The 57235-nt window shown below is 59.9% G+C and carries 51 protein-coding genes and 3 pseudogenes (2 of these 54 only partly in view); 28 read left to right on the forward strand and 26 right to left on the reverse strand.

Going from position 1 to position 57235, the window contains the following annotated elements; all coding sequences use genetic code 11:
* Positions 1 to 15: the end of a conjugal transfer protein TrbE gene (locus HX899_RS02480; RefSeq protein ID WP_127431481.1), read on the forward strand. 2436 nt of this gene lie to the left of the window's left edge; the window shows 15 of its 2451 coding nt (coding positions 2437–2451); its start codon lies off the left edge, out of view; the stop codon is at positions 13 to 15.
* Positions 1 to 790 carry the 3' portion of a P-type conjugative transfer protein TrbJ gene (gene trbJ / locus HX899_RS02485; protein WP_087002824.1) on the forward strand. The gene continues 8 nt to the left of window position 1, outside the view, so only the last 790 of its 798 coding nucleotides appear in the window; its start codon lies beyond the left edge, outside the window; the stop codon is at positions 788 to 790. The genes HX899_RS02480 and trbJ overlap by 23 nt, the downstream gene beginning before the upstream one ends.
* A complete protein-coding gene (gene trbK / locus HX899_RS34840) occupies positions 787 to 987 on the forward strand; it encodes an entry exclusion protein TrbK (RefSeq protein WP_087002826.1) in 201 nt (66 codons plus the stop codon). The genes trbJ and trbK overlap by 4 nt, the downstream gene beginning before the upstream one ends.
* Positions 981 to 2162: a P-type conjugative transfer protein TrbL gene (trbL, locus tag HX899_RS02495; RefSeq protein ID WP_127431480.1), complete on the forward strand. Its 1182-nt coding sequence runs from the start codon at positions 981 to 983 to the stop codon at positions 2160 to 2162. The genes trbK and trbL overlap by 7 nt, the downstream gene beginning before the upstream one ends.
* A gap of 20 nt (positions 2163 to 2182) precedes the next feature.
* The gene (locus HX899_RS02500) at positions 2183 to 2845 is read left to right on the forward strand and encodes a conjugal transfer protein TrbF (protein WP_034523051.1); all 663 of its coding nucleotides are present in this window, start codon (positions 2183 to 2185) and stop codon (positions 2843 to 2845) included.
* A gap of 17 nt (positions 2846 to 2862) precedes the next feature.
* Positions 2863 to 3675, forward strand: coding sequence for a P-type conjugative transfer protein TrbG (gene trbG, locus HX899_RS02505; protein ID WP_127431479.1), 813 nt, complete (start codon positions 2863 to 2865; stop codon positions 3673 to 3675).
* 3 nt (positions 3676 to 3678) lie between these two features.
* Positions 3679 to 4119 (forward strand): conjugal transfer protein TrbH, encoded by a 441-nt coding sequence (gene trbH, locus HX899_RS02510; RefSeq protein WP_127431478.1) that lies wholly within the window; start codon positions 3679 to 3681, stop codon positions 4117 to 4119.
* A gap of 11 nt (positions 4120 to 4130) precedes the next feature.
* Positions 4131 to 5429 (forward strand): IncP-type conjugal transfer protein TrbI, encoded by a 1299-nt coding sequence (trbI, locus tag HX899_RS02515; RefSeq protein WP_127431477.1) that lies wholly within the window; start codon positions 4131 to 4133, stop codon positions 5427 to 5429.
* A gap of 310 nt (positions 5430 to 5739) precedes the next feature.
* Positions 5740 to 6444: an autoinducer binding domain-containing protein gene (locus tag HX899_RS02520; RefSeq protein ID WP_127431476.1), complete on the forward strand. Its 705-nt coding sequence runs from the start codon at positions 5740 to 5742 to the stop codon at positions 6442 to 6444.
* A 3-nt stretch (positions 6445 to 6447) separates the two neighbouring features.
* Here the strand turns inward: HX899_RS02520 and HX899_RS02525 are convergent, their stop codons facing one another.
* Positions 6448 to 6771, reverse strand: coding sequence for a transcriptional repressor TraM (locus tag HX899_RS02525; protein ID WP_164735978.1), 324 nt, complete (start codon positions 6769 to 6771; stop codon positions 6448 to 6450).
* 222 nt (positions 6772 to 6993) lie between these two features.
* Between HX899_RS02525 and HX899_RS02530 the strand changes: the two genes are divergently transcribed.
* The 3 genes from HX899_RS02530 (at position 6994) to HX899_RS02540 (ending at position 9061) form a co-directional block, all read left to right on the forward strand.
* Complete coding sequence (locus HX899_RS02530; protein WP_127431474.1) at positions 6994 to 7236, forward strand: helix-turn-helix domain-containing protein; 243 nt, start codon at positions 6994 to 6996, stop codon at positions 7234 to 7236.
* 345 nt (positions 7237 to 7581) lie between these two features.
* Positions 7582 to 8199 carry a type IV toxin-antitoxin system AbiEi family antitoxin domain-containing protein gene (locus HX899_RS02535; protein ID WP_127431473.1) on the forward strand — a complete coding sequence of 206 codons (618 nt, stop codon included), beginning with the start codon at positions 7582 to 7584 and terminating at the stop codon, positions 8197 to 8199.
* On the forward strand, positions 8192 to 9061 hold the full coding sequence (locus HX899_RS02540; protein ID WP_127431472.1) for a nucleotidyl transferase AbiEii/AbiGii toxin family protein: 870 nt from the start codon (positions 8192 to 8194) through the stop codon (positions 9059 to 9061). The genes HX899_RS02535 and HX899_RS02540 overlap by 8 nt, the downstream gene beginning before the upstream one ends.
* Positions 9062 to 9288: 227 nt before the next feature.
* Here HX899_RS02540 and HX899_RS02545 read toward each other — a convergent pair whose 3' ends face one another.
* From HX899_RS02545 to traA, 4 genes are read right to left on the reverse strand one after another with little or no spacing between them, the layout of a single operon-like run.
* A complete protein-coding gene (locus HX899_RS02545) occupies positions 9289 to 9894 on the reverse strand; it encodes a TraH family protein (protein ID WP_127431471.1) in 606 nt (201 codons plus the stop codon).
* Positions 9895 to 9910: 16 nt separating this feature from the next.
* The gene (locus HX899_RS02550; RefSeq protein WP_127431470.1) at positions 9911 to 11074 is read right to left on the reverse strand and encodes a conjugal transfer protein TraB; all 1164 of its coding nucleotides are present in this window, start codon (positions 11072 to 11074) and stop codon (positions 9911 to 9913) included.
* Positions 11064 to 11627, reverse strand: a complete 564-nt coding sequence (gene traF, locus HX899_RS02555) for a conjugative transfer signal peptidase TraF (protein WP_127431469.1) — start codon at positions 11625 to 11627, stop codon at positions 11064 to 11066. Before traF ends, HX899_RS02550 begins: the two co-directional genes overlap by 11 nt.
* On the reverse strand, positions 11624 to 14950 hold the full coding sequence (gene traA / locus HX899_RS02560) for a Ti-type conjugative transfer relaxase TraA (RefSeq protein WP_127431468.1): 3327 nt from the start codon (positions 14948 to 14950) through the stop codon (positions 11624 to 11626). Before traA ends, traF begins: the two co-directional genes overlap by 4 nt.
* A gap of 254 nt (positions 14951 to 15204) precedes the next feature.
* Between traA and traC the strand changes: the two genes are divergently transcribed.
* The 4 genes from traC to HX899_RS02580 all read left to right on the forward strand — a co-directional run bounded on the left by traC (position 15205) and on the right by HX899_RS02580 (position 18527).
* Entirely contained in the window at positions 15205 to 15501 is a 297-nt protein-coding gene (gene traC / locus HX899_RS02565) for a conjugal transfer protein TraC (protein ID WP_127431467.1), read from the forward strand.
* A 4-nt stretch (positions 15502 to 15505) separates the two neighbouring features.
* Positions 15506 to 15721: a type IV conjugative transfer system coupling protein TraD gene (gene traD, locus HX899_RS02570; RefSeq protein WP_127431466.1), complete on the forward strand. Its 216-nt coding sequence runs from the start codon at positions 15506 to 15508 to the stop codon at positions 15719 to 15721.
* Positions 15708 to 17639 (forward strand): Ti-type conjugative transfer system protein TraG, encoded by a 1932-nt coding sequence (traG, locus tag HX899_RS02575; RefSeq protein WP_127431465.1) that lies wholly within the window; start codon positions 15708 to 15710, stop codon positions 17637 to 17639. Before traD ends, traG begins: the two co-directional genes overlap by 14 nt.
* Before the next feature lie 438 nt (positions 17640 to 18077).
* Positions 18078 to 18527 carry a thermonuclease family protein gene (locus tag HX899_RS02580; RefSeq protein WP_127431464.1) on the forward strand — a complete coding sequence of 150 codons (450 nt, stop codon included), beginning with the start codon at positions 18078 to 18080 and terminating at the stop codon, positions 18525 to 18527.
* 237 nt (positions 18528 to 18764) lie between these two features.
* On the opposite strand, the gene HX899_RS02585 is transcribed toward HX899_RS02580, so the two are convergent.
* Positions 18765 to 19082 carry a hypothetical protein gene (locus HX899_RS02585; protein ID WP_127431463.1) on the reverse strand — a complete coding sequence of 106 codons (318 nt, stop codon included), beginning with the start codon at positions 19080 to 19082 and terminating at the stop codon, positions 18765 to 18767.
* 442 nt (positions 19083 to 19524) lie between these two features.
* Between HX899_RS02585 and HX899_RS02590 the strand changes: the two genes are divergently transcribed.
* A complete protein-coding gene (locus tag HX899_RS02590) occupies positions 19525 to 19833 on the forward strand; it encodes a WGR domain-containing protein (RefSeq protein ID WP_127431462.1) in 309 nt (102 codons plus the stop codon).
* A gap of 531 nt (positions 19834 to 20364) precedes the next feature.
* Here HX899_RS02590 and HX899_RS02595 read toward each other — a convergent pair.
* Together HX899_RS02595 and HX899_RS02600 are read right to left on the reverse strand one after the other, a co-directional pair.
* Complete coding sequence (locus HX899_RS02595) at positions 20365 to 20526, reverse strand: hypothetical protein (RefSeq protein WP_168259652.1); 162 nt, start codon at positions 20524 to 20526, stop codon at positions 20365 to 20367.
* A gap of 290 nt (positions 20527 to 20816) precedes the next feature.
* The gene (locus HX899_RS02600; protein WP_127431460.1) at positions 20817 to 21128 is read right to left on the reverse strand and encodes a DUF736 domain-containing protein; all 312 of its coding nucleotides are present in this window, start codon (positions 21126 to 21128) and stop codon (positions 20817 to 20819) included.
* Between the two features lie 460 nt (positions 21129 to 21588).
* On the opposite strand from HX899_RS02600, the gene HX899_RS02605 reads away from it, so the two are divergent.
* Entirely contained in the window at positions 21589 to 21765 is a 177-nt protein-coding gene (locus HX899_RS02605; RefSeq protein WP_164735976.1) for a hypothetical protein, read from the forward strand.
* Positions 21766 to 21771: 6 nt separating this feature from the next.
* Here HX899_RS02605 and HX899_RS02610 read toward each other — a convergent pair whose 3' ends face one another.
* The 13 genes and pseudogenes from HX899_RS02610 to HX899_RS02670 form a co-directional block, all read right to left on the reverse strand.
* Entirely contained in the window at positions 21772 to 22698 is a 927-nt protein-coding gene (locus HX899_RS02610) for an ArdC family protein (RefSeq protein ID WP_127431521.1), read from the reverse strand.
* A gap of 301 nt (positions 22699 to 22999) precedes the next feature.
* The gene (locus tag HX899_RS02615; protein WP_127431459.1) at positions 23000 to 23584 is read right to left on the reverse strand and encodes a hypothetical protein; all 585 of its coding nucleotides are present in this window, start codon (positions 23582 to 23584) and stop codon (positions 23000 to 23002) included.
* A gap of 389 nt (positions 23585 to 23973) precedes the next feature.
* Positions 23974 to 24303, reverse strand: a complete 330-nt coding sequence (locus tag HX899_RS02620; RefSeq protein ID WP_127431458.1) for a hypothetical protein — start codon at positions 24301 to 24303, stop codon at positions 23974 to 23976.
* Positions 24300 to 25187, reverse strand: a pseudogene (locus tag HX899_RS02625) (DUF7007 domain-containing protein). The gene HX899_RS02620 and the pseudogene HX899_RS02625 overlap by 4 nt, the downstream one beginning before the upstream one ends.
* Positions 25188 to 25202: 15 nt before the next feature.
* Positions 25203 to 25526 (reverse strand): annotated as a pseudogene (locus HX899_RS02630) (hypothetical protein); the annotation flags it as partial.
* 90 nt (positions 25527 to 25616) lie between these two features.
* On the reverse strand, positions 25617 to 27365 hold the full coding sequence (locus tag HX899_RS02635; RefSeq protein ID WP_127431457.1) for a ParB N-terminal domain-containing protein: 1749 nt from the start codon (positions 27363 to 27365) through the stop codon (positions 25617 to 25619).
* 515 nt (positions 27366 to 27880) lie between these two features.
* Complete coding sequence (locus HX899_RS02640) at positions 27881 to 32983, reverse strand: DEAD/DEAH box helicase family protein (RefSeq protein WP_127431456.1); 5103 nt, start codon at positions 32981 to 32983, stop codon at positions 27881 to 27883.
* Positions 32984 to 33102: 119 nt separating this feature from the next.
* Positions 33103 to 33504 carry a DUF3085 domain-containing protein gene (locus HX899_RS02645; protein ID WP_127431455.1) on the reverse strand — a complete coding sequence of 134 codons (402 nt, stop codon included), beginning with the start codon at positions 33502 to 33504 and terminating at the stop codon, positions 33103 to 33105.
* A gap of 10 nt (positions 33505 to 33514) precedes the next feature.
* A complete protein-coding gene (locus tag HX899_RS02650; RefSeq protein ID WP_127431454.1) occupies positions 33515 to 34120 on the reverse strand; it encodes a DUF1419 domain-containing protein in 606 nt (201 codons plus the stop codon).
* A 64-nt stretch (positions 34121 to 34184) separates the two neighbouring features.
* Complete coding sequence (locus tag HX899_RS02655) at positions 34185 to 35210, reverse strand: DUF3991 and toprim domain-containing protein (RefSeq protein ID WP_127431453.1); 1026 nt, start codon at positions 35208 to 35210, stop codon at positions 34185 to 34187.
* A 698-nt stretch (positions 35211 to 35908) separates the two neighbouring features.
* The gene (locus tag HX899_RS02660; protein WP_127431452.1) at positions 35909 to 36109 is read right to left on the reverse strand and encodes a hypothetical protein; all 201 of its coding nucleotides are present in this window, start codon (positions 36107 to 36109) and stop codon (positions 35909 to 35911) included.
* A 616-nt stretch (positions 36110 to 36725) separates the two neighbouring features.
* Positions 36726 to 37490 (reverse strand): GntR family transcriptional regulator, encoded by a 765-nt coding sequence (locus tag HX899_RS02665; RefSeq protein ID WP_127431451.1) that lies wholly within the window; start codon positions 37488 to 37490, stop codon positions 36726 to 36728.
* Positions 37487 to 38368, reverse strand: coding sequence for an N-acetylglucosamine kinase (locus tag HX899_RS02670; protein ID WP_127431450.1), 882 nt, complete (start codon positions 38366 to 38368; stop codon positions 37487 to 37489). The genes HX899_RS02665 and HX899_RS02670 overlap by 4 nt, the downstream gene beginning before the upstream one ends.
* 514 nt (positions 38369 to 38882) lie before the next feature.
* Between HX899_RS02670 and HX899_RS02675 the strand changes: the two genes are divergently transcribed.
* The 3 genes and pseudogenes from HX899_RS02675 to HX899_RS02685 all read left to right on the forward strand — a co-directional run.
* Complete coding sequence (locus HX899_RS02675) at positions 38883 to 39605, forward strand: Crp/Fnr family transcriptional regulator (RefSeq protein WP_127431449.1); 723 nt, start codon at positions 38883 to 38885, stop codon at positions 39603 to 39605.
* Between the two features lie 143 nt (positions 39606 to 39748).
* Entirely contained in the window at positions 39749 to 40960 is a 1212-nt protein-coding gene (locus tag HX899_RS02680; RefSeq protein WP_127431448.1) for an NADP-dependent isocitrate dehydrogenase, read from the forward strand.
* Positions 40961 to 41021: 61 nt separating this feature from the next.
* Positions 41022 to 41726 (forward strand): annotated as a pseudogene (locus HX899_RS02685) (IS5/IS1182 family transposase); the annotation flags it as partial.
* A gap of 85 nt (positions 41727 to 41811) precedes the next feature.
* Here HX899_RS02685 and HX899_RS02690 read toward each other — a convergent pair.
* The 4 genes from HX899_RS02690 to HX899_RS02705 are packed head-to-tail and all read right to left on the reverse strand — an operon-like array spanning position 41812 to position 46560.
* A complete protein-coding gene (locus HX899_RS02690; RefSeq protein WP_127431447.1) occupies positions 41812 to 42777 on the reverse strand; it encodes a sugar phosphate isomerase/epimerase in 966 nt (321 codons plus the stop codon).
* 17 nt (positions 42778 to 42794) lie between these two features.
* Entirely contained in the window at positions 42795 to 44504 is a 1710-nt protein-coding gene (locus tag HX899_RS02695) for an iron ABC transporter permease (RefSeq protein WP_127431446.1), read from the reverse strand.
* Positions 44501 to 45505 carry an ABC transporter ATP-binding protein gene (locus tag HX899_RS02700; protein ID WP_127431445.1) on the reverse strand — a complete coding sequence of 335 codons (1005 nt, stop codon included), beginning with the start codon at positions 45503 to 45505 and terminating at the stop codon, positions 44501 to 44503. The genes HX899_RS02695 and HX899_RS02700 overlap by 4 nt, the downstream gene beginning before the upstream one ends.
* A gap of 50 nt (positions 45506 to 45555) precedes the next feature.
* The gene (locus HX899_RS02705; RefSeq protein WP_127431444.1) at positions 45556 to 46560 is read right to left on the reverse strand and encodes an extracellular solute-binding protein; all 1005 of its coding nucleotides are present in this window, start codon (positions 46558 to 46560) and stop codon (positions 45556 to 45558) included.
* 107 nt (positions 46561 to 46667) lie between these two features.
* Between HX899_RS02705 and HX899_RS02710 the strand changes: the two genes are divergently transcribed.
* Entirely contained in the window at positions 46668 to 47858 is a 1191-nt protein-coding gene (locus HX899_RS02710) for an ROK family transcriptional regulator (protein ID WP_244604858.1), read from the forward strand.
* A gap of 119 nt (positions 47859 to 47977) precedes the next feature.
* On the opposite strand, the gene HX899_RS02715 is transcribed toward HX899_RS02710, so the two are convergent.
* Positions 47978 to 49237 (reverse strand): ROK family transcriptional regulator, encoded by a 1260-nt coding sequence (locus HX899_RS02715; protein ID WP_127431443.1) that lies wholly within the window; start codon positions 49235 to 49237, stop codon positions 47978 to 47980.
* A gap of 287 nt (positions 49238 to 49524) precedes the next feature.
* Between HX899_RS02715 and HX899_RS02720 the strand changes: the two genes are divergently transcribed.
* The 6 genes from HX899_RS02720 (at position 49525) to HX899_RS02745 (ending at position 57227) form a co-directional block, all read left to right on the forward strand.
* A complete protein-coding gene (locus tag HX899_RS02720; RefSeq protein WP_127431442.1) occupies positions 49525 to 50979 on the forward strand; it encodes an ABC transporter substrate-binding protein in 1455 nt (484 codons plus the stop codon).
* A gap of 71 nt (positions 50980 to 51050) precedes the next feature.
* The gene (locus HX899_RS02725; protein WP_127431441.1) at positions 51051 to 51980 is read left to right on the forward strand and encodes a carbohydrate ABC transporter permease; all 930 of its coding nucleotides are present in this window, start codon (positions 51051 to 51053) and stop codon (positions 51978 to 51980) included.
* A gap of 1 nt (position 51981) precedes the next feature.
* Positions 51982 to 52815 (forward strand): carbohydrate ABC transporter permease, encoded by an 834-nt coding sequence (locus HX899_RS02730; RefSeq protein ID WP_027681768.1) that lies wholly within the window; start codon positions 51982 to 51984, stop codon positions 52813 to 52815.
* Positions 52816 to 52842: 27 nt separating this feature from the next.
* On the forward strand, positions 52843 to 53868 hold the full coding sequence (locus HX899_RS02735; RefSeq protein ID WP_127431440.1) for a Gfo/Idh/MocA family protein: 1026 nt from the start codon (positions 52843 to 52845) through the stop codon (positions 53866 to 53868).
* Between the two features lie 78 nt (positions 53869 to 53946).
* Positions 53947 to 55113 carry an ABC transporter ATP-binding protein gene (locus tag HX899_RS02740; RefSeq protein ID WP_127431439.1) on the forward strand — a complete coding sequence of 389 codons (1167 nt, stop codon included), beginning with the start codon at positions 53947 to 53949 and terminating at the stop codon, positions 55111 to 55113.
* A gap of 182 nt (positions 55114 to 55295) precedes the next feature.
* A complete protein-coding gene (locus HX899_RS02745) occupies positions 55296 to 57227 on the forward strand; it encodes a methyl-accepting chemotaxis protein (RefSeq protein WP_127431438.1) in 1932 nt (643 codons plus the stop codon).
* The last annotated feature ends 8 nt before the right edge of the window (positions 57228 to 57235 follow it).

Raw genomic sequence — 57235 nt, forward strand, 5'->3', positions numbered from 1 at the left:
TCGCTACTCAAGTAGATGGCTCGTCTGCTTAACAGCCGCCGCTCTCACGATTGGAGGCTCAGGCACGGTGCAAGCTGGGACAGCCACCGGCGCTGCGACCGAATGGACGCAGCTCGCCAACAATGCGCAGCTTGTCGATCTCATGAAAAGCTCCGGCATCCAGGTCGACAATCAGCTGACGCAGATCAGCCAGCTTGCAGAGCAGATCCAGAACCAGCTGAAGATCTACGAGAACATGTTGCAAAACACCGCGCAGCTTCCTGATCATATCTGGGGGCAGGTCGAAAGCGATCTCAACCAGCTGCGCAGTATCGTCGACCAGGGACAGGGCATCGCCTTTTCCATGGGGAATGCGGACGACGTTCTTCAGCAGCGCTTTCAGAGCTACGCCGATCTCAAGACGAATTTGCCGAGCAACGCAACCTTCTCCTCGACTTACCAGTCCTGGTCGGACACCAACCGTGACACGATCACCAGCTCGCTGAAGGCCGCGAGCCTGACGGCCGACCAGTTCGACAGCGAGGAAGACACGATGTCCTCATTGCGGTCGATGTCCGAGACGGCTGACGGGCAGATGAAGGCTTTGCAGGTCGGGCACGAGATCGCCGCTCAGCAAGTCGCGCAAATGCAGAAGCTTCGCGGCCTCGTCTCCCAACAGATGACAATGATGGGAACATGGCTTCAGACGGAACAGACCGACAAGGACCTGGCGCAGGCGCGGCGGGAAAAGTTCTTCAACGCCGAGGTCAAGAGCGTTCCGGAGGGCCAGAAAATGGAGCCGCGCTGGTGAGCCGCCCCGTCCTGATTGCCTTGCTGTTGGCTGTCGCCGCTGCATCGTCTGCAATGACAGTGCTGATCATCAATTCCCGAAACACAGGAATACCTGCGCTCACCGAGGAGCAGCGCGCCGTCCGGGAAAAATTCTTCGGCTCCGACAAGGAGCTGCCGCCGATCAAGGAAGGCCAGGAGATGCGCCCGAGATGGTAAAGGTGACTGTTGCGCGTTCTCTCCTGATTACAGGTCTCTTTTCCCTCGCCTATGCTGTTCCCGCATTCGCGCAGGAGGGACAGGTCCTCACGGAACTGGAAAACCAGGTCTCGTCTGCTGCGAGGGGGTGGGAGACCACCATCATGGAGGCGGCGAAATCCCTATTCTGGATTCTCGCAACGATCGAGATCGGCATTGCGGCCGTCTGGCTGGCGATCCAGTCAGCCTCGCTGGACAGCTGGTTCGCCGAACTGGTGCGGCGGATTATGTTCATTGGGTTCTTCGCATTCGTTCTGACCCAAGGTCCGACCTTTGCGCGAGCGGTGGTTGACAGTCTTTTCCAGATTGGCGCCGGCGCTGGTTCAGCGTCGCCCGCGGAAGTGTTCGATGCAGGCATCCGCGTCGCCTCGCAGATGTCGGAGCAGGCACAGTTCGGGGTGTTCGAAGACAATGCGCTTGCGATCGCGGCGGTGCTGGCGATGGGCATCGTCGTTATCTGCTTCTCGCTTGTCGCAGCGATCTTCGTGTCGGTCATGGTCGAGATGTATGTCGGCCTGCTCGCCGGCATGATCATGCTCGGGCTGGGTGGTTCGTCCTTCACGAAAGACTTTGCTGTTCGCTACCTCGTCTATGCCTTCGGCGTCGGCATGAAGCTCATGGCCTTGGTGATGATCGCCAAGATCGGATCGAACGTCCTGCTTGGCCTTGCGCAAGCTCCGACTGCCTCATCGGACCAGTTCGTTACGACCTTGGCGATCGCCGGTATTTCCGTCGTAGTCTTCATCATCGCCATGTATGTCCCGAACATCATCCAGGGCGTTGTCCAGGGCGCATCGGTGTCCGGAGGAATGGAAGCGATCCGCCACGGCGGGCAAGCGGCGTCTTTCGCCGCAGGCGCTGGCTTCCTCGCCGCCGGCGCCGCCGGCGCAGGCTTTGCGGCCGCGCAAGCCGCACGAGCTGCTGGTTCATCCGTTGCAGGCGCCGCTCTTCGCGGCATGGGCGCGAGCTTCAGTTCCGGCGCGCAAGCAGCCGGATCAGCCGCGAAGGAAAAGGCAATCGGCTCTCCGGGCGCTTATGCGGGGTCCATTCTCGGACTGGCCAATGCGAAGCTCGATGAACAGCGCGGCGGTCATAGCGGACCGAAGCCTCCTCCCGAACGCAACGACAAACCGTAATCGAGACAAGGGAAAAATAAATGGCAGCGAACCGCGCCCCGGAAAACCCATACCTTGCCGCCCGCCAGGAATGGAGCGAACGCTATGGTTCCTATGTGAAGGCAGCCGCCGCATGGCGGATTGTTGGTGTCCTCGGTCTGGTAATGGCCGTCATCGGCTTCAGCTACGCGATGTATCTCAGCACGCAAGTGAGGCTCGTGCCTTACATCGTCGAGGTCGACAAGCTCGGAACTGCGGTCACCGCAGGCTTCCCCGAGCAGATCGAGTATGCCGATGTCCGCGTGGTGCGCGCCACACTCGGCAACTTCGTCACGAGCTTTCGCTCGATCACGCCGGATGCGGTGGTGCAGAAGCAATATATCGACCGCACCTACGCTCTTCTTCGCACCTCCGATCCGTCGACGGAGAAGGTCAACGCCTGGTTCCGAGGCAATTCTCCGTTCGAGAAGGCAAAGTCCTCGACCGTTGCCATCGAGGTCAACAACATCGTGGCGCTCTCGAACCAGACCTATCAGATCGACTGGACGGAATACGAGCGGGACCGCAAGGGCAAGGAAACCGGCACGCGGCGGTTCCGCGGGATCGCAACGGTGACGCTCACCGCGCCACAGGATGAGGCGACGATCCGCCTCAATCCGATCGGCCTCTACGTCCGGGATTTCGACTGGACGGCACAGCTTTAAGGGTAGGGATTCTTTCAATGAAAAAAACGGGATTGATCGCGGCCGCCGGCTGCATGGCCGGACTCTTGCTTGCGGCGGGCGCGCAGGCGCAAAGTATGACGAGCAACGAGGTGAAAGGAACAAATCTTTCCAAAAAGTGGCGCGGCACGCCGGGATTGGTGACGACGGGACCGGACGGAAAGGTGATCTTCCTGTTCGGCGAAACGCAACCTTCCGTCGTCTGCTCGCCGCTGCAGGTCTGCGACATCGAACTTCAGGGTGGCGAGATCGCTCGCGATGTTATGGTCGGCGACACCGTGCGCTGGAAGGTAGAGCCGGCCACTTCGGGGGCCACAGGCGGACAGGCGATCCATCTCATCGTCAAACCGTCGGAGCCAGGCCTTCTCACCTCAATGGTCGTGACGACATCGCGGCGCACCTATCACATCCAGCTCAAGTCCCATCCGAGCCAATACATGGCGCGCGTTGGTTTCGAATATCCGGAAGACGTGTCCACCAAGCTCGCCGACATCAACACCCGTCTCGAAACGGGCGGCATTCCGGGCACCGCGCCGGACAAGCTGAACTTCTCCTATTCAATCAGCGGCGGTGCTTCGTGGAAACCGAAGCGGGTCTATTCGGACGGGGCGAAGACCTACATCCAGTTCCCGAAGTCGATCTCCGGCCAGGATGCGCCTGTGCTTTTCGTCGTCTCCGGCGGTCAAAATCGCATCGTCAACTATCGCATGAAGAACGACATGATGACCGTCGACTATGCGATCGACAAGGCGATCCTCGTTTCCGGTGTCGGTTGGCGGCAGCAGAAGATCACCATCCGGCGGGGAGGCTGAACCATGCGCAAGCTTCTCACATATTTCGTCGTCGGCGCGCTGCTCTCCGGTTGCCAAACGGCGGACGACGCACTGACCACCAGTTCCACACCTGTGGCCGTCACCGGACCGGCTGCAAGCGCCATCGCCGGCGACATGGCAAGTCGTCTGGCCGAACAGATCGGCCCGGCCGGTGCTACGACCACGATCAAAATGGAGACGGACGCATCGGAGTTCGCATCCGCCCTCGAGGCGGCCCTGAAGGGGCGGGGTTATACGGTCGTCAGGGACGGCAAAGTCGCCAAAGACATCAAGCCGGTCGAGCTTGCCTATGCAATTGAGGGATTCGACGGGCAGCTGCTCGCGCGGGTTTCGACGCCTTCGATCGCTCTCGGACGTGCTTATACACCAACGGCGGCAGGCGCCACGCCGGCTAGTCCGCTTTCGATCATGCAGGGTAACTGACGGAGAGCAATATGGTCCAGTCGCTCCAACTTGGCGCGTCAGCCCAGGCCGACGATCAGAATGGCATGCGCCGGCTCAACCGCCTGCCGATCATCGTCGCCATCATCGTCATCGTGCTGTTCGTCGGCGTGGTCGTGATTGGTCTGTCACTGCGCGGGCTTTCCTTCAATCATGGCGACATCGAGGGTGCTTCCAACAGCCCTGCGACCAGTTTCGGTGATCAGCTTAAGCGGGGTGTCACCGACGGCATTATCGGTGACCCAGAAAAGCAGGAGGTGTTTCAACCGATGCCAGTCGTCGCGGAGAAAAAGGAAAAGCAGGAACCGGTCTTCGAGCGCCAACCAACAGATCGACAAGATCGCCGACAAAGGCTCGAAGCCGAAGAGGAGTGGAAGGCACGCCTGAAGCGAGAGCAGGATGAACAATATATGCGCGAAGCCCAGCGGCAACGGATGGCGCGTCTCCAGGCCCGTTCCACGGCGCTCGATTCGCCGCTAAAGGTAGACATCTCCGATGTCGAGAAGGCTGCAATCTCCACCAATGACACCGTCCGCCAGCCGACAAATGCCGTGACGAGCAGCGCCTCAGACCTTTATGGCGCGGCCATGAAATCAGGCTTGATGGAGCAGAACGTCGATCAGAACGGGCAGACGTCGAAGGAGGACTTCTTTAATCAGGACATCAAGGATCTCGGCTACCTGCCGAACCAGGTCGTGCCGCAGATGTCACCCAACGAATTGAAGCGCGGTTCAGTCATCCCGGCGACATTGATCACCGGCCTCAATTCCGACCTGCCGGGGCGCATTACCGCTCAGATCAGCCAAAATGTCTACGACAGCGCAACCGGTTATCGCCTTCTCATCCCGCAAGGCGCAAAGCTCTTCGGTCGCTACGATTCCAAGGTGTCTTTCGGCCAGGAACGGGTACTCGTCGTCTGGACGGACCTCATTTTTCCGAACGGGTCTACCCTGCAGATCGGTGGTATGGCGGGCACTGACGCTGAAGGTTATGGCGGCTTCCAGGACAAGGTCGACCGACATCTCTGGAGAACATTCGGTTCTGCAGCCCTGGTGGCAATCATCGGGGCGGGTACCGATATGTCGATGCCTGAGAGTTCGACGCTCGCGACGCAGGACACGGCTTCGGATGCAGCAAGACGGAATTTTGCCGCGTCATTTGGCCGCGTAGCAGAAGAGACGATCTCGAAGAATCTGAACGTTCAGCCGACGATTCGCATCCGGCCGGGCTACAAGTTCAATGTGTTGGTCGATCAGGATGTTATTTTTCATTCTGTCTATAGCGGCCGCTAAACAGCTAACGGACGCTCAGATTTTCGCTTGTCGCTGAACGTCGCAAGTACATTCCGCGCGGGGCGCAGGTGTGACTAAAAATCTCTATAAAAATCATCGTCTTTAGATCAGAAAGAGTTGAATACCCGGCAGAGGTCAATAGACCTAAGCGATGCAACGAACGTGGATCTGCTTCGCGTAGAAGCAACTGCCGTATCGTCCAATGTCCCATGTGGTTCCGGCTAGCCGAACGGTGGCAACCGGTACCTCGCGGCGTCAGAACGGCGCGACGAGTGGGAGGCTTGCACCGTCGAAAAAAGGAGAAAAGTTAGTGGACGGTGACCTTCGCTCTCTCATCGATATGACAGAAGCCGCGCATGATGAACGTATGATCAAAAGTGCTTTGAAAACATTTGCGCACGCATGCGGCTTCGACCGTTTTGCTTATCTGCAGACTGAGGGGCTGGAAATCCGCACATTCAACTCCTATCCGGAGGAATGGCAGGGTGTTTATCTCGAAGGCCATTACTCCCGCATCGACCCGGTCGTTACTGAAGCCAAGCGTCGCATGGAAATGTTTTCCTGGACGGCCGACGATTGGCCCGCTCGTGGAACCTCCGAACTCAGGCGTTTTCGGGACCAGGCGATCGAGTACGGAATTCGGAGTGGGGTGACGATCCCCGTCGAAGGAAGTTTCGGGTCGACGATGATGCTGACGTTTGCATCTTCGGCGCCGACGGCTGACGTTTCAAAACTGCGGGATGCGCAACAAGCGATCCGAGCGGTGCTGGTGATCCATTACTGCCTGAAGATTATCGCTGCGACGACCATTGTCGCTCCGAGACGGTTGCTTTCACCAAGAGAAGCAATGTGCCTCATGTGGGCGGCAAAGGGTAAAAGCGCTCCGGAAACCGCAATGCTAACGGGGATCAACCCGAGGACAGTGCAGCACTACCTTGATAAAGCGCGCGAAAAACTTGAGGCTGCGACCGTCCCACAGCTCGTCGCAATTGCTAAAGATCACGGGTTGGTTTGACCGTCATTCATGTTTATCGAGTGGAACCTCGGGGACGTAGCCTAACGCATCGATGATTTCCGAAAGTTCTTCTTGCTGGACTTCAGATTTCTTTTGGCGCGCGACATACTCCTCCTGCAGGCTCTTGAGCACGGCGGCGGAAATTGATGGGTCTGCGGTCGCGCGAGCCCATTCCTCATAGACAGCTTCGTCGGCGGCGATCAGGAGGCGGTGTTCGAGAATTGCCGAGACGGCCAACGCCTCAAGCTTCGACTGTTGCATCGAGCTGAAGCGCGATTCTCTTTCCTTTTCTCGACCATTTGCATCGGATGAGCTCGCTTTGTTCACCCGCTTCTCCCAAACTTTCATTCTCTCACCAAGCGGCCCGAAGGTTCGCCTACATCAAATGGGACACCGTTACATCCGAAATCTCTGAGTTGCAGACAATGTGCTGATGCTTATATCGACAACTAAACCCATTACCCGCCCGCATTGGCGGGATTTACGGGAAGGAGCTTTACATACTTTAGTTGATAAACTCCGAGTGTGTAAACGGCGATCTTTCGGCGCATGGACATGCGCAAACTGGTCGGCTCGAATTTTGCCCGCCTGCGTCGGGAGAAAGGCCTGACACAGGAAGAGGTCGAGGCGCGTTCTGGTTTCAGCCAGCAATATCTCAGTAGCCTGGAGCGAGGTCGTCGCAACCCAACTTTGATTACGATTTATGAACTGGCTCAAGCCTTAGATGTCAGCCACGTCGAATTAGTGCGACCGATTGGTGAGACCCAAGTGAGTACGCAAACAGGCGCATAATCTGGGATCTCAGCAGCTTCAATCCGGCCGGCGACAACGAGAAATCGTCGAAGCAAGCCAAATGGAATTGAGATTTGTGCTCCTCTCGAGTCCGAACAATCGCTGCGATGAAATTGCAAGGCGCTGCCGCAGACGAGATCGTCGAGGGTTATCCGGCTCTCACTGCGCGCATAGTGGACCTCGCCGCAAGCTACATCTTTACTCCAGGCGACCACTAGAATTGTCAACTTTGTCCATCGAGTAATTAGCGTGGTGAAGAATTCATAATGCGAGGGCTTTCTCGGCCCCAGGGATTGTGATACAAATCCTAGGATAATAGATCCTATTCTCCGAGCTTTTATATCAATGCCCAGTTCAGTCACGCAACGCCAAATCGCTCGGACCGTGCTAACCGAGCGCGGAATAGCACGTTTCGTCGAACTGCGGAACGCAGGAGTCACGGCTGCCACCATGAGCCGAATGGAACGAGATGGTGAAGTGCTGCGGCTTGCCCGCGGTCTCTATCAACTTCCTGATGCGCAGCTCGACGCCAGCCACAGCCTGGCGGAGGTTGCCAAACGCGCGCCCAAAGCCGTTATCTGCCTCGTTTCGGCATTGGCATTTCACAGCCTGACAGATCAGCTCCCCGGACAAATCTGGCTTGCCATAGGCCGTAAGGACTGGCCGCCGAAACTGGAAGCCCCCGCTGTGCGCATCGTGCGCTTCACAGACAGCCTTCTCAACGACAGCGTCGAAACCCATATCATTGAAGGCGTTCCTGTGAGGGTCTTTGGAATCGCCAAGACAATTGCCGATTGCTTTCGATATCGCAACAAGATCGGCCTTTCGGTAGCGATAGAAGGGCTGCAGGAGGCGCTGCGGCAACGAAGGGCTACTCCTGGCGAAATCGCCAACCAGGCCGAACGCGGTGGCGTTGGCTCTGTGATCCGGCCGTATCTCGAGGCGCTGACCGCCAATGGCTAAAGAAATCAGAAACGTCGGCGCCTCGGTGCGCGCCCGCCTGTTGCAACTCGCCAAGGCAAGCGGGCAAAGCTTCGATCTCGTCCTGACGCGTTTCGCCCTTGAACGGTTATTGTTCCGGCTTAGCCAGTCGCCCCACGCCGATCGCTTTGTTCTAAAAGGGGCGATGTTGATGATGAGTTGGTTCGACAATCCGCACCGAGGCACGCGCGACCTGGATCTTTTGGGTTTCGGTGATCCGAGTCCGGACCCGATGCTTGAGACATTTCGGGAAATTCTGGCGCAAGAGGCCGACGATGGCGTTACGTTCGACGCTGATACGCTGCATGTGGATCGTATTCGCGAGGCACTGGATTATGGTGGGCTCAGGCTGCGGGTGATCACTTCGATCAGCGGAGCCCGGATCAACCTGACCATCGACATCGGTTTTGGCGATGCGCTTGAGCCTGGGGTGGAGGTTTTGGATTATCCTTCCATGCTCGATTTTCCGATGCCGCGGCTTCGGGCCTATGCGCGAGAAACGGTCATTGCCGAGAAGTTCCAGGCAATGGTGATGCTGGGGCGAGTAAACAGCCGCATGAAGGATTTCTACGACATCTGGATCCTCAGCAGGTCTTTCGACTTCAGCGATGATCGGCTGGCGCGCGCAATAGCCGCTACCTTTGATCGCCGCGAGACACCGATCCCCATTGACCTGCCGGACGCCCTAACGGACGCCTTTGCCAAGGACCAGCAAAAGCAGCGACAATGGCGTGCTTTCATTGAAGGCGTTGCACACAATCCTGGCGATCTGATCGACGTCATCGCGCAGATTGCCACATTCCTGATGCCGCACGCGGTTGCGGCTGCGAGGCTGGACGAATGAGCGGTTTGGTCGCAACCACGCGAGTTCATGGCTCAGCGAGCAGAATTCAGATCCTGTCGGGTTTTTGTCGGGCAACTTCATAGCTGGAACCCGTCAGTACGGCGGGTTTTACTGGCTCGCCGCCATTACAACCGCGGACGAGGCATCTGGAAGGGCATTAATTTCATGCTTTGGAGTCGCCTAAACTTTGGCTTGGCCGGAACATGCCTCGCCAATGCGAGGTGAACTCAACGCTGTTGTTGACCAATGCGGGAAAGATCGATCCGTATCCCCGCATGCCTAACATCCTGCATCGTCTCTGGTTGTAAGTCTTTCGGCGTCGCTTCCTCGCCATCCACTTCCTTATCGCTTTGCTGCGGCGCTTCGATGGGTATGCCAGGATCCTCCGCCTGAAACACGCCGACACCCCCGAACTCGCCGGTCTTCCATGCGTAGACCGCGTCCTCGAAGATTTTCGGGAAGACGTCTTTGCTCGTGGGGTTGCCATACCATTTTGCAACGATCCTCAATACCTTGGCGAACATCGCAGTGCCTTTCCGGAGGTTCTGGCAAGGATCGACGAGATCGGGCTTCAGATCCGCCGGTTCCTTGACTCCCACGCCAGCGGGGAACTGGGTGAGCCCTACGCGGACGACCGCTTGACCAGCATATTGGCGCGCGATCGCAATCGCCTCCTCGGCCGATGCCGCTTTCGGAACGAGGATCAATCGGTCGCCTGATTTGACGGTGACGGCGAAGGTATCAGCCGAGCCCGCCGCCATCACGAACTGCTCGACGATCGTCGGCTTGAGAGAAGGGTCTGCGCATTCATTTATCAGGGCTGCGTCGATCATGGTGTCTCCTGAGCACTCAGGTGTTGAAGGCAATAACAATCGGCTTTGCGAAGAGCTTTGACCACGCTGTAGTGGCAGTTCGCTGGATAGCAACGATTGATGTCCCTTCGGTCCACCACCCGTTTCCGACAGCAACAATGAGGTCCGGATCGTGCAGCATCGACTGAAGCACCGGCCAAACAATCAATTGCTCGTAGCAGATCAGCGGTGCCGCGCGGCTGGCGCCGATGGAGACGACCGGGTTCGCGAAGAAATCCGCCCGAGCACCACCACTCTCCCCAAACCAGGATCGCCACGGCTGCCACATCGAACCGGGAACCGGCATACGTTCGCGATAGAGGATGTGGCCGCCCCTCCCGTCGACCGCGACCAGAACATTGTCGTAGCCCCCAGCATCGACCATCGCCGCACCGGCGATCACCGTCCCATCATCATCCCTGAAGGCGTTCGTCCAAAGCCGCGCCACGGTCGGTGTCCAGAAACCGAGCGCAGTTTCCGGCAGCACCACAAAACGGGCCCCATCGCTGGCCGCGCCACGCACCGTTGCGATCATGTCACGCTGGCGTTGAAGCCCGGGCTCCCGACCGAGCGAAGCCCCCATATCAAGATCGACGCCGCGCCAGCCTTCCGGTAGTTTCGGGTCGGTCCAGATTGCGGCGGACCACAGCCAAGGGCCTGCGAAGGCGATGGCGACAGCTGGCCAAATGCGGGTTACGAGACCCGCAAGGCCGGCTGTCATGACGCCAAGTCCCCACCATCCCCATCCCGGAAACAGAACACCCGCGGCGGTGACAGGATGCGCCCAGCCCGTGATGCCGAACGGCGGAACGGCCATGACGGCTGCCGCAAGGAGGTAGCGAAATGGACGCGCGCGTCCGTTCATCGTCCAGACGAGCGTATGCACGGCAACGAAACTCATAGACGCACCCAGCCAGAGCAGGAGGCCTGGCCAGATATCCGACGAATAAAAGGCGGCAACGCCTTGTGGCAGACCCCGGGACGCGGCCAGGAAGTATCCGCTGGAGACAAGTGCCGCGACCGATCTCGTTTGCGAGATCGACCAAAGAACCGGAAACCCGAGCGCGACGGGTAGGAGCAACACATGGCCGCTCCAGCCCACCACGCCGATCGCGATCGAAGCGAATATCAGCAGCGCCGGCTGAAGGTAATCACGGCACATAGGTGAACACCTCCTGCGCCAGCCCGAGAATGCCGGAGATCGGCACCGGGCCAAAATATCGGGAGTCATAGGAGCCGGGGAAGGCGGAATGCAGGAAGACATATCCTGGCGGTATGATGCCGCTCGGAAACGGCGTCAACGGCCGGCCTTTTCCATCACGTAGTGCGAGACTGGATGAGGAAACCACCCGCCCATCCACTCTCACGTTGACGCCGATTTCGACACGCTGTCCTACAACGGCGATCACTGTCTTGATCAACGGTGCGACGTCGCCCGGGCAGGAACCAGAACGGAAATAGCCTCGTGCCCTGGCTGCCCGCATCGCCGCCGTTTCCAGCGGGCAGATGAACAGGAGGTCGTCGACTGCCACCGGTCGATGAAGCGGGATAATGCGCCATAGGCCCAGTGGCTCGCTCGGCGTCAGATTGATGCGGTAGCCGCCGGCGACGGCAGTCACCACCAGCAGAATGGTGGCCGCGGCCGCTATCGACAGAACCGCAGTGGCACGTCGTTGTTGCGTGGTCATCGACCGGGTGGTTGCTGCCCGGGTCATTTCAGCGAGAGCCCTTGACTCTTGGTTTGCCGCAGCGTCTCTGCCTGCTTGAGCGCTTCGGTCGTGCGTTCATGAGCGCCAAGCTGCTGGACCGTCCGCATAGATTTCCACGCGGACTGGACCTCAGCCTTCTGGACGACCGTCATTCCTGCTGTGACGGTCTCGAAAGTCTTGCCATCAGTGTCTTTGGCAGCCAAAGGCAGGAAGGTCCGTTCCCCGAAACGCTCCGACACAGCCTTGGCAAAACCTTCGAGTTCTGCCTTCACGTTTCTGTCCGCCAGCGCATATTCGAGGCCAGCCGGGAGATCGTTGCGATCGATGGCATCTCGCACGCGTTCGAGCGTTTGCTTGGCAGATGGGGAGAGCGCCGGGATATCGACTGAAACCTTGAGTCGGACCGCGCGCTCCTCCGTCTCATGTTTGAATTCGGCCTCGGCCCGCTCACGAAGGTAGCGTTCAAGATTTCGGGCAAGCGCCGGCACATTGGCGATGGCTTTTTCCCGGTCCTGCTTGTCGGCACGGCTGGCGAGAAGACCGGTTTTGCCCTTCAGCGCGCCAAAGCTCTCTGGCTCGCCGGTAATCCTTGCCAGGGTCGACTGCTCGACCGACTGGTCCTTCAACATGGTATCGACATTGATGGCCTTGAAGGCCACTTCCGGCTTCGCGTAGACGAGCTGGAAGCGGGTCGAGACGTCCTCCCATTGCTTCTTGAGCCCGGGATCGCCGGCGAGCTTGTCTTCGACAGCCTGGTCGAGCGATTTCGGGAAGGTGGCGATACCTGACACCATGGGCTTGGCCTCCTTGATTGTGTCCGGGATGGAGTGTTTGTGGCTGCCGTGGACCAGTCCGAGTGCCGCGCCGATGGCGGCAAGACGGGCGCCGAGATTGTCGAGCTTCTGTTTCTGCCGGACGGCCCATTGGAGGCGATCGTGTGCGATCGTGCGGGCGACGTTGACAAGATGAAGGCCGCGGGCTTCCGCGAAGCGCAGCGCCTGGCGATAGAACGACGCCTTCTCGTAATCGAGGGTCGTCTCCTTGGCGTTTCGGCGCGACAGGATCGGGATGAGCCCGCCGGATTTCGCAAAGGAACGACTGCCGTAGTAGATCGCGAGATCCTCACGATGGCGCGTCATGGCCACATAGGTGAGATGCCGGTCCAATGAAAGGGAAGCAAGCACCTTCACCCGGTCGACGGTCGCGCCCTGGCTCTTGTGGATGGTCGTGGCATAGCCGTGACCGAGATTGTTGTAGAAGCGCTGCTCGATCGTGACCTGGCGCCGATGTTCCCTTTCGCCGATCTCAGCGACGATCCGGCCGGGTGCGGCCTCAACCACCTTTGCGAGCATGCCGTTCTTGACGCCAAGGCTGCCCTCGTTCTTGAGGAACACGATCTGGTCGCCGGCCGCGAACATGCGGGTTCCGTCCTCTGTCTTGAACGCAAATCCGTCTGCGACGACGCCACGCTCGACCAGCTTGGCGCGGGCCATATCGTTGAGCTTTCGGGCGTCGCGGCGAAGGTGTGCGAGGATCAGGCTGGTCTTCGAAGGGTCGTAGTCGCGGTCCCACGCTGCGATCAGGCTTTCGACCGCCTCGTCCTTCAGTCTCAAACCAATCATTCGACCATGGGCGGTGTAGGCATCGACAGCCTTGCGGATATTGCCACGCGCGAGATCGAGCGAGGCGTCGCGCATCCATTGCTGGCGCTGACGATAGATCGTCTCGAGTTCGGCATAGCCGATGCGAGCCGCAATCGCCCGAAAGGCCGCACCCGCTTCGATCGGTTGAAGCTGTTCCGGATCGCCGACAAGGACGAGTTTGGCGCCGGCCTTGGTGACTGCTTCGACCAACAGCGCCATCTGCCGTGACGAAACCATGCCGGCCTCGTCGAGGACGAAGACGGTCTTATCATCGAGCTGGTTGCGGCCCTGGTTCCAGCGAAGCTCCCACGACGACAGAGTGCGGGAAACGATGCCAGCTTCCTTCTCCAAACCTTCGGCCGCTTTGCCAGCCAACGCTCCGCCGACCACACGATAGCCGGCCGTTTCCCACGCCTCGCGCGCAGCCTTCATCATCGTCGTCTTGCCGGCGCCGGCGCGGCCGATGACAGCGGCAATCCGCGTGGCCCCGGCGAGATGCTCGATTGCCGTTCGCTGCTCATCCGACAGACTGGAATGGCGCGCAAAGGTTGCCTGCAGCACCGCCTCACGGACACCATGGGAGGCGCGACCGGAGAGCCAGGTCGCGCGATCGGCCATCTCGGCTTCAAGCCGGATCATCTCGCGCGTGGTGTACTTCGCGGGTGTCCGAATACCTGTTGCAAAGTTGATCCGCTCGCGTTCGAGCCGGAGCGCTTCCGGACTTTGCAGAATGCGGATCATCAGACTTTGGAACAAAGCGACCTCGTCGACATAGCGATACAACACCTTGGCAACATCGCGTTCGTCGAAGACGCTCCTCTCCCGCGTGATCAGGTCGAGCACAATCTCCGGACGGCGCTGGATGCGGCGGGCGTTCTCGCCGCGGCGCTCCTCCTGAAGCTCGATGCGTTCGAGTTTGGGAGTCGAGGTCTCCGACTTGTGGTGGGATTGCTCGGCCTTGCGCTCGATGGCTTTGGCGCCGACGCCGAGGTGAATGGTTGGCTCGAGGTCGATACCCCGCTTTTCGAAGGAACTGCCATCGATGCGGATATCGAGGCCGGCAAGCGCCAGATGTTTGTTCTGGCAGGCAAACCAACCGTCGCGAAACGCATTGAAATCCTCAGTGCTGCCGGCCCATAGCTGATAGATGATCTTGCCGGCGTCATTGCGGAGCGGCTTGCCGTCCGGGGCGAGAACCGCGACTTTCTTCGAGCCGAACCCGTCTTCGGTGAGCGGCCGCAATGTCGTCATCAGATGCACATGCGGATTGCCTGGGGCGTCGTGATAGACCCAGTCGGCGACCATTCCCTTCGACGTGATGTGCCGCTCCACGAAATCCCGGACGAGCACAATGTTCTGCGCGGCCGTCAGCTCTATTGGCAGGGCTATGGTAACGTCCTTGGCAAGCTGCGCGTCGGACCGCTTTTCGAAGCCCTCCACCTTGTTCCAGAAGCCCTCGGATGCGCCGGCGACCGAGCGATCGGCAATCATGCTGCGCACCCATTCCGGCGCGTCGGCAGGGATCACGAACTCCTCATGCAGGAGCCCCTGCTTTCGCGTGTAGTCGATCGTCCGGGCTTCCCGCTCGAACTCCATCTTGGCGCAGTGCCGGTAGGCCGCCGACAGCACGGCGCTGCGGCCGGAGCCACGGGCGACGACGCTGACGGAGAAGTGAGGGACGGCCACGGCGGAGTTCTTTCCCGGTTGCGAACGAAATCGAAGGGTTCGTCGGGAGCGGCGGGCCCACCAGGCTCTCTCAGCAACACGTCGCGGCAGCGACGTATAATTGCGCCCTTGGAAGCCGCTCCTTCGGAACGGCCGGGATGATCCACCAAAGGATCGTCGTTGGCGATTGTAGGATTCACAGTAGTGCGTTCGCTACTTAAGTTCTGGAAACTGGCTTCGAAAGACAAGCTTTCTCAGCCAGGGAGACAATCGGAATGAAGAAGCCATCCGCGAAAATCCGCGACGAAATTGCCAAACTGCAGGACCAGCTCAAGCTCGCCGAGACACGGGAAGCGGAACGCATTGGCCGGATCGCGCTCAAGGCAGGCCTTGGCGACATCGAGATCGACGAGGCGGAGCTTCAGGCAGCGTTTGACCAACTGAGCAGGCGAGTTCGCGGAGGGCAGGGGGGTACGACCGGAGGGAAAAAGGGGGCAGGCGATAGCCGCGGTCCAACGTCGAATACGGCGCACGCGTCTGGCGCGGCTGCGGGCAGCGGTGGCGAGGCTTGAACGTATGGCGAGAACGATGAGATCCGACGCCCGCAAGAAGGATACGCGGGAGAAGATCGAGCTCGGCGGCCTGATCGTCAAGGCCGGTCTGCGCTACGAGAAGCGAGCGCTGTTGCTGGGCGCGCTGATCGATGCAGCGCGCCGCCTCAAGGGTGACGATGGCGAGCGCTCCAGGCTCACCGCACTCGGCGTGGAGGCGTTCGGCAATGACGATCAATAGGATTGCGCTCGTCGTCGTGCCGGCGGCGTTGATGATCCTGGTCGTCATCGGAATGACCGGCATCGAACAGTGGCTTTCCGGCTTCGGAAAGACCGAGGCCGCGCGCCTTGCATGGGGGCGGGCAGGGATCGCGCTTCCCTATCTCGCAAGTGCCGCAGTCGGAATCTTGTTCCTGTTCGCGACCGCCGGCGCGATCAATATCAAGCAGGCAGGTTGGGGCGTCGTTGCGGGATGCAGCGAGATGATCCTGATCGCGGCACTTCGCGAGACAATACGCCTTTCCGCTTTCATGAAGACGGTACCAGCCGACAAGACGGTCTTGGCCTTTCTTGATCCGGCAACGTCGATCGGAGCGAGTGCGGCGCTCTTATGTGCCTGCTTCGCACTCCGCGTCGCGCTCATCGGCAATGCGGCATTCGCAAGCGCCGAGCCGAAGCGCATTCAGGGCAAGCGGGCGCTTCATGGCGAGGCAGATTGGATGAAGCTCACAGAGGCGGCAAAGTTGTTTCCCGATGCTGGTGGCATTGTCATCGGCGAGCGCTATCGGGTCGACAAAGACAATGTCGGCGCCCGAGCGTTTCGCGCCGACAGCGCCGAGACCTGGGGCGCCGGTGGCAAGTCGCCGTTGCTGTGCTTCGATGGCTCGTTCGGCTCGTCGCACGGGATCGTCTTTGCCGGTTCCGGCGGTTTCAAGACAACGTCGGTGACGATCCCAACGGCGCTCAAATGGGTCGGCACGCTGATCGTTCTCGATCCATCGAACGAGGTCGCACCGATGGTCTCCGCGCATCGCGGCGGAGCGGGCAGGGACGTATTCGTTCTCGATCCGAGGAAGCCGGACATCGGCTTCAACGTCCTGGACTGGGTCGGACGTTTCGGCGGAACCAAGGAAGAGGATATCGCCTCGGTCGCATCATGGATCATGAGCGACAGCGGCGGCGCGCGCGGTGTCCGTGACGACTTCTTTCGCGCATCTGCGCTGCAGCTGCTGACAGCGCTGATCGCCGATGTCTGCCTGTCCGGTCACACGGGCGAGCGGGACCAGACGCTTCGCCAGGTGCGCATGAATCTCTCGGAGCCGGAGCCCACATTGCGCAAGCGGCTGCAAGACATCTACGACAATTCGGGTTCGGATTTCGTGAAGGAGAACGTCGCAGCCTTCGTCAACATGACACCGGAGACCTTCTCCGGCGTCTACGCCAATGCGATCAAGGAAACGCACTGGCTTTCCTATCGAAACTACGCAGCTCTCGTGTCTGGGAAGAAGTTCTCGACCAGCGACATCGCGGCCGGGAATACGGACGTCTTCATCAACATCGATCTCAAGACATTGGAGACCCATTCGGGTCTTGCGCGTGTCATTATCGGTTCGTTTCTGAATGCGATTTACAATCGCGACGGACAGATCAAGGGGCGCGCCCTGTTTCTCCTCGATGAGGTCGCCCGCCTCGGCTACATGCGGATCATCGAGACCGCGCGCGACGCCGGACGCAAATACGGCATCACGCTGACGATGATCTACCAGTCGATCGGCCAGATGCGCGAAACCTATGGCGGCCGCGATGCTGCAAGCAAATGGTTCGAGAGCGCCAGCTGGATTTCGTTCGCCGCGATCAACGATCCCGAGACCGCCGATTACATTTCTCGACGTTGCGGCATGACCACGGTCGAGATCGACCAGGTGAGCCGCAGTTTCCAAGCGAGGGGATCATCGCGGACGCGCTCGAAGCAGCTCGCTGCCAGACCACTCATCCAGCTCCACGAAGTCCTGCGCATGCGTGCCGACGAACAGATCGTGTTCACCGCAGGAAACGCGCCGCTCCGATGCGGACGAGCTATCTGGTTCCGGCGCGGCGACATGAAGGCATGCGTCGGCACGAACAGGTTTCACATGATCGGCGATACGCCAACTGCATGATCCAAGCCGGCGCGCAGTGCAAACAAGCAAGGCTGATCCAGGAAAATGAAGAGTATCGGAGAAATCAGCATAGCGACGCCCGACGGGCGGGATTTCGGGAATTCTCGTCGTGCGACGGGCGGGAAACAGAGCAGCCGCGGGAGCCTCAACATAGTGGCCCCAAAGGGGAGGCGGGATCGACTGCTCCCCGACCCTCGCACACCATTTTGGCGGCCACGCCGCAGCCCGAAGACAAGCTCCTCCGTAAACGCAGATGAAACCGGGTCCGACATAGGGTGAGGCGAAACGAGGAATCGGATAGTGGCGAAACCGAATATAGTTCCGATCAGAAAGCCGCCGAAGGCCGGACGCGGTCGCGATCGGCAGCGCGCGGGCGGAGGACTGGTAAGATCTGAGCGCATCAGACGGCGTAAACGCGCGGCGGCAGTTCTATGCACGGTGATCATTGCCGTTGGAGGTTGGCTTGCCTATGGCGGCAACGAAGCTCTCCCCGGTTTCGTCACTTTGGCCAAGACACCCACGACGGATTCATTGTCGGCGGCATTTTCGATCTGCGGCGACAGCCACCGGACGAACTGCGTCGTCGATGGCGACACCTTCTGGTTCGAGGGCGAGAAAATCCGCATCGCCGACATCGATACGCCTGAACTCAGCCCGCCCCGCTGCGAGGCCGAAAGGATCAAAGGTGAAGCGGCAAAATCCCGGCTGCTGGCGCTGCTCAACGCTGGGAAGTTCTCTCTGGCGGCCGGGTTCCGTGACGAAGACAAGTACGGTCGCAAACTTCGCACCGTGTCTCGCGCAGGCAATTCGCTGGGCGACGTCTTGATCGGCGAAGGGCTCGCCCGATCATGGGATGGTGCCCGACACGGCTGGTGCCAGGGCGGGTGACAGCGAACCATCGCTTCCCCGGCACGGGAGAAGGATAGGGGTTTGGGGAAAGGGAGGAGGGAACCGTCCCCTTTCCCCATGGGAGGAAGTTTGAAGGAGGGCTTTGCCCTTCCTTCATGGGGTGAGGTTGAGAGGGGCGGCAGGCCACCCTTTCAAAGCCGCACCGGCCGGTCGTGGGCTTGAATGGCTCACGCGAAGTCAAGGACCAGAGGCGGTAAGCCGCCTCTGGTCTGGATCTCAATCAGCGGGATCGAAGAAGGGCTCTTTGTCGTCCAGGCCGATATGCCATCGTTTGTCGGACCACCGCGACGGAAGGTAGATCTCATCGCCGCCAGAATGCGCAATGATGATCTTGCCGGGTTCGTGAAACAATCCGAAATCGACCTTGTTGTCGATTGCCCAAAGCAGCGCCGCTGACAGAAACTCGCGCGAGATATCGGCGGGAAGATGCACCTCCGCATCGAAATTTCCGCGCAAGCGTTCAAGCCAATCCGGCTGTTGATCCGACCGCTTCTGGTCGTCTCCAATCTGGTGAGTGATTTGATGCTTTGTCATCAGGGTCTCCTTTTCGTTTCTGACGAAAGGTGTCCGCACCGTAGTCCGTGAGGGGTCCGGGACCGCGGAACGCGGCCGCCGTGCGGCGAGCGGAGGAACCGATTTTCTCTGTGCCGCTTGCGGCGCTGGGAAAATTGGAGGGGCCGCGATGTCCTTGACGCCGGAACGACGGGTGCAAAATGGGATGTCAGAGAGAGATTAAACCGCGTCCTGAAAGGACGCGACCGCTTGCCAGCACCGCTGGCCATGGGACGTTCCGGCCATATCCCATTACGATAGCAGGCACAGGAATGCGTCTTGCCGCGAGAGGATCGTAACCCGCCAGGGCGCAGACCGCGTGCGGGCTCGGGTCGCAGCGCGACTAGAGCCGTGCGCCGTCGGCGCCTCGCCCGACACGCCATTCTTCACGAAAATGAATCGGTCGCACTTGTAAGATTCACATATGTCGTTGGACGTGGCGGCGACGTGTGGCGATCATGCCGGCATGATTTCGCAACCCTACCAGCTCTATGTCGAACGATCGGATCCAGCCAAGAACATGGCGCGGTATTATGCCATGGAGATCGAGCAGACGATGTTCGGAGAGGCTTGCCTGATCCGGCGATGGGGACGGATCGGCAAGCGTGGCCAGGAGAAACGGCATGTGTTCGAACGGGAAGAGGAAGCGGTTCACTTATTCCTTGAACTGTTGAAGCAAAAACGTACTCGCGGCTATCGGCCCAGAACAACTCTGCGATATTTGCAGAGCTGACCCCAATCGTCTCCGATCTCTCAAATGGCGAAACAGGGGCCGCCGAAGCGGCCCCTGTTGGCGCGTTATTCTCGCCGGTTCCAGTCGGTCTCGAACGACGCCTCGATCTCGACCAGGAACGGGATCTTGATTGTGAGCTCGAGACCGAGTTTCCCTTGCGGAAGAAGTGACAGATCACGTTGCCGAGGACGCGGAGCCTGCGGCCGGTGGCGATGAGGAATTGAGCGAGTTGTTGCACGGTATATTCTCCTTTCGAAAAGCGGATATCGCGGGGATAGGCCGCATGACGGGCAAGGAGGGAGCACCTGAAAGGCCGAAATGAGAGTGGAGGACCTGCCGGCGCCTGAATTTTGGCCTGCGAGGAGCCGCAACGCGGTGGGGAAAATTCTGGCGCCGGCAGCTTGCGGCGCGACGGACGGGATGCAACATCCCCGATGTCGATGACAGAGATCGAAAGGAGAGCGGCAGTGGATCGCTCATCTCCGTGCTGTGGATGCCGGCGGACTGGCAGTGTTGGTGATTATGCCGCCCTCAGAAGGGCGGCTCGGCATTGATGGAACCGTCCTGTTCGGCAAGTATCATGGTCAGCTCGGCCTGGGCGATTTCGAGTTCGGCTTCGATCTGGCGGCGCTCGGCGGGCTCAACGCAGGCGTTCAGCTCAGCGCGCAGTTCTTGGATTTGTTGTTCGATCATCGTCATCTCCTTGATGTTTGAGAAAGATGACGCCCACCGTCGTGGCGGTGGGTCAGGGTCAAGGATCGCGCATGCGACCGTCAGCGGCGGCGAGTGGGGGAGCCGAAATGCGCCAAGCATTTTGGGGGGACCGCTCGTCCTTGAGGCTGGCCCGGCTCCACGGCACGATTGGCTTGATATGAGCAGACCCCACTTCCCCGTATGGCACCCAAAAAGCTGGAAACGGGCTCGACGCCCGTTGCCTGCTTTCTCAAAGCGGCCCGTTGGCCCGGCGGGGCCTTGGTGGGATCTCAATCCCGGTTGGGGCGGGACCAGATCAGCTGGTAGCCGTCCTCGCCTTCGACCTCGGTGAGCGTTGCGTAGATCGGCGCCGGGAAGCTCGGGTCGTCCAGCTTGACCGAGAGGTAGTCGCGGTCGGTCTCGCTGGAGCGCTTCTGCCAGGCCGCACCCAGCTCGACATTGCCGGCGTAGATACGGAAGTGCGGACCCTTGTCGGAGGGGTTTTCGATGCGGGCGATGCGGGCCTTGACGTTGAGTGCGAGGGTGCGGATCGAGCCGGTGAAGCCGCTTTCGGTGGAGGTGAAGGTGCCGATGGTAGCCATTGTCTGTTCCTTTCTTTCGGTTGTTTCGGGCCGCGCCCTTCGCGGCCTCGATGGCTGTCGCAAGGATCGGGGACGATCGGACCGCACCCCGAAGGGGCCGAAACGACGTGGAGGGCGGCGGGGAGCGGCTTTGTTGCCCCGCGAGGAATGCGAACGCAGTTCGCAGGGGAAGAAAGTTGCGGACGGCCGTTGCGGGAGAACGATCGAGGCTAAGCCGGTCTTCGATCAGACATGCCTCATCGAGCCCGCGCGGGACGTGGCTATCACAGCGATGGGAGGAGCAAGGCAATGGCGGCCCTCGTCATGGCGTTACCGTGCCGAGACACCGCAGCCGCTAAACCGTTACCCTGTCTCCAAGTCATAGCGTCGAATTCGGATGCGACAAACTCGGCCGGCCGGGCAGTTGCCTCCTGCCATTAACGCGGTATCGTGCGCTTGCGATTCGTCGCCTGGAGGATCTATGCGTCAGCAGACAAAGCCGTTTATCGTCGAAATCAAGCAGTCCCGAAAACTGAAAGCCACCGATCCAAGACCATCGATCTGGGTGAAACTGGACCTCACGTCCGATCAGCACACGCCGGCGGAGAAAGAGCCTAGAAACCTGTCGGCCGTTGCGGGTGACAACGACCGACCTTGACGTCTCCTACGCAGCCGCTCTGTTGTCGGCCTGGATGGACTGGAGTCCGTGCAGAAAGTTGACAGAACGCTGGGCATGTGCCGCGGCTTGGAAGATGGCCCGCCTGTCGTCGGATAGAACCTTCAGCCACGAGCCGAGGTAAGACGCATGGTCCGGCCGTGGCTCCAGCTCCGGTGCGATCCCGAGATCAGCGCAAAGGAAGCAGCTTCCAAGTTCGGCGATCAGTTCCTCGCGAGCCCGCTCGCTCTTGTCTTTGGCATATCGGCTGAGATCGCGCCCAACGCGATCGGCGCGCGCCGTCCAATGGCAACTTTCGTGACTCAGGGTTGCCACGTAAGACGCGGCGTCGCGGAACGTCTCGAACGGCGGCATCTGGATGTGGTCCGTGACTGGCGAATAATAGGCCTGCACCCCACCATGGCGGATGACTGCGCCGGTGTTGCGGAAAAAGCGATCGGCGTGCTCCATGCGCTCGTCAGGATCGAGCACCGGACCGGGTTTGTGATGGTACGGCTCCGGCAGCCTGTCGATCTGTTCGATGTTGAACACTGTATATGCTTTCAGAAACGGGATTTCCCGGTCGACTTCTCCACCATTGCCGTCCGCCTCGGACTTGGTGAAGCGGCTGGCGAAGACGACCGTCGAACCGGTCTCGCCCTTGCGCACCGCCGCTCCCAGTTCGAGCGCCTGCTTGAACGTCATCCACATGGGTGAGGTGAAGCCGCGCGCCATTCCCTCCGACCATAACAACAGAATGTTCATGCCCGAATAGGGCTGACCGTTGTAGCGTAGCGGCCGGGTAATCCGGCCATTGGTGTTGGCCGCGTGCCAGGGTTTCATCCAGGGTTTTACACCTTTTTCCAGATCGGCAACGATCCGGGCCGTGATCCGTGCATAGATGTCGGCGCGTTCGCCCTCGGCTTTCCTGCTCATGTCATTATCCTCCGTTTTGGAGGCCGCGCCCACCGCGGCCCCGTCGCGGAGGTCCGAAGGCAGGAGCGATCGGGTGGCATGCCGCACCGGAACTGCCGGAACGGAGAGAAGGACGGCGAAGCCGTTGCGGCGGACAACCGGCTCCTGCAGGACCGCCGACCGGGACGGGGTCGCGTGGCGAGCGGGGTCCATGTTTCTCTTCCTTCTGATGACCTGGAAAAAGGCCGGTCCCAAAGGAACCGGCCTAATGATCAGGGAGAGGGAAGAAAGGGCGGAGCCGAAGCTCCGCGCGAAAAACGGCTCAACCGAGTGCCGCCATCTGCGCCTCCGCCGCCTTGCGGTCGAGCGACTGGCCCGGGTTTTCGACCGGGCGGTCGAAAGGCTTCCAGGCTTCGCCGATGACGTGGCTGTAAGCAGCGACTGCGCCCTCGGCGGCCATCCGCAACGCGTGGGACTGTATGCCCATGTCGGCGGCGAATTCGCGTTTGCGCTGGGCGGCGCTGTCGTAACCGACCGGGCCATCGAGATCCTCGTCGCGGGCATCGTTTGCCGATTTGGCGGTGGCGTCTCGGGCCTCGGTGACGGCGCGGCTGTAGAACTGGCCGGCTCCGTGCGCCGAGCCGACATAGGCCCCGACGATGCGCTGGAGATGGATCTGCATCGCCTTCTCGCCGAGGCCGTCCGAGAGGCTGTCGGCGGTCTCAATGATCAGGCGCTCATGGAGCTCACGGACGCCGTCACTGTCGACCACCGCCGTTCCAAAACTCTCGGCAATCAGCATTGCCTGGACGGTGTCCGGGCATGTGAGCCTGACCATCTCGAGGGTCGCGCCCTTGCGGAGCGGCACGACGCGGGGGGAGGGTCGATTGGTTGCGGGCTTGGCCATGGGATCTTCCTTTCGTGGTTTCCACCGAAGCGGCTCCGGCCCCTGCCGGTCTGCCCTTCGATGCGATCGACAGGAACCGGCTGAGGACGGGCGCTTTCACAGGTCCGGGACGGCCGGACGAGCGAAACGGGTTTGCGGACAAGCGGGGTAAAGCCCTGCGAAGGACGCGGAGCCGTTTTGCGAGGGAGGCTGCACCGGCCGCTCCGCGGCGCCGCCAGCGACCTTGAAACGACCGGCCGCCGGTTCAGACCGCAGCGAAAACGAAGGGCAGACCGGCGGGGCGGGCTAAGGCTCCGAAACCCCGGAGGAGAGAGCCCCTCGCGACCGACAGCCCGCATCCCTTCCTCCAGCGCGGATCAGCCGCCACGAAAGCCCCCATACGGTCTGACTCACGCCGCCGCATTACCCGCATCATCGCCGAGCATCAGACGCATGGTAGTGATCGCCCGCTCCTGATGTTGGAGTTTGCGAGCTAGGGCAGCGATTTCCGTTCGCCGTTCGAAGCTGAGCCGCTCGACGTGATCCTGAAACAGCTGTTCGTCGGAGCGCGTCCACCGCGACCCGCCCCGGCGGTGCGAGCGGGCTTTCGCCTTCTCGGTGGCCGCTCTGCGTTCGGCCCGGCCCGTGATCTGCCGGTGAATGCGATCGAGATGGTGGCGGGTCTCTCGCCGCGCCGCCTCCATGCGGAACAGAAGAACGCAGGGACTAACCGGTTTCATGGACTGGTCACCCGCGCCTGCCAATTGATGAAAGACGACGGTCCGTCATAGGCAGCGTGGCGCGCCGGATCGATGACGAAGCCAAATCGGCCAACCTCGTACTCGTCTCTTGGCACGAGATAGCGGCGTTCTTCATCGGTTGCCCGCAGCCCGCCGATCGTGGCGATGACTTCGGCTATCCCGGCATGCTGCTCCGAGCGTAGCGCGGAGATGACGATCCAGTCGCCGGCATGCTCCCGCTCGAAGGCGCGGCGATCCTTCTCATGGGATTCACCGGGCGCAAGGGGGCGACCGAAGATCGCTTCCCAGGCATCGGGCCACTAATCCCGGATCGTCCGATCGGCGCACTTGCGCTCGTATCCGGTAAAGAGATTCGGATAGGCGAGGGCAATCGCGGCCCACGCGGTATCTTCTTCGTACCAGCCGCCTGCGCAACGAAGCATCGGATGAATCTTGACGTTGCACTCGTTGCACAACTTGAACCCGCCATGCCCGGCCGTGGTGTGAGAGACGATACCCTCCGCGTAGACGGTGGCGCCCTGCGAAGGTCCCCACGGGGTGGAGCAGTTCATCCGAACCGTTGGCCGGGCGAGCGCCCGGAGCTCGCGGCTGTGTTCGGCCTGTTCGAACATCCGTGCTTGAAATTCCGCCTCATCCGCAACGGCGCCATGATGCGAATAGAAGTCGTCGCGTTTGAGTTCGGAAAGCGGCCGTGCCACACGCCAGGCGCTCACGAGAAAATGCTGGCCATCGCGTCCCGACACCATGGCGAAAACGAGATCGCCGACACGGGCGACAGGCAGGTCATCGGCGCTGCGGCTGAACTCCGGCCCTGGCAAATCACGGGCGGAAGCTGCTTTGGCTTGGAGAGCAGGCGTGTTCATGCCGCGACCCTCCCCTCGACGTGATGCCCTGACGTGGCCGAGCTGCGGGCGCTCGATCACCTTGAATGTCAGGCTGCTGTCGAGCGAGAACGTCCTGTGGATACGGATCGTGATGACGCCATTGCCGCCGAAATCGCCCTCATGCAGCGTGAAATCCGGCGACAGGTTGGCATTGCCGATGCCGCGCTTGCCCTGTTTGCGGATCGGCCTGCCCTTGCTGTTGCGGTTTTCCCAGGCGGCGAGCTTCTTCCTGTGGCGCTCGGGCGGGCGGGGCGTGCCGTCGGACCAGACGACAATCGAGCCGATCGGGGCGAGGTCATAAATCAAAGACGCAGACATCTTCGTTTTCCTATTTTGAGGTGTGGAAACAAAGCAGCCGCCGGTGATGGCCGGCGGCGGTATCGATCAGTATGACGTTGTGGGAGAGGGTTACTCGGCCGCAATTCCGTAAGCGGTATCGGGATCCTCAGTGCTGGTGTCAGCGTCGGCTTCATCCAGTTCTTCGAGCCCGGTGTCGGCTGCGTTGCCGCCGTCCTCGATGCTGCCCATCGGCCCGTCGGCGGGTGCATCGTCGTCCTCGCCCCCTTGCTCCATGTTCTTGGCCAGCCACTCGCCCAGCTTCACGTCATCGGGTGCGAAGAGGCCGGACGGATGCACGAAACGCTCTTCCTTGAAGTGCTCGACAAGGGCAGCCCGGGTGTCCCTGACGCGCGGGCGGGGAGCGACACTCCTACCGCCGCAGGACGCTTCCAGTGCCGGACGCGATAGGCACGCGAGGAATTGCTCCGTGCCCATGTTCGGAAGATAGGTGTCGGCGCCGATGGCATCCCCGGCGATCCGGGCGACAATACCACTGTCCGTGCGGTTGGTCCGCGCCGACAGTGCGTCGATCAGGGTCAACCTCGCCACGACACGAAGCGTGTCCGTGGCGAACTCCAGTTTACCGCTTTCACCGATCAGCCGGACAGCGTGCCGGGCGAAACGCCTGGAGCCGTAGAGATGGTTGGAGGTTTCGGAGCCGGAGTCGACCGAGACGTTCTGCCCGGCGAATGCGAGGACGAGCAGCGCCATGAGGATATCGTCCTCGATCGGCGCTCGTGCCAATGCCTCGTGCAGAGCGTCTGTGCGGAAATCGCCGATCATGTCGAGGCCGTTTCGGGTCACGTCGGGACGGGTCTTGGCTGCAACATCGATGGCCTCGTTTCCGTCCTCACCGCCGGGCGCGGTCGGATCGGCCTTGCCGTTCGCCTTCTTCGCCTCCGGCATCCGGAAGTGGGCGGACTGCACCTTGCCCTCTCGATCGAGATACATGGCGGTGCAATCGCCCTTGCCGGGCTTGCCGTAGACACGCTCCGCCTTCGGCGGCAACTGCGGCTGGCCCCAATTGTTGAGCTCGACGATGGAACCCTTCTTCGGGAGATTGCTGCTCATCCATTCCTGCTGCGCACCGAGGAACGCTTCGACGTTCGTCGTGAAGCGATTGTCCTCGTCAGCCGGTCCGAACAGGTCTTCCGCCCATTCGATGCCATAGGCCTGGCGAAGATCGTCGCCAAAGCTCGCATCGCGCGCGAACATGCGGGTCTTGGTGAGGCCGGTGGCGATCGCCCACCAGTATGCCGTGTCACCCTTCTTCGGCTTGTGGGCCTTCCAGACTTCCTTCTGCTCGTCGAGCGACGCCGCGGAAATCGTGCGAAGCTGCTGCTCGTTTGGCATGTCGCCCCTGGCCATGTGATCGAGCATCGCCGGCAGCACATTGGCGAGCAGTCGGAGCTTCCGGATCTGTCTGACCGGCAACGCCAGCGCAATCGCGATCGCTTCCTCGGTCCAGCCGAGAGCAACGAGGCGCTCGATGCCGCGCCATTGGTCGACCGGATTGAGCGGTTCGCGCGCGATGTTTTCGATCATCGAACGCATCGCGCCATTGTCGTTGGCCGCCTCGACGACGATAACATCGATTTCCTCGATGCCGGCGGCGATCGCCATGCGGGTGCGCCGGTGACCGGCTTCGATGACATAGCCGTTGCCGCCGGCTTCGGCGAAAATGACGGGCGGCTGGATGATGCCGACGGCCTTGATGGTCGCAAGCAGCAGCGCGTCGGCCTGGGGCGTCGACTTCGACTGGCGCGTATTGTCGGGATTGTCCTTCAGCGCACGCGGATCGACCTTCATGAGTTGCATGGGAGTGTTCCTTTCCGGGGGATGCGGACCTGGCCCTCTGCCGGTCCTTCCTGTCTTCATTTTTTTCCTGAAGACATCTTCCGGACCGCAAAGCGGCCCGACCGGCGCAACAGCGGTCGAGCAGCCCTGCCGCGAAGGACAAGCGGGGCTAACAGCCCTGCGAAGGACGAGTGGCCGGGATGCGGAGGCGGCGGTTGAGCGACAGCGGCGGCGGGAGGACCGATCTGCGATCGGTTCTCCTTCCCTTTCCCCTTCTCCCTTTCCCAACTTCTTCTGATAAGCGCTCTGCTACAGAGCTCGAAATCTGGTTGCGAGGGAACAAAAAAATGGGCCGTCGGAGAACCGAGGCCCATGAAGTGTGAAGGTCAAAAACCTCCAGAGGGGAACAGCTGTTGCGGCGGCACTGGGAGGAGACCGCCATGTGCATCAGCTGTGTGCACTATGATCATTTTTTGATCAGATGGAAAACATTTATTGTGCAATGCACCTATGCGCATGCGGCACTGCTTCCAAGATCAAGCTGATTGCCTGGCAGAGGTACCTGCCTCGCGCGCCTCGGCTGCGAATTCCGCCTCAACGTCCCGGAGCTGGCGACGCTTTTCGCCCAGTTCCGCGGCAAAGGCGAATTCGCCACCGTCACGGGTTTGGTATGAGGCAAGACGTCTGCGCGCCTCCTCCAGCCGCTGGCGATAGCGTTCCCGCTCCCCGTCGAAGTCGTCGAGCGCGTGCTCAAGGCGGGAGACCGCGCCGAGCGGCGTCACCGTGACAGCGAGATCGATCTCGTAATCCGCGCCCGTGCGCTGAAGCAGGGTCGTGTAGCGATAGCCGTCAGACCTGCCGAACCGCTCGCCATCATAGACGAGATCGAAGCCACCAATGGAGGCGATGACGATCTCACCCTCCTGTTGAAGCTGGACGAGGGTAAGGATTTCCTTCATCAGCGCGCGGCCGGCTTCCTTTCGCTCATCGTATGAAACGCCCGTGACGGTCATCGTGAAGGCATCTCCCGCAGTCGGAACCAGCCGTCGGATATCCCTGCCGATCTCGTCGATACGCCGGGTCGATACCTCGATGTCGCGTTCGGCGTCCCGGACTTGCCGACGCACCGCGAACAGATCATCATCATGGGCGGCGCGTAACCGCTCGAGACGAGCGATTTCCGCTTCGAGCCCGGCCTTCTGCATCAGGCGCTCGTCGCCCGATGCAATCGCCTTGGCCATGGCGAACTGGTTGGCCTGGCCTTCCCCAAGGTCGTCCAGCCGGCGGATCGAGGTGTCGCCAGAAAGGGCGGCGGCGATAAAGCGGGCCTTGCGCTCATTGTTCTGCCACATCGCAGCATCGAGTGACCCTTGCGTAGCATAGGCGAAGATATCGACGACATCGTGCTGATTGCCTTGGCGGACGATTCGACCCTCGCGCTGCTCGATCTGGGATGGAAGCCACGGCACATCGAGGTGATGCAGCGCCTTCAATCTGAGCTGGGCGTTAACGCCGGTGCCCATCATTTCCGAGGAGCCGATCAGGAAGCGAACCTTGCCCGAACGGACGTCGCCGAACAGGCGTTGCTTTGCCTCGGTCTTCTTGAAGTCCTGAATACAGGCGATTTCCGATGGCGGGACACCGAGACGGACCAGTTCGTCGCGAATCCAGCGATAGGCGCTGAAGCCGCGCGTCTTCTCGACATTGATGGTGCCGAGATCGGAGAAGATCATCTGCGCGGCGCCCGGCAGTTCATAGGGCTTGCCGTCCGGGCGATGGTAGGTGTTTTCGCCCGTTTCCTCCCAGATGTGAAAAGCGTTCTCGATGAGCAGATTGAGCTTGTTGTCCGGCTCGTCGTCGTTTGCCGGAATGACCAGCCGCAGGTCGATCGCCGCGTGGCGGCCGTCGGTGATGACGGATAACAGTATGTCGTCGCCGGGCTGGGCCGGGCCCTCGCGCATCTCGATCGCCTTGATGCGGCTGTCGAGGATCTGCTGATAAAGTTTGAAGGCCGGCGTCGGCCTGGCCGTGAGAATCTGCCGCCGGCCGGTCGAGAGTGCGGGGACCTTCACATATTGTTTCAGGTCCTCCGGCATCACCACGTCGGCGAAGGAGCGGAACATGGCGATCAGCTCGGGCACGTTGACGAAGCTCGCAAACCGGCTGACCGGCTTGTATTTACCGGACGGCTGGATTTCGAGTTCGGTCGTCGTGTCGCCGAAGGTCGAGGCCCAGGCGTCGAATTCGTGAAGCCCGCGTTCGCGGAGCGCCTCGTGGCCGAGCAGGCGCTGGATCGAGAACATCTCACCGAGCGTGTTGGTGATTGGCGTGCCGGAGGCCAGCACGAGCGCGCGGCCGGGATTTTTGGTCTCGATATAGCGAGACTTGACATAGAGGTCCCAGGCCCGCTGCGATCCGTTCGGGTCGATGCCTTTCAGCGTCGACATATTGGTCGCAAAAGAGAGTTTGCGGAATTCCTGCGCCTCGTCAACGATGATCTGATCAACGCCGATTTCCGAGATCGTGAGAAGGTCGTCCTTGCGCGTTGAGAGCGCTTCCAACCGCTCTTGCAAACCTTCCTTCAGGCGCTCGAGCCGCTTTCGCGACACCCGATCCTCGCTGTCCACCTTCGTGAGCAGATCCTCGTAGAGCTCGAGCTCGTCCTGGATCATCTGGCTCTCGAAAGCCGACGGCACGGCGATGAACCTGAAGGCAGAATGGGTAATGATGATTGCATCCCAGGCTGCCGTGGCGGCGCGCGACAGGAAACGTGCTCGTTTGTCCTTGGTGAAGTTTGTCTCGTCGGCGACGAGGATGCGGGCATTCGGATAGAGGGCGAGGAACTCGCGCGCTGCCTGTGCCAGGCAATGGCCAGGCACGACCAGCATCGCCTTGGCGATCAGGCCGAGACGGCGCTGCTCCATGATTGCGGCGGCCATCGTCATCGTCTTGCCGGCGCCGACGGCGTGAGCGAGGTAGGTCGAGCCGGAGGAGATTATCCTCCAGATACCACGCTTCTGGTGCCCATACAGAACAAAGGCGCCGGAGGCGCCGGGCAGTTTCAGATGCGAGCCGTCGAACTTCCGCGGCGCGATATCGTTGAACCGGTCATTGTAGGCTCGCGCCACCCGGTCGGTGCGGTCGGGGTCAGTCCAGACCCAGTTCTGAAAAGCTTCCTTGATCTTTTGTAGCTTGTCGCGGGCTGCTTCGGTATCGACGACGTTCAGAACGCGGCGTTCACCCCCAACATCCCTATACACGTCGAAGATCTGTGGAACCCGGCTGTTCAGCGCATCGGCCAGCAGTTCGCCGGCGTGACGGCGCGCCGTGCCCCATTCGGAGGTCCCCGCGGCACTATAGCCAAGCTGCCGTGCCTCGACGGTCCATGACCCGAGCTCCGGCATATGGTGGATCCTGATGTCCACATCCATCGTTTCCTTGACGAAGGCGACGACATCGGCAGCCGGAATCCAAGGTGCGCCGAGACGTGCGGTGATATCCGACGGCCGGAGGTCGGCAGGCTGGACGTCCTGCAGCGCTCGGACATTGCGCTCGTATATTGGATCGAGTGCAGCCGCCGCTTCGGCGACGGTGAGCTTCGTGCGGACCGGGCCTGAGAGATAGGCGTCAGAGGTCTGCCAGGAGCCATCGGCGGGATCGCGGAAGATGGCGTCACCGAGTTCGTCGATGACAGCGTTGGGGTCGCGATGCAGCAACTCGGCAATATGCTCGGGATCAACGCGGCCGCGTTCGTTGAGGACGACAGCCAGCGCATCGGCCGCACTGGTGATGACGGGTGGTGCCGGAGGCGAAATGACCCGCTCGGAGAAGATCGGACCGGGCTTTGCCGTGTCTGTTTCGAGGTCGTAGTCCTCGATCGAGGCCACCAGCCAGCAATCCGGGTCGTCCAGGAACGGCTGGAGATTGGACCGGCGATGGGTTTCGCGGACCTCGCCCGTCTCATCATCCTCCGAGATCGAGACCGTCGTGTGGTTGATTGGCCCGAAGTCTCGGACGAAACTCGACCAGGCAATACGCAGCCGAACCTGCAGATCCCACCACGGCTGGTCGCGTTCCTGCGCTTTCAGCACCTCGCGCACGGCATCGCGGATCGGAACCAGCTTCTTGATAATCCGGACATGCTTTTCGGACAGGCCGTCGCCTGACCGGCCTTTCCGCACCGAAACCGCGAGCGGCACTCCGTCGATCATCTGCATGAGGCCGTGGCGGTTATTGATGAAGAAGCTGCCCTCGCGGACCTTGTCGTTGCCGGAGCGGAGATCGACGATCTCGCCCAGTTCCTCTTCCAGATCGATGTCGATCTGCGTCGGCTCGCCGTCATACAGATTCTCCGGAAGAAGAGCGATCACGGCCTTCAGTGCCGTTTCCAGGTCTTCACCGGCGCGTGGCCGGCACGTATAGGTCTCGCCGAACGGGCCAGACGTTAGGGCGTGCTCGCCGAGCACGAGATCCGGGTGCTCTGCGAACCAGCGGTTCACGCGGATTGCACCGTCGTCGGATGTGGCCGGGTGCACCTCCTCCAGATCGAGCCACGACAGATCGCCCTCCGGCTCGGCGATCCGGCGCTTGCGGAAGAACAGGATGTCCACCACTACGTCCGTGCCGGCATCTGCCTGGAAGCTGCCCTCGGGCAGGCGGACAGCGGCGATCAGATCGGCGGATCTGACGATATGCTCGCGGGCCGTCGCGTCCGCCTTGTCCATCGTGCCGGCGCTGGTCACGAACGCCGCGAGTGCACCAGGCTTCAAGAGATCGATCGACCGGGCGATGAAGTAGTCGTGCAGTTGGAGACCGAGCGGACGGTACTGCCGATCCGAGCGAACCGTTCGATCGGAGAAGGGCGGGTTGCCGATGGCGAGATCATAGATCGCATTGAGATCGGTGCGCGCAAAGTCGGCGTTGATGACGCGCGCCTTCGGCTGAAGCAGCCGGGCGATCCGTGCCGTGACCGGATCGAGTTCGATTCCGGTGACTCGAGCGTTATCCCTGAACGCGGTTGGCATCAGCGCCGGAAACAGGCCCGTGCCGATCCCCGGCTCCAGCACCCGGCCTCCACGCCAGCCGAGACGCTGAAGTCCCGCCCAGACCGCGCGGACGATGTATTCCGGCGTGAAGTGTGCATACTGAGTGCAGCGGGCGAGCGAGGCGTAGTCGGTCTCGGTGACGGCACTTTCGAGCGAACCGCCGAGATCGTCCCAGCCCTTGCGGAATGCAGTTTCGCCGGGCCGGCGAAAAATCCCATTCGCAAGATCCGAGGCGCCAAAACCGGTGAAGCGGATCAGCTTCGCCTGTTCGTCACGGGTGGCGGGTCGATCCTGTTTTTCGATTTCGGTGGCAGTCAGGATGGCCGCAAGATTTGCCTTCGCCCGCTCCTTCCAGGTCGCGGCCAAGCCGCGGTCGTCGCCGTCGTTGAGATAGAAGTTGGTTCGCTCGCCGTGTCTCCGCGTCGCCGGCCGCTTCGTAGCTGGCAGAGGCAATGCCGGCGTGGGGGAGGGCGGCGGTGGATCGGGATCGTCTTCATTGGCGGCGAAACCGCCAAACGCGGTGACACCCAGGCCGAAGCCGGACGACAATGCGCTGCTGCCTGATATATCGAGGGTGAAGGGATCGTGGGACATGAAAGCTCCTTTTCGAGGATGTGCGCCATCGCCCACGGGACAGGTCCCGTGGCTGCGAAGGCGGATGAAAATGAGTTGTGGGAATTGGACCTGGTTCGTCCGGCGGCAGCGATCGCGAGCTACGAGCGCGTGATTACGGAGAGCTGCGTTGTTTCCGTCGCAAACTCCGCCCGCAGATACGTGGCTTCCGGGTTTGTGGAAAGCATGGCTTCCAGGCTCTCAGCGTCGATGAAGACGATGCCGTCGTCTCCCCCGAAATACCGGCGCTTGTAGTGCCAATGGTCCGGATTGGTCTTCGGATCGCACTCGTCGGCATAGACCGCGAGTGCCCTTTGACCCTCTGCCAATTTTCCGTTGGAAAGCACATAGACGCCTTCATCGCCGACGATCCACAGGCCGTGCCGTTCGTCGTTGTCCGGGAGAAGTCCATAGTGAGGATTGCGGAAACCGCCATTGGCTGCCGCGTCGGTGCGTCCGCGCGCGATCACCGCACGGACATCGACCGCGCTAAAAGTGAACATGGCGTCCTCCTCACGCGGCGATCGGGGAGGGAAGGTGGCGAAGATGCACCGGCAGCTTCACAGCGATCTCCCCGTCGGTGAGTTCCTCGAGTAGCTTCAGGAAAGTGCCCTCGTTGCCGCCATAGAGCACGACGGTGCGCTTGCCGCGAGCGGACTGCGGCCACTTGTCTCCGGCATAGCCGCGGTAATCGTCGGCAGTCGTGCTCCAGATATGCTCGAGCCGCTCTTGCCGCGTCATGGCCCGGACCGGACGGCTTTCGCGCTCGATGATGGCGACGCGCATCGTTTCGACGGATGCCTTGTCGGAAAGATCGCAATAGCCATGGAAATACCGAATCGCCTCGTCGATCCTGAGCGCGAAGAACACTGATGTCACCGAGCCTGTCATGTATTCGCGCATCGCAAACATGGACCCTCGGATCCACAATGGCGGTAGGATCTCGAACATGTAATCATGCTCGGTCTCGCCGATCTCGAACCATTCGTCTGCGTAGAATGGCGCGGCATCACCATCCCAACGGTTTGGGCGCTGCGCGTGGCGATCGAACATGCGGAACATCTGCTGGCGGCTTGCGACGCCCTGAAAAACCTTGGCGATTGCGGGAGAGGGGATCATCTGCGGCTCCTTGCGCGTTTTCGGACCGAAGTGCGGCGCCGTCCTCTCGACCTCGCCATCCTCTTCAATCCTTCATGACCCCTTCCGAGCTGCCGGCATCGCGACCGGCCGGGTCAAGGGCCGGCTCCGCCGGGCGAAGCCTCCCTTGATGCGGGCGGTGCGAATGCGGCACGCCTCTTTCCTTTTCCCGTTTTTCCTTTTTCCCAATCTTCAGGGTCTCGTTCCAGTCCTCCTCGGGCGGGCGCAGCCGCGTCCAGTCGCACCCGGTATCCTCGGCGAGCGCCCGTAATCGCTCGGCAAACAGATCGCCTTGTGCATTGGCGTCCGTTGCGGCGACGAGTTGGGCGCCGGGCCGGAAGGTCAGTTCCCACAGCGCGGCTTGCGTGGCCGGCGACCATCCGCCGCCGGTGCTCAGATAGAGCGTGCCGTCGCGCAAACCCTCGATCGCCGCGAGACTCATGGCGTCAATCGCAGCTTCGGTGACGGCCAGGCGCCACGCAGTAGGCGGCCCGAGACGGAAAAGAACCTTGTTCCCTCCAGAGGCGAACCCTCGGTATTGCGGACCTCGCGCCTCCCAGCCAGTCACAACGCCGACACCGTCCGTATGAGCTGCCCACATGCTCCCGTATGGCCCTTCCCGCAGAAGGTCGCCTTTGATCGCCACGCGGAGCAACGGCACCGGCAGGCAACGATCGCCATGGAGATAATGCCATGTCGGTGATCCGTGCCATGGGCGCCGGCGCGCCTGCCAGCGCTCGGGAAGAGAGAGGTTGTATCCTCCTTCACGCCTCGCGGGCTGCCACTCCGGATCTGTGATCCTGACACCGACGAGATCCGCGACCCTTTCGGCGCCTTCGAGAAAACCGACATGGTCGAGATGCTCGACAAGCCCGAATACGTCGCCTTTCGCATCGCTGAGCGGATCGAACCATCCGCGCCCCTCATGCGTGACGATGATGATTTCACCGTCACGGCGAAACTTGATCGCCCGCCGGGTGCTTTCCTTGATGTCGATGGCGAAGCTCGCCCTTTCGAGAACGGCCGCGCAACTGACCCGTTCGCGCAGCGCTTCTATGTCTCTTCTCTTCATTTTATTTCCGATCGCCCGGCGATCGGCCCTCGTTGCCTTCTTTGCCCGTCGTTTCGCGGGCACCCTTCGGCCAGCCGCGAAGAGCAAAGGCGGCAAGGGCGCGGCTGACAAGTGTCGGATCATGCTATGCTCGACCGCGGCGAAGCCTCCCTTGCGGCTTGCAGTTCGCAAGCGGCACGCCAGAGGCAGGGGCAGGTTCAATGAGCCGGCCAGGGAAAGAATTCGTGAACGATCGCAAGATCGTTGTCGGGGTCGATTCCGTCAGAGGGTAGAACGCCGTACTCGCCATCGGCTTCGACGCGGGAGAGCTGGAAGGCGTTGGACCGTGCGAAGGAAAGATCGCGCGACTTTAAGGAGGTTCAATGGGAGCTGGCCAATTCCCGCTCAATGGCTCCTCAAAGGCAGGGGACGGACGCGATCAGCCCGACGCGGAGCGGCAGCGGCCACAACTTCCTAGCGGACCTTCAGCGGGTTGACGGTAGAATCCGGAGCTCGGCTAGGATCTATCACAAACACGCGGATCGGCCTGCTTTCGTGCCACCTCTCAGCGGCGTGCCGCACCGACCTCAGGAGCCAGTGTCTCCGTACTTTCAAAACCGATGGCGCGATCTTGCTGCGGGCTGACGTTGCCAAGACGACGCATTTAAAAGCAGCATGCAAAGCAAGGTGAAAGCGTCCGGCGCCAGCGACCGTGGCGATCAATCTGACCGCGTGATCTTCATTTTCTCGAGCGCCTGTTCCACTGAGTCGGCGTTGAGTGAAATAACCGCACGCTCCACGCACACCTCAATTTCAGCGGTATCCTTTCCCTCGATCAACGCGATATCAGTCACCGCCCAGCCTCTAGATATCCAATGGAGGCAGGTTCGTTCAAGCGGCGAGAGTATCGCAATCTTCATGGCGTGCTGGTTCCACTCAGCCAAAGCCAGCAGGTTTCCGAGCGGAAAGCATCGACCATGAGATTGGAGAACCTGTGCAAATTTGATCCAAGATCACCATGATCGCTTGTCTCGAAACCCTTTGGCCTACCTGTCCAGCTCGACTTCAACTCAAACTTGGGGTCAACACCAAGAGATCTGCGTCGTCTTCAGGCACAAGCCGACCTTTGTGCTCAGCATGCTCATGGCGTTGGTGGGTCCCGCAAGCGGGAAGCGTATTTGTCAGAGCAATCCAAGCGGCGACGGCGCGCGTGGCTGCCTTGGGAAGGCGGCCCGCGACCAAGTTGGGCTCGAGACCGTAGTTTGATGCGAGTGACAGCCGAATCGAAGCGACTGCAATTTCGCGCTTAGCTCGATTGAATATTTCAGGGATATGGCGGCGTGGTCGGACAAGCCTCGAGCGACTGTGACGACGAATTCGGAGTCCAGGGCGCGCAAACCGCATCGAAGGCAGCCAAGTCATTCGCTAAGCGACCGAGCAATCTGGCCGCAGCTTCTGAACTTCGTCGATCTCTCGGCGCATGTTCGTTTGCAATGGTGGCGTGCATGATAGGATCCTGTCTTGTAAGAAGAGGGGTCAGTTTTCGAGAAAGGTGAGCTCGCTGACGAAACCTTCGGCATTGCCTCGGAAAAGAGAGCGGGTGAATTCGATCGCGCGGCCCGAAGCAAGATAGGCAACGCGTTTTGTCAAAAGCCCAGCCGTTCCGACCGCGACGCCAAGCGTTGTGGCGTCCGGATCTTCGATGTTAAGTGCGAAAGTGCGTTGGATCGCACGAACGGGTCTAAAGTTTGCGTCCGCGAGTGTGTTGCAGATGGAACAGGTAACGGTACGAGCGTCGGGCAGGAACTCGGAGGAAATGCATATGCGTTCAATCGCAATCGGCTGGCCCGCCGAGCTCCGCAAATGGGTGATGCGCACGACGCGACTGTCGCTTGACAGGCCGAGTGTCATCATCTCCTCTGGTGCGGGCTGGGACGTGCTGCGCTCGATGCACTCGACTTTCGTGCCCGATCCAAGCCAGGAAATGCCACCTGTCAAAAGATACGCGCGTGACGGAGGCTGATCTGCGCGGACCGCCGATCCGGCTACGAAGGTTCCTGAGCCGCGCCGGCGAACCAGAAATCCGTCTTGCACGAGATGGTCGATTGCTTTGCGGACCGTTACACGGCTAACGCGGACATGTTCAGCGAGGTCTCGTTCGGGATAAAGAACGTCGCCCACTTTGAGTTTACCCGACAGGATCGCCTTTTCAAGCGCCAGGCGAAGCCTTTGATAGAGCGGACCGGCGCCGTTGATGTCTGTGCCCCATCCTGGAAGCATAGCCGCAAGCGTGTCGCTCATTCGATCGCTTTCAGATGGCCGAAGCGCGACACAGCCAGGGCCACGGCCCCGCTCAGTGCATCGCCTTCGGGCGTTACCAGTAGACTTTGATGCCGTGCAGCGATCGAGGACGAATACAGCGGCCCCAATCCCCCGAGCAGGCAAATCTTCTGCGTTCCTCGAGCGACTAGACGATCAAGTGCTTCGTCAACTGAAACAGCGGCTTCTTGCAACAGGCGCGCGGCGACAGCATCGCCCCGTTTCATGTGCTCGAATACGCGCGGCGCATAGCGGCCGAAGGCGCCGGGCTTTGCATGCCGCGCAAACTCGACGATATTGCGCGGGTCATTTTTGAATTCCGCAAGGACGGAGGCGGTCATCGCGGACATGTCGTGGATGCCGTCATATGCGAGCAGCGTTTCTTGCAAAAGCGCATGTCCAATACGAGCACCGCTGCCGAGGTCGCCCACAGTAAAGCCCCATCCGCCGACGTAGGTCACCGTTTCGCAGTGGCGGGAAATGTAGATCGTGCCTGTTCCTAAAATGGCGACGGCTCCGTCTTTGTCACCTAGCGCGCCTTGTAGCGCGATCAGCCCGTCTGACTCGATGTCCGCCTGGGCGAAGGGTAGCCTGTTTTTCACGTAGTGAACGGCCTCGCCGACATTATTGCCTGCGACCCCAAGTACTGCACGCGCCGAGGCGATGCTACGCGCATTGATGCCAGCTGCGTAGAAAGCCGCGCGGGTCGCACTGGCAATGTTGTCGACGGCCGTATCCGGATCGGAGAGAATGTTAGCTGGCCCGGCTTGAGCCCGCGCAAGGATACTCCCGTTCGCACCGGCGACTGCAGCTCGGCAGCTGGTGCCACCGCCGTCGATTCCGATTAGGTAGACAGTCATCCGCCCGTTCCTTCAGGATGTCATCTGACACAACGTCGATCGCGTTCAGGCCGCACCAGCCGCGCGCACCGCCTTAGTACGTACGTCGCACAAACATACTGGGCTGTCAATTCGAAATCGGCTTGGGAGAGTATGGGCGACCCAGCTGAAGCAACCCGTAATGCCTTTCGACCTGAACCCTTTCCCCGTCGCGAGTAACCGTCATACAATTTGGGATATGCTCGTGCGCAAACACGTCGGCAGCTTCGTCGCCCAGGGTTGGAAGATCTTTGCTTCGTCGTTCAAGTTTGAAGGATTCTGCGGGTCGGCCTCGTGTCGAGGCAGGCGCTTCCAAAAACAGCATGGCACGGAAACTTTGATCTGGATCAACTCGCGGTCCCGGCGAAATTGGTAATCATCAAGCCGCGCCGGAGGAAATCGGGATAGCCGAACCCGCAATCGCGACGTAAGCGTCTGAGTATGCCCAGCATGCGCAGCCACATCCGGCACACGCGGATTTTGAAGGGATCAGGACATGGACGTTGCACGCAGTAAGGGTTCCGACGCCGGCACTCCCGTCGCTTGCGCTTCCTGCCAGGCGCGGCACGGCGTCGTCTGCGGCGTACTGTCGAGCGGTCAGTTAAAGGACCTCGGCCGCCACTCGCTGCGCCGCAAGGTCGATGCCGGCAGCGAGATCGTCGCTCAAGGGTCGGAAAGCTCTTTCTATTCGAACATAATGCGCGGGGTGGTGAAACTCTGTAAGGTGATGCCGGACGGGCGCCAGCAGATCGTCGACCTGCAATTCGCCCCCGATTTCGTCGGCAGGCCCTTCGTGCGCGAAAGTACGCTGTCGGCTGAGGCTGCGACCGATGTCGAAATCTGCGTCTTTCCCCGCGACCTGCTCGACCGCATGATATCGGAGACGCCGGAACTGCGGCGCAGCCTGCACGATCAGGCGCTGAAGGAGCTGGACGCCGCGCGCGAATGGATGCTGACGCTCGGCCGGCGCACCGCCGAGGAGAAGGTCGCAAGCCTGCTCCACCTCATCGCCACCCACGCCGAACCGCAGACCGCCACGACCACCGTTTTCGACCTGCCGTTGTCCCGCGCCGAGATCGCCGATTTTCTCGGTCTGACCATTGAAACCGTCAGCCGCCAGATAACCAGGCTGCGCAAGAGCGGCGTCATTCGCATCGAGAAGTTTCGACATATCATCGTCCCCAACATGGATGAGATGGAGCGGATGATCAGCGCATAGAACGGGATCAGCTGCCGAATTCGGGATCAGCGCGTGATTACGACGCGGTTGTTGGCGAGGCCAGCCTGTGGCGCCAGCAGCGCTCCTCATCACATCACCCACCCGGGACCCCGTCCCCATTCAAGCTCGAACGAGGCAGATACATGAACAAGATCAAGGTCGCCAATCCCGTCGCCGATCTCGACGGCGATGAAATGACGCGCATCATCTGGCAGCTCATCAAGGATAAGCTGATCCATCCGTATCTTGACCTCGACATCGACTATTTCGACCTCTCGGTCGAAAACCGCGACGCCACCAACGACCAGGTCACTGTCGACGCCGCCAACGCCATCAAGAAGTACGGCGTCGGCATCAAGTGCGCGACGATCACGCCGGATGAAGCCCGCGTCAAGGAATTCAACCTCAAGGAAATGTGGAAGAGCCCGAACGGCACGATCCGCAACATCCTCGGCGGCGTCATCTTCCGCGAGCCGATCATCTGCAAGAACGTGCCGCGCCTCGTTCCCGGCTGGACCAAGCCGATCGTCGTCGGCCGCCACGCCTTCGGCGACCAGTACCGCGCCACCGATTTCAAGTTCCCCGGCAAGGGCAAGCTGACGATCAAGTTCGTCGGCGAAGACGGCACCGTCATCGAGAAGGAAGTCTTCAACGCACCGGGCGCCGGCGTTGCCATGGCGATGTACAACCTCGATGAATCGATCCGCGAATTTGCCCGCGCCTCGATGATGTATGGCCTGATGCGCAAGTGGCCGGTCTACCTGTCGACCAAAAACACCATCCTCAAGGCCTATGACGGCCGCTTCAAGGACATCTTCGAGGAAGTCTACGAGACCGAATTCAAGGATCAGTTCAAGGAAGCAAACATCACCTACGAACACCGTCTGATCGACGACATGGTCGCCTCGGCGCTCAAGTGGTCTGGCGGCTACGTCTGGGCCTGCAAGAACTATGACGGCGACGTCCAGTCCGATACCGTTGCCCAGGGCTTCGGCTCTCTCGGCCTGATGACCTCGGTTCTGCTCACGCCGGACGGCAAGACGGTCGAAGCCGAAGCCGCCCACGGCACGGTGACGCGTCACTATCGCCAGCACCAAAAGGGCCAGGAAACCTCGACGAACTCGATCGCCTCGATCTTCGCCTGGACCCGCGGCCTCGCGCATCGCGCCAAGCTCGACGACAATGCCGAACTCGCCCGCTTCGCCGCGACGCTCGAAAAGGTCTGCGTCGACACCGTCGAATCCGGTTTCATGACCAAGGATCTGGCGCGGCTGATCGGCCCCGACCAGCCGTGGCTCTCGACCACCGCCTTCCTCGACAAGATCGATCAAAACCTGCAGAAGGCCATGGCGTGAGCCGGCCTTTCCAAAATAACATCGAAGCGGCGGGGATTTCCCCGCCGTCAGATTGCTGCGAGTGTTCGACGCCCCGACGCTCAGCCCAGAACCGCCGCGGTTACAACGATAAATCGGTTGCCGGGACATCTTCGATTACATCGTCGAACAGGCGATCGGCCACGGGCTGGTCGGCACGGTGGCGTTACACGGATTCGACCCATCTGAAGGCCAATGCCAACAAGGGCGAATACGATCTTGCAATGGTCGAGAAGTCGCGCGCCGACTACTTGGCCGATCTGGATGCGGCGATCGAGGCCGAACGCAAGCTGCACGGCCAGAAGCCCTTGAAGGACAAGGAACGCCGGCCGGAGGTGACGACGACTAAGGTTACGCGCAGCGTTCAGACAGCGGCTATATGGTGCGCGACGGCAGGCCGAAGGGCTTCTTCTCTCTCGATCATCGCACGATGGACGGCAAGCTCGCCATCATCACCGATACTTATGTCACGCCAGCCAATGTCCACGACTCGATCGTCTATCTCTCAAGGCTCGACCGGCAGCAGACCCGTTTCGGCTTCGATGTCGGCGCGGACGGGCTGGATGCCGGCTATGCTACGCCGGGCATCGCCAAGGGCCTGGAAGACCGGCAGATCCTTGGCGTCACAGGCTATCGCAATCCCACTCCGCCCAAGCCCGTCATGATGCGCAAGTCGACGTTCGTCTTCGAACCCGAGACCGATGGCTATCGCTGCCCCGAAGGCCATTTGCTGACCCATTCGACGACACCGACGAAGCCGACAGATTCTTTGGTCTAAACTGTCCATCCATCTGGACCGCGGAACGGTTCAAACGTCAACGCTGCTACCTTTGTCACGACGTAGTGAAGAATTGTCGAGGGCAGGCGCATTCGCCATCACTGCTTTTCCTCTCGCGCGCCTCGGCTACCATCTCCTCAAGCCTAACAGCAACACCGTGAGCGCGGCGATAGTAGGCGGATTCTGGTATCCCATACCGGTCAATTGGCGTCTCGAAGTTGAGCGGAGTCTGATAAGGAGTTGAGGCGATCGCCGAGGCGATCGTGTGCCAATCTAATCGTCCGTCGAATGGCAAGAGATGGTCATCCACTGCTCCGAAGTTGTCGTGAATGTGAGTAGCAATGACGCGATCCGCGAAACGCTCAAGCACGCTGAGCTTGCCTGGCTCGATCAGTTCCCAGTGGCCACAATCGAAGCAGACGCCGATGAACTCCTTGCCGTATCGAGCGAACAGCCGATCATAGAGGTTGAGGAAATTCTGGGCGTTGGCGCAGAGGAGAGTTTCCGCGGCAATCTGGACGCCCTTTTCGACGCAGTAAGGCCTGATTTCGTCGAGAGACTGGAAAAGGGGGTCGAAGAACGCTCGTTCGGCGGCTTCGCTGCCGAAGACGTTGTCGTTGATATCGATGTGCAGAACGATATTGGGGGACTGGAACGCGGCCGCCAGGTCGACACGGTTACGCAACAGCTCGACTCCGCTGCGGCGCTGCCATTCATGCGGCGACAGGAAGTCCTTGCGCGTCTCCATCGCGAAAGGGCCAGGGTTTTTGTAGCCGATCTCAGTGATAGGATTGCGGCCATTGCTGGCATGAACCGAGTGCACTTTCAGCCCAGCATCGGCCACGATCCTGCTTGTAAACTCGATCTCGGCGTCGGCCAGCCAGTACGAACTGCCGGAGTCGGGATTCCAGTTGATGTGTGTGAAGCCAGCTTCCTTAATGAGGGTGAGCGAGTTGCGAATGCCTTCGTCGTACCAACGCTCCTGGTGCGGCCAATGCCAGACGGTGATGCAGGTATCCAATGGATCAGTCTCCTGTTCTACAATGTTGTGGTTTCTGGACCTTTGCCAAGGCCGATCCGCTCAGCCAACAGAATGATCGCCATTGAAAACACCATGATCAGATTGACGTAGACGAGGTTGAGGGCCGCCTGCTCAGGATCGACAGACAGCGAGCTGTCTACGATTGCAATCGGCAGCGGCTTGTTATTGACGTTGTATAGAAAGGCCGACAAGGGGTATTCCGACAGGAGATCGTTGAAGGCCATCCCGGCGACGAGGATTACAGTCGGCGCCACTATCGGCAGAATGATGCGGCGATAGCGATAAAGACCGGTGGCGCCCATCGAGCGGGCGGCCTCGTTATAGGCCGGATCAATTCCTACGAAGGCGGCCCTCAGGAACCTCACCATCAGCGGCAAGGCGACGATGGCGTAGCCAATCGGCAGGAGCCAGTAGCCGCCGAGGAGGACTGCGTTTCCAACGAGCGGGTTTGGCGAGTCAAAGGTGACGATCAGCCCGACAGCGAGCAGAATACTAGGAACTACCCATGGCAGGAAGAAAGTGATGTCCAGAAGGCGCGTCAGCCAACTGCGGCGGCCAAGAATAACCGGGACGGCAAACAGTGTAACGACGAGCGCCGCCGATACCGCGACAAGGCTCATCACTATGGAGTTGAAAAACGGAAGAAAGGCGCTGCCTTCGGTGAAGACGCGGGTATAGTTCTTCAGTGTCAGGCTGGATGGGATCACTTCGATGCCGATGCTCGCGGCAGGGGCGAAGGAGAAGAGTACGACAAGCGCGATCGGCACCGTATAGATAGCCACGAGAAGATAGGCAAACAAATGTAGCACTGCATTGCCGATGGGGCTGCAAATTTTGCGTAGCTGGATGGGCGCAGTCGCTTTCGCGCCGCCGACATAGGAGCCGCGCGCTTCGAAATATTGAGACAGCAGTATAAGCGCCATGAGACATAGTCCCATCATAAGCGCGAGTAAGGCGGCCATGTCGGGACGGCGCAGGCTGTTCAAGGTCAGCACCATCTGGCTCAGCATGTGGAAATCGCGACCGCCCAGCACCTGAGGGGCGGCGAAAGAGCTGATTGCGGTGTAAAGGGTGAGAAGGGTGACGGCGAGGAACGTCGGCATGATCGCGGGCAGTACCACACGCCACAGGATCGTATATTCCGAGGCACCCATACTGCGCGCAGCTTCGATTGTTGCGTAGTCGACGCGGCGCATCGCAGCGCGCAGAAAAAGATAGTAAAAGTTGGTCATCAGAAAGGTATGCGTGAAAAGCACGCCAAACCAGCCGATGAACCAGGCTTGCGGGAGGCTGGAGACGGCGGCCTTCACCAGATGTGTCACCGCACCGCTGGGACCATAGGTGAAGTTGTAGCCCGCCGCCGCAACGACACCGCCGAAGACCAGGGGCGTTGCATAGGCGATTTTCAAGAGTGCGCGACCGCGTACGTGAAAATATTCAAGGACGACGACCTGGAACATCCCGACAATGGTCACCGTAACCATGGTCGCTGACGTCATCCAAAGCGTGTTCCAAAGGGCAGCGCGCACTCTTCGTGATCTTGAAAGTTCGCTTGCGATCTGGCCGACCACCAGGCTGCCGTCCTTGAAAAAGGCCGCATGAAGTGACGCGACTAGCGGCAGGATCAGGAAGGTGATGACGATCCAGATCAGGGCCGCCACTCCGATCCAATAGACTACGCGCTCGACGGGCGCCGCGCGGTTCATCTGCCCGCTTCCTCGAAGATATGCGCCGAGCCCGGCCGGACCGTCCAGGACACGGTCTCACCGATTTCAGGTAACTCGTGCCCCATCCTGGCGGCCGAAATTAAGTGTCCGCCGGCATCCAGGTCGATGCGGCTGTGGGCGCCAAGAAATTCCACATGGCGGACGGTCGCCGGCAACCCGGCTTCTACCGCTTTCCCGACGAACACATCTTCGTGGCGGACAAAGATGCGTCCCTGAACGTCGCGGCCCAGAATTTGCGCGACAACCGGTGCGAGCAGTTCGTTGGCGGTGCCGATAAACTCGCAGATGAACGGCGTCGCGGGCTTTCGATAAAGAGTACGTCCGTCACCGATCTGTTCAACGCCACCGTTCGCCAGCACGACGATCGTGTCGGACATGGTGAGTGCATCTTCCTGATCATGCGTGACAAAGACCGCCGTGAAGCCAAATTCCTGCTGGAGCCTCTTGATCTCGCGGCGCATCGTCACTCGCACCTTGGCGTCGAGATTGGACAATGGTTCGTCGAACAAAAGCACCTTGGAGCCCGCGACGAGCGCGCGCGCAATCGCGACCCGCTGTTGTTGCCCACCTGACATGGTCGCGGGCTTCTTGTGCAGTTGCTCCGTAATCCCGGATGTTTCGGCGATCTGGGTGACACGCTTGACAATCTCGCCCTGCGGGATCTTCGCCACACGCAAAGCAAAGGCGATATTCTCGAAAGCCGTCATCGTTGGAAACAGCGCATAGTTCTGGAATACCATGCCGACGTTGCGCCGCTCCGGAGGCTCGATGGTAATATCTTTTCCTTCAAGAATAATCCGACCGCTCATGACCGGATGAAAGCCAGCCAGGGTCCTTAGGACGCTGGATTTGCCGCTGCCGGAAGCCCCGAGCAGAGCAACGAACTCGCCTTCGTGAATCTCAAGCGAGAGGTCGCTGATGACAACCTTGTCGCCATAGCCAATATGCAGTTTATCGATGATGAGGATCGGGGTCGGCATAAACATACTCCTGAGAAGCCTGGCGATCTGCGTCGCCCGGCCCTACATCCTCACCGGATTTCTAGCTCGATCTTCTGCAACCAGCCGTCCAGTTTGGGCGCGACGGCATCCCAATCGATCGGCTGCGCCTTGACTAGTTTCGCATTCGCCTGCACCTCTGGCGGTGATTTGGCCAACGCCGCCGGCAGCACCGGAACCTGACCGAATTTCTTGGCGTAGCCGGCCATGACATCGGCAGAGCCGAACCAGTCGACGAATGCCTTTGCCTGCTCCAGCTGATCGGTTCCCGCCATGATCGCCACGCCTTCAGAGATGACGGGCGTGCCACCTTCCGGGTCAATGACCTTGACTTGCATGCCGAGCTCCTTGGCGTCCTTGATGACGCCGCCGAACCAGGTTAGATTGATGATCGCACCGCCCGACTTGAAGGCTTCCTTGCGCGCATCGGCGTCATCGACAACGATCGCGTTCGCATAGAATGCGCCAAGAAAATCCCATCCAGCCTGAGTGACTTCGCCCTTGTCGTCGAGGAACCGGGCCAAGATGCCGGCAAGATAGACCCTTGTCGTCTGCCAGGCGGTGTTGCCGATGACGTATTTGCCTTTGTATTCGCCCCTTGTCAGGTCCAGCCAGCTTTTCGGCGCCCGCTCAGCGGCAAGCTTGTCAGACTCATAGGCGATGACGACCGGTGTGCTCCAGAATTTGTAGACAATGCCTTCCTTGTCCTTGTAGTGCGCAGGCAGGTCCGCCGCCCAGGCTGGTGTGTATGGCTGGAACAGGCCATTCTTTTTGAGCAGAGCCATAGACGCGTCGACCATGCCAAGTACGACGTCGGCCTGGGGGTTGTTCTTCTCGGCGACCAGCCGATCAAAAAGTTCTCCTCCGGGTGCGCGCAGAAACTGCACGTCGTGACCGGCGGCTTTAGCCTGGTCGATTATCCATTGAACGTTCTCTTCCCCCTGAGGTGAATAAACGACGAGACTCTTTGCCAAGGCCGGAGAGGCGATCGCGATCAGCACGGCGGCGAGGCTCAACAATCGTTTGATCTGGTGCATGGTGTTCTCCCATTTCATTTTGGCGGTCATTCCGGTTTGGCTTTCTTAAAGGATCCTCATGACAGATTAATTACATTGCGTAATTTAATATATATTGCAATAGCTGTTTGGCTGCTGACAATTTGACACTCTTGGAACCAATGGACCTTTCACGGAACGAACGACGACTGGTCGAACTGATTTTCGTAGGCAAGCAGATTGCGCGGGTCGACCTAGCGGAACGGTCCGGCATGACAGGTGCTTCTGTCACTCGGCTGATAGGTCGCTTAATTGAGATCGGACTTCTGATCGAGGTGGTCGAGCGGACCGGCGCCCAAGGCCAGCCTCGGCGCTTGCTGAGCTTGCGGGCTGATCGATATCTTTCCGCGGGAATAACATTCTCGGTCTCCCGAATGGAGGTAGCAATTGCTGATCTAGCGGGTAAGATTCTTACCTCCCGATCTGTAGACATCGAGACCAGCACAGCTTTGTCTGTGGCAGAGGCGGCGCAGGCTGCTATCGCAGCGATGCTGACCGATCTTGGCACGCCTAAAGATCGCCTTCTCGGGGTCGGCTGCTCGGTGCCCGGCAATTTCGGCACGATGTCGCACATCCTCAAGGCCCACAGCTTCTTCCCGGCTTTCGATGATGGTGAGGCGGACCAAGCTTTTAAAGCGACTTTCGAAGCGCCCTATTACATCGAGAATGATGGAACAGCTGCATCGCTCGGAGAGTATGTGTTCGGCGGACGCATCCCGCAGCCTGATCCGATGTTCTTCATTCACATCGGACACGGTGTCGGGGGAGGGGCGGTTATCGACGGGCGGCCGTACCGCGGTGTCAATGGAAACGCCTGCCTGCCCGGAGTTCTCTACCCGTACGACCAGCCGCGCCCATCCGGCCAAGACCTTTTTGCCACCCTCAACAGTGCCGGCTTCGCCATCCACGACTTCATCGACCTCGATCGGTTGCCAGATAGCGCCGAAGCGGCGTTAGAAATCTGGATTGAACGCGCCGGAAAGCAGCTCAGCGAGACGGTGCGTGTAGCTACGGCGATGTTCGACCCCGCGCTGATTGTCCTTGGGGGACGGCTGCCAGAACTAGTGACAGACAGGCTGGTACGCGCAATTTCCAGTCAGCCAATCCTTGGCCCGTCGCGCGGCTTGGAGGCTGCCGCAGTTGAGGCCTCTCGACTTGGCCCTCGCGCCGGCGCGATCGGGGCGGCCTGCATTCCGTTCTTTGCCTCTCTCTTTTCCGCCGCCGTCGCAGACGATGGCAGTCCTTACCTTAACGGTCGCAAGCCCAAATCCCGACCTTAGAAAATTCGATAGCGCGCCTGAGTCTCTTTAAGAAGCCTACCGGACAGGCCTTGCCCGGCGCGAATCGACACAACAGGTCCGCAAGCCCCTTCGTTGCATATCGGTGTCGCTACAAAGCCTCAAATGACCAGCTTGAGGTGGCTGGATAAAACCAAACCGGCGGCGCCGCGCAGAGCCGTATGGCCTTCGCCGATACCATTCACCGTGATCGATATCTCCTGACCAGGTCTCTTCACCACTAGCTGCTCTACATGCTGCCTGATCAGCTCTGCTGCCTTCATTCCGCCTCCGGCGACGTCTCCATGAAGGACGTAGGAGTTGAGGGAGAGTGTTTGCTGCAGATTGACGATGCCGAAAGCCACGTTCCGTGTGTAACGGACGAGAAGCTCCTCTGCCGCATTCGAGCCTTCGTCTGCTTCCTTGACAAGCCTGGCACAGGTGATGCTCTTGGGATGCGGCAAGCCCATTCGGGCGGCTTCCTTTCGTAACCACGGAAGAGCAGCGACCGTCTCCCAGCAGCCGTGCTTTCCGCAGTTGCAAGGGGCACCATCGATCTGCACCACGGTGTGCCCGAGCTCGCCGCCGGATCCGGCGAGTCCACGATAGACCTTGCCGTCGATGAAGAAGGCGCCGCCGAGAACCTCGCCAGTATAGACCGCTGCGAAATTTTGTTGACCGCGACCGGGTCCGAACCATCTGTCCCCAACAAGCAAGGCACGGGGGTGGTGATCGATGGCAACCGGAAGAGAGAAGCGTTCTTGTAGTATTGCTACGAGGGGAAGTCCCGTTAGAACGGGAGCAAGATTGACGGTGAGAATGGTTCCATTGTCACTGTCGATCATTCCAGCAGAGGCCACGCCAATGCCAAACGGCGCCTGCTGGGCCTGAGACAGTGTGGCAGTAAGCGTCTCCGTCATGACCGCGATGAATGCTTCTGTGTCGCCATGCGTATCAAATTCAGCTTTCGCAACGGCCTTGATCTCACCGGTTAACGCCACGAGGCATGTTTGTATCGTGCCGGGCAGAAGGAGGACCGCGCCAAGCATCGGTGCATCGGGGTTAAAATAAAGCGGACGAGCCGGCTTGCCGCCTTTGACGTCGGAAGGCGACGCATCTCCCTCAATAAGAAGCTGGTCTTCGATCATCGGCTGCACAATACCGGTTATCGTGGTCCGGTTGACACCTGCAAGTCGAGCGAGATCTGCCCGGCTTTTGGGTCCGTTGTCATATAAGGCTTGAAGGACGCGACCGCGGTTTATCGCTCCAAGCGCCGATTGGGAGACAAGTGTCACGTTACCGCCGTTCTCGCCGACGGCGACTTCTCTGCTGGCAGGGGTGCGCTGGCCCAACGAATAGGACGGCTGGCTCTCAAACTTCAATTCTCTTCTCCAATCTACCGGATCCTTTTAGCCCGTACATTATCGAACGGCCATACAACATAAGGCCCTTTCCGGTGATGCAAGCAGGACCTCGATGACAACCGCAGTACCGCGCCGGAATTTTCGCCGCGACAACTTCTTGACACTAACATAAGTTTGTGCGAGGTACAAACTAACTGCTTACAAAAAGCACATTAGGGGTAACAATCTCAGTATCGACAAGCGGAAGCCCAGGGGCTGCGCTGAAGGGCCGGGGTTGGGATACGAAGCAACTGAGGAGGCTGTTTATGACAATCGATATCGGAAATATGTCGCGACGTGACCTGCTGAAAAGCGCTTCCGTCGCAGCTCTTGTGGCTGGCGCGGGATCATTGGCCATTCCACGGAGGGGTGCCGCGCAGGATGCGAACACCGTGCGCGTCCTGTCCGTTGAAGACCCATTTTTTTTCTCAATGAAGGCGCTGGTGCCAGAATACGAGAAGGAAACCGGCATCAAAGTCGAACTGGAGAGTCTCTCCTATGACGCCCTTCAATCGCGCCTCGTGTCTGCCTTTGTCGCCAAGACCTCCGACGCCGATGTCATCGTCGTCGACCAGATGTGGCTCGGGCAATATCTCGACAACGGCTGGATCATCTCGCTGAACGATTTTATTGCCAAGGACAGCGAATTCGACCTCTCCGACTTCATCCCCGAGGTCCTTTACTCCTCGAATATGTGGCGCGGCCAAGTTGGCACACTGCCGGTTGCCGCCTATGCGCAGGGGGTCATGTATCGCAAGGACGTCTTTGACGAACTCGGCATTGCAGCGCCGCCGACCGAGACATCGGAAGACTGGACCTGGACGAAATACATCGACACACTGAAGTCGATGGAAGGCAAATCATTCGCCGGTAAGCCGCTCTTTCCAACCGTCGTTTGCGGTTCCCAGCCGTCGCCGATCGTCCACATGTTTACGCAGGTGTCGGCAAGCCACGGCGCGAATTGGTTCAAATCTTTCCCGGCCGCTCCGTGGGATTTCTCCCCGCAACTGACGAGCCCCGCCTGGATCAAGTCTGTCGAAGTCTATAGGCAGCTCTACAAGTTGTCTCCGCCTGAAGCGATCAACTATGTTTGGTTCGATGCCGGCACCCGTTTCGCCAAGGGCGATATCGGCATGTTCTACTGGTGGACCCCGTACTTCTATCTAATCAAGAACTCGGGCTACATGACCGGCAAAAAGTCGGACATCATGGATAAGTACGTAACGGCGGCCTTGCCGAAGGCCGAGGGCGTGCCTCAAACGGTTAGTCTCGGCGGCTGGAGCCTTGGCATTCCATCGAGTTCCGAAAGGCAAGAAGCAGGCTACGCCTTTATCAAATGGGCGACCTCGAAAGCCACGCAGAAGAAAATGGCCCTTTGGCCGGACCTCAACTACCAGTTCTCCGACTTTGCGCGCATTTCGCTCTATCAAGACGAGGAAGTCAAGGCGATCTATCCTTACCTCGATGTGCAGTATGCGATGATGAAGCAGGGCAACGGCAAGATCACACGCCCGCCTGTCCCTGGTTACACAGCCATCGAAAGCGTGTTGGGTCTCACATTGAACCAGCTTCTGACCGGTAGCGAAGAGCCGAAGACCGGCCTCGAGCGCGCCAACAGCCTGTTCGAGAGCATCCTGAAGGGCAATCTCATGATCCCTTATCAGAAGGATAGCTACACAGATACTCTTGATGGGGCCAAAGCCCTGATCGCCAAGAACTAATTAGAGTTCTCCTCGGGCCGGCGCGAGAGCGATCGCGCCGGCAGCCAAGTGAAGAAGAACTGGATCTGGCAATGCACACGACTACTGTTTGCTCTCCGCGAGCCCTCGGGCCCGCCCGGAAGAGCTTTATCCGACGAAACCTGCCCTACTTGCTGATTGCGCCTTCGGTGGTGATGCTGCTCGCTCTGATCGCCTACCCCTTGCTGTTTGCCCTAAGATCGAGCTTCTATTTCTGGAACCTGCAAATCGGCCCGGAGCCGCTCCAGTTCATTGGGTTCGAGAATTATGTGCAGGCCTTCAACGCTTTCGACTTTCGCGCCGCGCTCACCAATACCCTGATCCTGTCGATCCTTGGCACGGCACTTGAGTTCACGTTTGGCCTGGCGATCGCGCTCATTCTGCTCAAGGCACTGCCTGGCATGAACATCGTGCGGGCCCTGCTGATCCTGCCAACAACGATCGCGCCCATCGTCGTCGGCTTTTTGTTCCGCTACCTCTATGATCCCGGCGGTGGCCTGTTGAGTTGGGTGTTGCAGTCGCTCTGGCTCCCCGTTCCCGCAGAAGGAATTCTTGGCTCGCCATCGACAGCACTCGCGGCGATCCTCTTCGTCGACATCTGGCAGTGGACACCGTTCTTTGCAATCGTTCTCTATGCGAGCCTTTTGGCCGTGCCGGACGAGATTTTGGAGGCCGCACGCCTGGATCGCGCGTCTGCATGGACGATCCTGATGCGGATCAAGCTACCGCTGATCAAACGCACCGCAATCATTATCGTCATGCTGCGCTTCATGCAGATCTTCAACACCTTCGACACGGTGCTTGTGCTCACGCGCGGCGGACCGGGCACGTCTACACGCACCCTTGGATACTCACTCTACGAACAGGGCCTTGTGAACTTCAACATCGGACTGGTCAGTGCCATGACCTGGATCACCGTGCTGATCGTCAACGTCATCGTTGCACTGTACGTCTTCTTCGCGTTCCGAAACGAGGAGTGGTAAAATGTCGCGCCGACACACGAGCTTCAACACGGCACTCACCTACGCCGCCGGCCTCCTCTTCCTGGCAATCTTCGTCGGTCCGATCCTGTGGTTCATCGCCCTTGCGATCCGGCCGGCCGAGACGGCGTTCACCATGCCGCCGCAACTCACATTCGAGCCCAATCTCGACGCATTCCGGCACATCCTCGTCGATCCTGGCACCAACGCGCCGCAACTGGTCAACAGCCTCATCGTCGCGATCGGTGCTGTGCTACTCAATCTGCCTTTTTCGGTTCCCGCAGCCTACGCGTTGTCCCGTTTCAAGCTCCGCGGCAAGAAGAACATCATGTTGTGGTATCTCGGGCTGTTGATGGCCCCGCCGGTCGCGTTTCTGATCCCATATTTCATCCTCATCACGCGCATTGGCCTCCAGGGTTCCTACTTTTCGATGATCCTGGTCCTACAGACGCTGACGATCCCGTTTTCCGTCTGGTTGATGAAGAGCTTTATCGATGAGGTGCCAGTGGAACTGGAGGAAGCTGCCCGGGTGGACGGCGCCCGTTGGTACACGATCATGTTGCGGATCACGCTACCGATCGTTCGTCCTGGGATCATTGTTACCTCGATGTTCGCCTTCGTGTTCGCGTGGAACAACGCCGCTTTTCCGCTGGTGCTGAGCTCACGCTCGACCGCCACCCTTCCGATCGGAACACTTGGGTATTTCGCAACGAGCGGAGTGACCTGGAACTACATCGCCGCCGCCGCAGTGCTCGCGATGATACCTCCGATGATCATCTTCCTTGTTTTCGATCGATACGTCGTACGAGGCCTCACCTTTGGTTCGGTGAAGGGCTGAGCTTTCCTTTATGAATGGAGTAATGAAATGAATAGACTGCGAATGGGCGTCATCGGCGCCGGTCTCTGGGGCGGCAATCATGCCCATACCTTTAATGTCTTGCCGGAGACCGATCTGGTCGGCGTCTGCGATCTTGATGAGGGCCGGGCGCTGAAGATGAAGGAAAGCTACAGCGCAATGCAGGCCTTCACCGACTACCAGAAGCTGATCTCAAGCGATCAGATCGACGCCATCTCGGTCGCAACGCCTGACTTTACCCACACGCCGATCATTCTAGCGGCTCTGAAAGCCGATAAACACGTGTTGAGCGAAAAGCCGCTTGCGACGACGGTGCGTGAAGCCGAGGAAATCGCTGCGGCTGCCGCTAAGTCCAAGGGCAAGCTGATGATTGATTTCCACAACCGTGTGAATCCGATCCTCGCCCAGGTTCGTGACATGATCCAAAACGGTCAGATCGGCTTGGCCAAACACGGGACCGCGCGTCTTTCGAATACGACATTCGTTCCGCTCGAAATGCTGAGCTGGGCTGCAAAGTCTTCGGCACTCTGGTTCCTGGGCAGCCACCTCGTCGATGTCCTACGTTTCATTCTCGCAGACGAAGTCGTGCGTGTTTATTCGGTTGCCCGCTCGGGTACCCTATTTGCCGCCGGCGTGGATACGAAAGACTTCCATGTGTCGGTGCTTGAATTTTCCAAGGGCACGGTCGTGACCATGGAGAACAGCTGGATCCTGTCGCGTGACAATCCTTCGCTTGTTGATTTCAAGATCGAGTTCGTTGGTGAAAAGGGCCAGGTCCAGGCGGACCCCACCCATAATGGCGGCCTGCGCAAGATCGTCGACGGCGGACTGAAATACAATGACTACATCGGCATAACACCAACCGGCGCGACACGGATCGGCGGTTTTGTCTTGGAATCCATTGCCCGCTTTGTCGATAGCGTCGTGCGAGACGCTCCGCTGCTGGCAGATGCGCAGGACGGTCTGGCAAACACAAAGATCCTGGCGGCGATCGAGGAATCCGTCGCGACCGGCAAGGCTGTGAACATCGGCTAAAGCCGGAACCAAAGGCGAGGGGCATGTCCGCACAAACGGTGCGGCTTGCCTCCTTGAAAAATGCGGGAGTACATAAAAATGGCGTCCATGACCTTCGACGGGATCGGCAAGACCTTTCCGGACGGGACCGTTGCCGTTGCGAATGTAAGTTTTTCGGTCGCGGACGGAGAATTCGTCGTGTTGGTCGGCCCGTCGGGTTGTGGCAAGTCGACACTATTGCGGATGGCAGCGGGTCTTGAAGCGCTCAACAGCGGCCGGCTGCTCATGGATGACGCTGACGTGACGGAGACAGAACCCCAGGACCGGGATATTGCGATGGTTTTTCAGAACTACGCGCTTTACCCCCATATGACCGTTTACGACAACATGGCCTTCGGTCTGCAGCAGCGAAAAATGCCCAAGGACAAGATCGACAAGCTGGTTCGCGACGCAGCGGAAATGCTTGATCTTACCCGTTATTTAGAGCGCAAGCCCGGGGCATTGTCCGGCGGTCAGCGCCAACGCGTGGCGATGGGCCGGGCGATCGTTCGCCATCCCATGGCGTTCCTGATGGATGAGCCTCTTTCCAACCTGGATGCCAAACTCCGCGTGCAGATGCGCGGCGAACTGAAGCTCCTTAATCAGCGGCTCGGCGTCACAACCCTTTATGTGACCCACGATCAGGTCGAGGCTATGACCATGGGCGATCGTGTGGCTGTGCTGAAGCCGGTGTTTAATGGACAGGAGAGTAATCTTCAGCAGATCGATACGCCGCAGATGCTTTACGACAAGCCGTCCAATCTGTTCGTCGCGGGGTTCATCGGTTCGCCCGCCATGAATTTTGTTCGGGTCGAGCTGACGGCGGAAGGCGGGTCGCTAAAAGCTGCGGTAACTGGAACGAAAATATCCTTCTCGGTCCCAGCCCAGGGGGCACTGTCGGCCTTCGCCGGGCGACAAGTCATTGTTGGAATTCGCCCAGAGATGTTTAAGGTTTGTCCCGAGGCCGAGGCGTTGTTCAACGAGCAGATCCCGGTTGCCGAAGCGCTTGGAGCCGACACCTTCGTGTTCTTCGACATCGCGTCACCGTCGGTCAATATCAACGATGCTGAAGATACCGAAGACTTTCTCAATAAGGGTAAGAACCGGCTCGTGGCGCGTATACCACCGGCGCTGACGCCTCGACCCAATCAGGTGCTGCCATTGACTGTCGACCTGGAGAAATTGCACTGGTTCGATCCAGTAACCGGGACTGCGATCCGCGACTGACAGAAAGTGCACTTACTATCGCCATCTGGGGTTTCAACTCTTTTCTCCTGCCCTCCCAGGCAACTTGGCTGTCGTCGATTACGAGGTCGGCGGCAGCCATTTTTTTAAAACCCGAGACATCAAACCATCAGAATCTGAACATCCATCTGCCGTAAGTGATCCCGAGCTTAGAGGAGTGGCCTGTGAAACACGTTTCCATTGTCGGTAAGTTCTTTATCATCGTGGCTGTCTTCGGCATCCTGGCACTCGGTCTGACGTTCTATCAGAACCGGCAAATGCTGAAGGTTAACGACAGATATCAGGAGCTTCTCGATAGAGATGCATCTGCAGCACTACGCTTGACCCAGTCGAACCGAAGTCTGGAAACAGCGCGTGCCAGCATCAGCGACATGGTGATGACACGGTCGAAAGAGGCGAGGGCGCGCGCTGAAGCTGGCTTGAATGACGCACGAGAAAACTTCGTCAGGTTCATGGATCTGGCGATCGCTGCAGTTCCTGAGCAGAGCGAACTGCCGAAGTTGAAGGCGGATGGATTCTCCGTCCTGACCGATACGTGTGGTGCAGCCATCGCAGTTGGTCGCGGCGCAACTAGTGAAGCCGAGCTTGCCATGGTGCAGCAACTCTATCTCACTCTTTGCCAACCCGCCTTTGCTGCTGTCTCACCGAGATTCACATCCGTCACGGAAAAACTCGCTTCGGACGCAGAGCAAAAGCGTGGTGACGTTTCAAGCGTTGTCCGTGACACGTCCGTGCTGAGTTTGGGAACAGCTATTGTGGCACTCTTCGCTGTCTCGTGCTTCGGCTTTCTCGCAATTCGCTCCTGGTTGGTCAAACCTATCAAGCAGATGGTTACGACAATGGAGGTCATAGCCGACGGCGATCTCATTTCGACTGTTAAGGGAACGATTCGCCGCGACGAGATCGGATCGATGGCCCGGGCAGTACAGTTATTCAAGGACAACGAGTTACGGGCGCGCGATTTCGAAAAGGATGCAGAGACAAGCCGTGAAGCAAATGAGATTGAACGTGCGCGTCTCGCCGAGACCGAGCATCGGCGAGCGCAGGATATGGCGGAGGCAACGTCCGGGCTTGCAGAAGGCCTAAGGCATCTCGCCGACGGGAACCTCCTGTTCAGCCTCGACGACAAATTCGCCGACGACTTCGAACCGTTACGGGCGAATTTCAATGCTGCCGTTGCCCAACTCGCTGAGAGCTTGAGAGCTGTGTCGTACGCAACTGAATCGATCGATGGCGGGGCGCAGGAAATCAGTTTGAGCGCGCAGGACCTGTCACGCCGCACAGAGCATCAGGCTGCTTCACTGGAGCAAACCGCCGCCGCTTTGGATCAGATTACCCAGAACGTCGCCAGTTCCTCAAAGCGCACAGCGGAGGCGCGACATGTTGCGATCGAGGCAAACAAGTCGGCGCGCCACTCCGGCGAAGTGGTCTCAAGCGCTGTGGCAGCAATGCAACGCATCGAACAGTCATCCTCGCAGATCTCCAGTATTGTGGGGGTCATCGACGAAATCGCGTTTCAGACCAATCTTCTGGCGCTCAACGCAGGCGTCGAGGCGGCACGATCCGGCGAGGCAGGAAAAGGTTTCGCGGTGGTTGCCCAGGAGGTGCGGGAGCTTGCTCAACGCTCCGCGCACGCAGCAAAAGAAATCAAGAATCTTATCCTCAATTCGGTTGATGAGGTCAGCAGTGGCGTCAAGCTGGTCCGAGACACCGGCGAAGCACTCAAGATTATCATTCAACAGATAGTCCTGATCAACACTCAGCTTGATGCCGTCACCGCCGCTTCCAACGAACAGTCCGCAACCCTTTTTGAGGTCAACCGGACAGTCAATCAAATGGATCAGGTTACGCAGCAAAATGCAGCCATGGCCGAGGAATCCACGGCTGCAAGTACGGCACTTGCCATCGAGGCAAAACAGTTGCGCGGGATTGTAGCGGAGTTTCAAATTGAGAATGCTCTCTCTGAGAGGCAGACCAGTCAAACCAACCCGGAGACAGCGTCAATGTCTTCGCCAGCAAGCCGGATGCTTGAAGAGGTCGCGAACGCACTCGGCACAGTGAGTGACCGTCGAGTTGCAGATACATCCCGGCAATGACCGCGGAC

The sequence above is a fragment of the Rhizobium sp. WYCCWR 11146 genome (assembly GCF_013591995.1).
Lineage (GTDB): Bacteria > Pseudomonadota > Alphaproteobacteria > Rhizobiales > Rhizobiaceae > Rhizobium > Rhizobium indicum.

What these genes read in the sequence shown, in the direction of transcription:
- trbL (WP_127431480.1), top strand. Translation starts at nt 981, where the DNA reads ATGGTAAAGGTGACTGTTGCGCGTTCTCTCCTGATTACAGGTCTCTTT.
- HX899_RS02500 (WP_034523051.1), top strand. Translation starts at nt 2,183, where the DNA reads ATGGCAGCGAACCGCGCCCCGGAAAACCCATACCTTGCCGCCCGCCAG.
- trbG (WP_127431479.1), top strand. Translation starts at nt 2,863, where the DNA reads ATGAAAAAAACGGGATTGATCGCGGCCGCCGGCTGCATGGCCGGACTC.
- trbH (WP_127431478.1), top strand. Translation starts at nt 3,679, where the DNA reads ATGCGCAAGCTTCTCACATATTTCGTCGTCGGCGCGCTGCTCTCCGGT.
- trbI (WP_127431477.1), top strand. Translation starts at nt 4,131, where the DNA reads ATGGTCCAGTCGCTCCAACTTGGCGCGTCAGCCCAGGCCGACGATCAG.
- HX899_RS02530 (WP_127431474.1), top strand. Translation starts at nt 6,994, where the DNA reads ATGGACATGCGCAAACTGGTCGGCTCGAATTTTGCCCGCCTGCGTCGG.
- HX899_RS02535 (WP_127431473.1), top strand. Translation starts at nt 7,582, where the DNA reads ATGCCCAGTTCAGTCACGCAACGCCAAATCGCTCGGACCGTGCTAACC.
- HX899_RS02540 (WP_127431472.1), top strand. Translation starts at nt 8,192, where the DNA reads ATGGCTAAAGAAATCAGAAACGTCGGCGCCTCGGTGCGCGCCCGCCTG.
- HX899_RS02545 (WP_127431471.1), bottom strand. Translation starts at nt 9,894, where the DNA reads ATGATCGACGCAGCCCTGATAAATGAATGCGCAGACCCTTCTCTCAAG.
- HX899_RS02550 (WP_127431470.1), bottom strand. Translation starts at nt 11,074, where the DNA reads ATGTGCCGTGATTACCTTCAGCCGGCGCTGCTGATATTCGCTTCGATC.
- traF (WP_127431469.1), bottom strand. Translation starts at nt 11,627, where the DNA reads ATGACCCGGGCAGCAACCACCCGGTCGATGACCACGCAACAACGACGT.
- traC (WP_127431467.1), top strand. Translation starts at nt 15,205, where the DNA reads ATGAAGAAGCCATCCGCGAAAATCCGCGACGAAATTGCCAAACTGCAG.
- traD (WP_127431466.1), top strand. Translation starts at nt 15,506, where the DNA reads ATGGCGAGAACGATGAGATCCGACGCCCGCAAGAAGGATACGCGGGAG.
- traG (WP_127431465.1), top strand. Translation starts at nt 15,708, where the DNA reads ATGACGATCAATAGGATTGCGCTCGTCGTCGTGCCGGCGGCGTTGATG.
- HX899_RS02585 (WP_127431463.1), bottom strand. Translation starts at nt 19,082, where the DNA reads ATGACAAAGCATCAAATCACTCACCAGATTGGAGACGACCAGAAGCGG.
- HX899_RS02590 (WP_127431462.1), top strand. Translation starts at nt 19,525, where the DNA reads ATGTCGTTGGACGTGGCGGCGACGTGTGGCGATCATGCCGGCATGATT.
- HX899_RS02595 (WP_168259652.1), bottom strand. Translation starts at nt 20,526, where the DNA reads ATGATCGAACAACAAATCCAAGAACTGCGCGCTGAGCTGAACGCCTGC.
- HX899_RS02600 (WP_127431460.1), bottom strand. Translation starts at nt 21,128, where the DNA reads ATGGCTACCATCGGCACCTTCACCTCCACCGAAAGCGGCTTCACCGGC.
- HX899_RS02605 (WP_164735976.1), top strand. Translation starts at nt 21,589, where the DNA reads ATGCGTCAGCAGACAAAGCCGTTTATCGTCGAAATCAAGCAGTCCCGA.
- HX899_RS02610 (WP_127431521.1), bottom strand. Translation starts at nt 22,698, where the DNA reads ATGAGCAGGAAAGCCGAGGGCGAACGCGCCGACATCTATGCACGGATC.
- HX899_RS02615 (WP_127431459.1), bottom strand. Translation starts at nt 23,584, where the DNA reads ATGGCCAAGCCCGCAACCAATCGACCCTCCCCCCGCGTCGTGCCGCTC.
- HX899_RS02620 (WP_127431458.1), bottom strand. Translation starts at nt 24,303, where the DNA reads ATGAAACCGGTTAGTCCCTGCGTTCTTCTGTTCCGCATGGAGGCGGCG.
- HX899_RS02635 (WP_127431457.1), bottom strand. Translation starts at nt 27,365, where the DNA reads ATGCAACTCATGAAGGTCGATCCGCGTGCGCTGAAGGACAATCCCGAC.
- HX899_RS02640 (WP_127431456.1), bottom strand. Translation starts at nt 32,983, where the DNA reads ATGTCCCACGATCCCTTCACCCTCGATATATCAGGCAGCAGCGCATTG.
- HX899_RS02645 (WP_127431455.1), bottom strand. Translation starts at nt 33,504, where the DNA reads ATGTTCACTTTTAGCGCGGTCGATGTCCGTGCGGTGATCGCGCGCGGA.
- HX899_RS02650 (WP_127431454.1), bottom strand. Translation starts at nt 34,120, where the DNA reads ATGATCCCCTCTCCCGCAATCGCCAAGGTTTTTCAGGGCGTCGCAAGC.
- HX899_RS02655 (WP_127431453.1), bottom strand. Translation starts at nt 35,210, where the DNA reads ATGAAGAGAAGAGACATAGAAGCGCTGCGCGAACGGGTCAGTTGCGCG.
- HX899_RS02660 (WP_127431452.1), bottom strand. Translation starts at nt 36,109, where the DNA reads ATGAAGATTGCGATACTCTCGCCGCTTGAACGAACCTGCCTCCATTGG.
- HX899_RS02665 (WP_127431451.1), bottom strand. Translation starts at nt 37,490, where the DNA reads ATGAGCGACACGCTTGCGGCTATGCTTCCAGGATGGGGCACAGACATC.
- HX899_RS02670 (WP_127431450.1), bottom strand. Translation starts at nt 38,368, where the DNA reads ATGACTGTCTACCTAATCGGAATCGACGGCGGTGGCACCAGCTGCCGA.
- HX899_RS02675 (WP_127431449.1), top strand. Translation starts at nt 38,883, where the DNA reads ATGGACGTTGCACGCAGTAAGGGTTCCGACGCCGGCACTCCCGTCGCT.
- HX899_RS02680 (WP_127431448.1), top strand. Translation starts at nt 39,749, where the DNA reads ATGAACAAGATCAAGGTCGCCAATCCCGTCGCCGATCTCGACGGCGAT.
- HX899_RS02695 (WP_127431446.1), bottom strand. Translation starts at nt 44,504, where the DNA reads ATGAACCGCGCGGCGCCCGTCGAGCGCGTAGTCTATTGGATCGGAGTG.
- HX899_RS02700 (WP_127431445.1), bottom strand. Translation starts at nt 45,505, where the DNA reads ATGCCGACCCCGATCCTCATCATCGATAAACTGCATATTGGCTATGGC.
- HX899_RS02705 (WP_127431444.1), bottom strand. Translation starts at nt 46,560, where the DNA reads ATGCACCAGATCAAACGATTGTTGAGCCTCGCCGCCGTGCTGATCGCG.
- HX899_RS02720 (WP_127431442.1), top strand. Translation starts at nt 49,525, where the DNA reads ATGACAATCGATATCGGAAATATGTCGCGACGTGACCTGCTGAAAAGC.
- HX899_RS02725 (WP_127431441.1), top strand. Translation starts at nt 51,051, where the DNA reads ATGCACACGACTACTGTTTGCTCTCCGCGAGCCCTCGGGCCCGCCCGG.
- HX899_RS02730 (WP_027681768.1), top strand. Translation starts at nt 51,982, where the DNA reads ATGTCGCGCCGACACACGAGCTTCAACACGGCACTCACCTACGCCGCC.
- HX899_RS02735 (WP_127431440.1), top strand. Translation starts at nt 52,843, where the DNA reads ATGAATAGACTGCGAATGGGCGTCATCGGCGCCGGTCTCTGGGGCGGC.
- HX899_RS02740 (WP_127431439.1), top strand. Translation starts at nt 53,947, where the DNA reads ATGGCGTCCATGACCTTCGACGGGATCGGCAAGACCTTTCCGGACGGG.